This is a genomic window from Streptomyces sp. SM11 (assembly GCF_002910905.1).
GTDB lineage: Bacteria > Actinomycetota > Actinomycetes > Streptomycetales > Streptomycetaceae > Streptomyces.
On the sequence record NZ_NEUE01000200.1, the window covers coordinates 1 to 49,763 of the forward strand.

A 49,763-nucleotide genomic window follows, 5' to 3' on the forward strand; every position below is an offset into this window, starting at 1 on the left:
AGGGGTTGCGCATGCGGGGTTGTGGGATCTCTCTTTCACAGTCTGCCGGCTGTGGGACGAGTCAGAAACCGTTGATGTAGGCGAAGGACATGCGAAAGGTCCGGCGTAGAGGGTAAGACCCCCGTAGCTGAAACATCAACGGCTCGTTTGAGAGACACCCAAGTAGCACGGGGCCCGAGAAATCCCGTGTGAATCTGGCGGGACCACCCGCTAAGCCTAAATATTCCCTGGTGACCGATAGCGGATAGTACCGTGAGGGAATGGTGAAAAGTACCGCGGGAGCGGAGTGAAATAGTACCTGAAACCGTGTGCCTACAAGCCGTGGGAGCGTCGCTGTATGTGCTTGCACATGCAGTCGTGACTGCGTGCCTTTTGAAGAATGAGCCTGCGAGTTAGCGGTGTGTAGCGAGGTTAACCCGTGTGGGGAAGCCGTAGCGAAAGCGAGTCCGAACAGGGCGTTTGAGTTGCACGCTCTAGACCCGAAGCGGAGTGATCTAGCCATGGGCAGGTTGAAGCGGAGGTAAGACTTCGTGGAGGACCGAACCCACCAGGGTTGAAAACCTGGGGGATGACCTGTGGTTAGGGGTGAAAGGCCAATCAAACTCCGTGATAGCTGGTTCTCCCCGAAATGCATTTAGGTGCAGCGTCGTGTGTTTCTTGCCGGAGGTAGAGCACTGGATAGGCGATGGGCCCTACCGGGTTACTGACCTTAGCCAAACTCCGAATGCCGGTAAGTGAGAGCACGGCAGTGAGACTGTGGGGGATAAGCTCCATGGTCGAGAGGGAAACAGCCCAGAGCATCGACTAAGGCCCCTAAGCGTACGCTAAGTGGGAAAGGATGTGGAGTCGCAGAGACAACCAGGAGGTTGGCTTAGAAGCAGCCACCCTTGAAAGAGTGCGTAATAGCTCACTGGTCAAGTGATTCCGCGCCGACAATGTAGCGGGGCTCAAGCGTACCGCCGAAGTCGTGTCATTCATACACATAGGGCCAACGCCCGTATGGATGGGTAGGGGAGCGTCGTGTGCCGGGTGAAGCAGCCGCGGAAGCGAGTTGTGGACGGTTCACGAGTGAGAATGCAGGCATGAGTAGCGATACACACGTGAGAAACGTGTGCGCCGATTGACTAAGGGTTCCTGGGTCAAGCTGATCTGCCCAGGGTAAGTCGGGACCTAAGGCGAGGCCGACAGGCGTAGTCGATGGACAACCGGTTGATATTCCGGTACCCGCTTTGAAACGCCCAGTACTGAATCAGGCGATGCTAAGTCCGTGAAGCCGGCCCGATCTCTTCGGAGTTGAGGGTAGTGGTGGAGCCGATGAACCAGACTTGTAGTAGGTAAGCGATGGGGTGACGCAGGAAGGTAGTCCAGCCCGGGCGGTGGTTGTCCCGGGGTAAGGGTGTAGCCCGTGTGGTAGGTAAATCCGTCACACATTTAAGGGTGAGACCTGATGCCGAGCCGATTGTGGTGAAGTGGATGATCCTATGCTGTCGAGAAAAGCCTCTAGCGAGTTTCATGGCGGCCCGTACCCTAAACCGACTCAGGTGGTCAGGTAGAGAATACCGAGGCGTTCGGGTGAACTATGGTTAAGGAACTCGGCAAAATGCCCCCGTAACTTCGGGAGAAGGGGGGCCATCACTGGTGATAGCACTTGCTGCTTGAGCTGGGGGTGGCCGCAGAGACCAGCGAGAAGCGACTGTTTACTAAAAACACAGGTCCGTGCGAAGCCGTAAGGCGATGTATACGGACTGACGCCTGCCCGGTGCTGGAACGTTAAGGGGACCGGTTAGCTGCTCTTCGGGGTGGCGAAGCTGAGAACTTAAGCGCCAGTAAACGGCGGTGGTAACTATAACCATCCTAAGGTAGCGAAATTCCTTGTCGGGTAAGTTCCGACCTGCACGAATGGCGTAACGACTTCTCGACTGTCTCAACCATAGGCCCGGTGAAATTGCACTACGAGTAAAGATGCTCGTTTCGCGCAGCAGGACGGAAAGACCCCGGGACCTTTACTATAGTTTGATATTGGTGTTCGGTTCGGCTTGTGTAGGATAGGTGGGAGACTTTGAAGCGGCCACGCCAGTGGTTGTGGAGTCGTCGTTGAAATACCACTCTGGTCGTGCTGGATGTCTAACCTGGGTCCGTGATCCGGATCAGGGACAGTGTCTGATGGGTAGTTTAACTGGGGCGGTTGCCTCCTAAAGAGTAACGGAGGCGCCCAAAGGTTCCCTCAGCCTGGTTGGCAATCAGGTGTTGAGTGTAAGTGCACAAGGGAGCTTGACTGTGAGACCGACGGGTCGAGCAGGGACGAAAGTCGGGACTAGTGATCCGGCAGTGGCTTGTGGAAGCGCTGTCGCTCAACGGATAAAAGGTACCCCGGGGATAACAGGCTGATCTTCCCCAAGAGTCCATATCGACGGGATGGTTTGGCACCTCGATGTCGGCTCGTCGCATCCTGGGGCTGGAGTCGGTCCCAAGGGTTGGGCTGTTCGCCCATTAAAGCGGTACGCGAGCTGGGTTTAGAACGTCGTGAGACAGTTCGGTCCCTATCCGCTGCGCGCGCAGGAATATTGAGAAGGGCTGTCCCTAGTACGAGAGGACCGGGACGGACGAACCTCTGGTGTGCCAGTTGTCCTGCCAAGGGCATGGCTGGTTGGCTACGTTCGGAAAGGATAACCGCTGAAAGCATCTAAGCGGGAAGCCTGCTTCGAGATGAGTATTCCCACCCTCTTGAAGGGTTAAGGCTCCCAGTAGACGACTGGGTTGATAGGCCAGATGTGGAAGCCCGGTAACGGGTGGAGCTGACTGGTACTAATAGGCCGAGGGCTTGTCCTCAGTTGCTCGCGTCCACTGTGTTAGTTCTGAAATAACGAACGGCCGTGTTTCATCCGGTGTTGGTTAATTTCATAGTGTTTCGGTGGTCATTGCGTTAGGGAAACGCCCGGTTACATTCCGAACCCGGAAGCTAAGCCTTTCAGCGCCGATGGTACTGCAGGGGGGACCCTGTGGGAGAGTAGGACGCCGCCGAACAATTTTTCCGGGAAAGCCCCGCACCTATGGTGCGGGGCTTTTCTGCGTTCCGGGCACGACCGACAACGAGGAGAATCAGCTGGAGCAGCGCTGATTCTCCTCGGATCTCTCAGAGGCGGCCCGCGGCCTTCAGGGCCAAATACGTATCGGCGAGCGCGGGAGCGAGGTTGTCCGGAGTGGCGTCCACGACGACAACGCCGTGGCGCCGCAGTCGGTCGGCCGTGCGGCGACGGTCGGCCTGCGCCTGACCGGCAGCTGCCGCGTCGTACACCGAGTCGACGCTTCCCCGGGCGTGGGCCATTTCCTCGATCCGAGGGTCGGATACCGCGGCCAGGAGCACTGTGTGGCGCTGGGTGAGCTGAGGCAGCACGGGGAGGAGACCCTCCTCGATGGGGGCGGCCTCCAACGTCGTGAGGAGAACGATCAGCGAGCCGCGGGGGGCGTCGGTGAGGGCGGCATTGCTGAGGCCGCGGGCGTTCGTCTCGATGAGCTCGGGTTCCAGCGTGGCCAAGGTACTGATGACGGTGGCCAGAACATTTCCCGTGGCCGTCCGGCCTTGGACCCGAGCTCGGACCTGGCGGTCATAGGCGAGGAGGCTCACCCGGTCGCCCGCCCGGGTGGCGAGTGAGGTGAGGAGGAGGATGGCGTCCATCGAGGCGTCGAGACGGGGGACGTCGCCCACCCGGCCCGCGGACGTGCGCCCGGTATCCAGGACGACAAGGATGTGCCGGTCGCGCTCGGGCCGCCACGTCCGGACCGCTACGGCTGACTGACGTGCCGTGGCCCGCCAGTCGATGGAGCGGGTGTCGTCCCCGGGCACATAGGCTCGCAGGCTGTCGAACTCCGTGCCTTCACCGCGTGTCAGCACGCTGGTACGGCCGTCGAGTTCCCGGAGCCGGGCCAGCCGGGAAGGCAGATGCTTGCGACTGGTGAACGGAGGCAGCACCCGTACGGTCCACTGGGCCCGGTGCTGCCCTTGGCGTGAGGCAAGGCCGAGCGGGCCGTACGAACGGATCGTGATGCGTTCCGCCCGCCGTTCGCCGCGCCGGGTCGGGCGCAGAACGGTGACCAGACGTCGCTGTTCCCCGGCGGGGATCGTCAGCGTGTGACGGGAAGCGCGGAGTTCGGTGCCCGAGGTCCAGCTGCTGGGGGGCCAGGCATCCCGTAGCTGGGCGCGCAGACGCCGGCGTGAGGTGTTGGTCACCGTCAGTTGCACTTCTGCCGCGTCACCAAGTCGAACAGATGTGTCGCCGGATCGAGTGAATCGCAGCGTGCGTACTGGCGCGGCCAGGGCATAGTCACACAGAATTGCCAGAGAGAGCGGGGCGTTGACCGCGAGCATCCCGGTCCAGCTGGGGGCGAGGATGCCTACGGGGAGTGACCCCAGGGCGGCCAGCAGCGCGGTACGTCCGGTGAGGGCCATGGTCACCGCCTCATCGGGGTACGGGGACATGGGCGAGCACTGAGGCGATGACGGAGTCCGGGGTGACTCCTTCCATTTCCGCCTCGGGCCGCAGGTGGATGCGATGACGGAGCGTGGGGAGCGCTAGGGCCTTCACATCGTCCGGGATGACATAGTCCCGGCCGGTCAGCCAGGCCCAGGCGCGGGCGGTCGACAGCAGTGCGGTGGTGCCTCGGGGTGAGACACCGAGGGCGAGCGAGGGGGATTCGCGCGTGGCACGGCAGATATCCACAACGTAGCCGGCGATCTCGGGGGAGACGGTCGTCTTCGCGACGGCTTCGCGAGCCGCTTCCAGATCGGCCGGTCCGGCGACGGGCCGTATCCCGGCGGCCTTCAGGTCGCGTGGGTTGAAGCCGTCGGCGTGCCGGGCGAGTACATCGATCTCGTCCTGCCGCGACGGGAGCGGAACCGTCAGTTTGAGCAGAAAACGGTCCAGTTGGGCTTCGGGGAGGGGGTAGGTGCCTTCGTACTCGACGGGGTTCTGGGTCGCAGCGACGAGGAAGGGGTCAGGCAGTGGTCGCGGAGTCCCGTCGACGGTGACCTGCCGTTCCTCCATCGCCTCAAGGAGGGAGGACTGGGTCTTGGGAGGGGTGCGGTTGATCTCGTCGGCGATCAGCAGGTTGGTGAAGACGGGGCCGGGCTGGAAGGAGAACTCGGCGGTGCGCGCGTCATAGACCAGTGAGCCCGTGACGTCACTGGGCATCAGATCGGGGGTGAACTGGACTCGCTTCGTGTCGAGTTCGAGCGACGCAGCGAGTGCGCGGACCAGCAGGGTTTTGGCCACGCCGGGCACGCCCTCGAGGAGCACGTGACCCCGGCAGAGCAGCGCGACGACCAGCCCGGTGACGGCGGGGTCCTGGCCGACGACGGCTTTGGCGATCTCGGAGCGCAGCGCCTCCAAGGAAGCGCGGGCGCTGTCGGACGGCTCCGCTTCCGAGGGCACCACGGGAGCCGCGGTGGGCGCCGTGGGCACGGCCGGCTCGGGGGTCGGGGCGCTCATGAAGTGCGTACCTCTCGTTCGAGGGCGTCGAGTTGATCGGCGAGGAGGACCAGGGCGGCGTCGGTGGTGGGAGCCGTGCCGAAGAGCAGAGTGCTGAGGCCGTGGTCCGGGGCGGTGATCCGTGCGGACATGGCGGTGAGGAGGACGTCGGGGGTGTGCGCATCGCGGGCGGGCACTCCGGCGAGGGGCGCTATGCGTGTGCGGGCGGCGGCTCGGAGGGCGTCGGCGGCCCGGTCGCGGGCGTTGGCCTTGCGGTAGAGGAGGGAGCGGCCTTCGGCGGATTCGGATGCGCGGATGGCTACGGGCAGCTGTTCTGTCACCAGGGGGCCGAGTCGACGGGCCCGCCAGACTGCGGCGAGGACTGCGGCGAGGGCGAGTTGAAGCGTTCCCCACAGCCAGCCGGAGGGGATGAGGTCGAGGAAGCTGCTCTCGTCGGCCGCGTCGTCCCTCGCTCCGCCCTCCGACTGTTCTTCGTTGCCGTCACCGGAGGCGTTTTCATCGACTGTTGCCGATGGATCTGTGAGAGAGGGGAGGTACCAGACGAGATGGGGGCGGGAGCCGAGGAGTTGCAGGGCGAGCGAGGCGTTGCCCTGTTCGTCGAGACGCTCGTTGTGGAGGAAGCGGGGAGAGCCGAGGACGACGGTGTCGCCGTTCGTCCCGGTCGGGAGGACGACCAGGCTGGGGAGGCCGGCGGTCGGGTAGCAGGTGACAGCGGCCGGGTCCTGCGTCGTGTAGCGGGTGCCGCCCAGGTCCGCTGTGCCGGCCCTGCGGGCGGCGGGGAGCTCGCACGACGGGGTGAGAGCACTGACGGCGTGGTGCGGCTCGGCGAGGACGCCGGGAGCGAGCCGGGCGGTGGCTCCGGGACCCGGGGCGATCAGCAGGGTGCGTCCTGCGGAGGCGGAGACCACCTCGTCCAGGCTGAGCTGTTGCGACCGTGTCAGGAGGTTCGGGCCGGTGACCAGGAGGGTGGTTTCGGGTCCGGTCGCGGCGGTGGCTTCGTCGAGGGTGGTGGCGACGGTGACGGATATGCCGCGTGCCTTGAGGAGTTCGGCCACGGCGCGGCTGCCCTTGGGGTCCGCGGAGCGGGGGTCGAGCTGTCCGTAGTTCGTTCCGGAGCGTACGGCGGCGAACGTGATGCCGGCGACGACGAGGATGAGGACGACGGCCAGGATGCCTCGGGCGCGTGTCCAGATCTGGCCGCGTGTGGGCGCCGTCGAGGTGGGGGAAGCGGTGGTTGCCGTGGTCATCCGGTGGCTCCTCGGGAGGTTCCGGACAGCAGCGGCTTTGCCTTGTCGAGTTCGAGGTCGAGGGTGCGCAAGGACAGATATGCCGGCTGGTCCGCGGTGCGGCCGCCGTATGTCACGTCGTCGAAGCTCCGGGCGGCGGCGCGCAGCCGGGCGGTGTGCTCGGGCAGGGTACGGCCCGCTTCGGCCGCGGCTTCGTCCGCGGTGCGGCCGGGGCGGGGGTCGAGCAGGGCCCGCTCCTCCAGGGACCGGACGATGGCGCGCATGCGTTCCTGGACGGCTTCGGTCCAGCGCAGAGCCGCAGCGTGGGTTTCGGCCGCCGCGCGGTGCTGGGCCGCGCTGCGGGGGCCGTCGTTGTCGAAGAGGGCGTCCGCACTCCGGGAGGAGCGTTGCGGGGTGCCGAGCCGCCGCCAGAGGGCGGCGGCAAGGCCGATGGCGATGACGACCAGGACGACGAGTCCGGCCGGGCCGCCGGGGGCGGCTCCCGCGGCGGCGTCGAAGACTCCGGCGACCCAGTCCCAGAACTGGTTCAGGGCGCGCTGGAGGAAGTTCGGGTCGTTCTCGTGGTACATCGGCTTGGACAGCTCGCTTTCGGCCGCCTCCCGCGCGGGGAGGCGTGGAGTGTCCACGGGTATGTCGCCCGCTGCGGTGTCCCGCCGTGCTGTGGTGATGCCCCCCGCCCCCGACACCGCATCAGCTCCTGGGGGTGTCGGCGTCGTAGCCGGGCAGGCCCGCGGCCCGGGCGAGGTCGAGGTCCAGGGCTTCGCGGCGGATGCGCTGGTCCACGTAGAGGAGGGCCATGACGCCGGCGACGAAGGGGTAGATCAGTGTCGAGACGATCACTTCGCCGATGCCGGTGACGACCAGGAAGGGCCAGCCGAAGGAGGGGGCGGTGCTGCCGAAGAAGTCGCTGACGTCGGTTCCGTCGGCGATCACCGCGATGATGCCGAACGGAATGGAGACGAGGAACGTCAGCAGGAAGGTCAGCAGCCAGGTCAGGGCGAGGATCCCGAAGGTGCGCCACCAGGCGCCGCGGACCAGCTTCGCCGACCTGCGCAGCGCGGCCACGACGCTCTGCCGTTCCAGCATCAGTGCGGGGGCGGCGAGGGCGAAGCTGACGTTCAGCCAGAGCATCACGACGCAGGCGGCGGCGAAGCCGAGGAAGGCGAGGGCCGCTCCGGCCTCGGAGCCCAGCAGCAGGCCGGGGCCGATGCCCACGGTCATGATCGCGGCCATGATCAAGGCCACCAGTACGGTCAGCCCGAGCAGCGGGAGGACCCGCGGACGGGCCTCGGCCCAGGCGTCGGAGAGGGTGGTGGGACGGCCCAGCACGGAGCGGCTGATGACCACGGTGACGATCGACGCGGTGAAGAGCGTGGCGATCATCGTGACGAGGGAGGCCGGGGCCAGGGAGATGAGTGTCGAGCGGGCCGAATCGGCGGTCTGGCGGAGGGCCTCGGCGCCGGTGGCGTTCGGGTCGACGGAGGTCGGGTTCGGCAGCAGATAGCGCTTCATGAGGATGATGCCGATCTGGGTGACCACCGAGACCGCGAGGCTGAAGCCGAGTGCGGTACGCCAGTGGGCGCGCAGGGCGGACACGGAACCGTCGAGGATTTCGCCGAGGCTCAGGGGGCGCAGCGGGATGACGCCGGGCTTCGCGGCCGGCGGCGGTCCTGCCCAGCCCTGTCGCTGCGGGCCGCCGCCCCAGCCGGGTGCGGGCGGCCGTGCTCCGGGTCCGCTGCCGGGGTTGCTCGGTGGGGACCACTGCCCGGGGGGCGGCTGCTCGGGGGACCACTGTCCCGTCGGGCCGCTTCCGTCCTGGGGATCGGAGGGGCGGGGGATCGCCGTCTCCTTGCCGTCGGAGGGGGCAGATCCGGGCGACGCCCAGCCCGGAGAGTCGTTCATTCTCGCTCCTTCACCGTCCTGACCGCTCATCGGGGCGGCAGGTTGGCAGCCATCGTGCCACGCGGCGGCCTGGGGCGGACCAGCCGCTCTCTCCTTCGTAATCTCCTGCGCGCGTTCATGTGCGGGCGGCTTACCGGGCAGACTGGGCAGATGGCTGATCAGGACGCGCAACCGCCGGTGGGCTTCGAGCCTCCCGGTCTTTCCGTACTCCGCTGGGACGAACCTCCGGAAGGTCCCGTGCTGGTGCTTCTCGACCAGACGCGACTGCCCGCCGAGGAAGTCGAGCTGGTGTGCACCGATGTGCCCGCGCTGGTGCAGGCGATACGGACGCTGGCGGTACGAGGGGCTCCGCTGCTCGGGATCGCCGGAGGCTACGGGGTGGCGCTCGCGGCGGCACGGGGCTACAACGTGGCGGAGGCGGTCGGCTTGCTGGAGGGGGCGCGGCCCACCGCGGTGAACCTCGGCTACGGGGTGCGGCGGGTGGCGGCGGCCCACCAGGAGGCCGCCGGGAAGGGGCAGGGGGACGCGGCGTCCGCCGCGGCTGCGCTGGCCGAGGCGCGGGCCCTGCACCGGGAGGACGCCCGGGCCAGCAGGCGTATGGCGGAGTACGGTGAGGTGCTGTTGGAGGAGCTGCTGCCCGGCCGTGGGTATCAGCTGCTGACCCACTGCAACACCGGGGCGCTGGTCTCCGGGGGCGAGGGGACGGCGTTCGCCGTGGCGTTGCGGGTGCACCGGAAGGGGCGGCTGCGACGGTTGTGGGTGGACGAGACGCGACCGCTGCTCCAGGGGGCCCGGCTGACCGCGTACGAGGCGGCGCGCAACGGTCTGGCGTACAGCCTGCTCACGGACAATGCGGCGGGCTCCCTGTTCGCGGCCGGGGAGGTCGATGCGGTGCTCATAGGGGCGGACCGCATCGCCGCTGACGGCTCGGTGGCCAACAAGGTGGGGAGCTATCCGCTGGCCGTACTCGCGAAGTACCACCATGTGCCCTTCATCGTGGTGGCGCCGACGACGACCGTGGATCTGGAGACCCCGGACGGCACATCGATCATCGTCGAGCAGCGTTCCGGGAGGGAAGTGACAGAGCTCACATCGCCGCAGGGTGTATCGGTCGGTGGCGGAGGCGGGATGGTCGTCGCACCCCTCGGGGCCCCGGTGTACAACCCGGCCTTCGACGTCACGCCGTCGGAACTGATCACGGCGATCGTCACCGAGGAGGGCGCAATTTCCCCGGTCACGGGGGTCGGACTGGCAGAGCTGTGTGCCAGGTCATCGCAGGTAACGATTGGCTAATGGGATGATGTCGATTATGAAGGGACGCGTCCTTGTCGTCGACGACGACACCGCACTGGCCGAGATGCTCGGGATTGTGCTGCGTGGAGAAGGTTTCGAGCCGTCGTTCGTAGCGGACGGCGACAAGGCACTGGCCGCATTTCGTGAGGCCAAGCCGGACCTGGTGCTGCTCGACCTCATGCTGCCCGGAAGGGACGGCATCGAGGTGTGCAGGCTGATCAGGGCCGAGTCCGGTGTGCCGATCGTCATGCTCACTGCCAAGAGTGACACCGTCGATGTCGTGGTCGGCCTGGAATCAGGGGCCGACGACTACATCGTCAAGCCGTTCAAACCTAAGGAGTTGGTTGCCCGGATCAGGGCACGTCTGCGGCGGTCCGAAGAGCCCGCGCCGGAGCAGTTGACCATCGGTGACCTGGTCATCGATGTGGCCGGCCACTCCGTGAAGCGGGAGGGGCAGTCCATCGCCCTGACTCCGCTGGAGTTCGACCTGCTGGTCGCGCTCGCCCGCAAGCCGTGGCAGGTCTTCACCCGTGAGGTCCTGCTGGAGCAGGTGTGGGGTTACCGCCACGCGGCCGACACCCGCCTGGTGAATGTGCATGTCCAGCGTCTGCGTTCCAAGGTCGAGAAGGACCCGGAACGGCCGGAGATCGTCGTGACGGTCCGAGGCGTCGGCTACAAGGCCGGACCGAGCTGAGATGGCCGGAGGCAGCGCTGCTCCGGGTCCCGGTGAGCCGGGAGTCCGTACGGAGCGGGCTGCCGGCCCGGGACGGAAGGCACCACGTATGAGCCGTTTCCTGCAGGGCGGCCGGCTGTTCGAGGACCGGACGCCCGGCGGGCCCGTACCGCGGTTGCTGATGCGGTGGGTACGCCGACCTTTGCTGCCCGCAGTCCGGTTGTGGCGGCGCAACCTGCAGCTCCGCGTCGTCGCGGGCACTCTGCTGATGTCGATCGGGGTCGTGCTGCTGCTCGGCTTCGTCGTCATCGGGCAGGTCCGCAACGGCCTGCTCGACGCCAAGGGCAAGGCCGCCCAGACCCAGGCCGCCGGTGGTTTCGCCGCGGCCCAGGAAAAGGCCAACGCCCCCCTCGCCCCCGATGGGCAGGGGAGCGAGCGCACCGACGGCATGACCGGCAGCACCTCATGGCGCACCGAGCTCGTCGACCAGCTCGCCAGCGGCGGCAAGAACGCCTTCAACGTGGTGGCGCTCAGCGTGGACTCGGTGACCGAGGGTGCGAGCAGCCGTGCAGCGCGCGGTTCGGGCAGCGTCGAAGCGTCCAGTGTCCCCGAGCGCCTGCGTCGCGACGTGGCCCAGGGGCAGGGCGCCTTCCAGACGTACTCCCTGATCCGGTACTCGTACGGCAAGGAGTCGCAGCCGGGGCTCGTCGTCGGCAAACGGCTCCACGACATCGATCAGCACCCCTACGAGCTCTACTACCTCTTCCCGCTCACGCAGGAGGAGAAGTCCCTGACGCTCGTCAAGACGACCCTGGCGACCGCCGGGCTGTTCGTCGTCGTGCTGCTCGGGGCCATCGCCTGGTTCGTGGTGCGGCAGGTCGTCACACCGGTGCGGATGGCCGCCGGCATTGCCGAACGGCTCTCCGCCGGCAAGCTCCAGGAACGGATGAAGGTCACCGGCGAGGACGACATCGCCCGGCTCGGCGAGGCCTTCAACAAGATGGCCCAGAACCTCCAGCTGAAGATTCAGCAGCTGGAGGAGCTCTCCCGGATGCAGCGGCGCTTCGTCTCCGACGTCTCGCACGAGCTGCGGACTCCCCTGACGACCGTCAGGATGGCCGCCGACGTCATCCACGAGGCGCGTGCCGATTTCGACCCCGTCACCGCGCGCTCCGCCGAGCTGCTGGGCGACCAGCTCGACCGGTTCGAGTCGCTGCTCGCCGATCTGCTGGAGATCAGCCGCTTCGACGCGGGTGCCGCGGCCCTGGAGGCCGAGCCGATAGACCTGCGGGCCGTGGTGCACCGGGTGATCGGCGGCGCCGAGCCGCTCGCCGAGCGCAAGGGCAGCCGGATCCTGGTCATCGGCGACGATCAGCCGGTGATAGCCGAGGCCGACGCCCGCCGGGTCGAACGCGTCCTGCGCAACCTCGTGGTCAACGCCGTCGAGCACGGTGAGGGCCGGGACGTCGTGGTGCGGATGGGCGTGGCACAGGGCGCGGTCGCCGTGGCCGTCCGGGACTATGGGGTCGGGCTCAAACCCGGCGAGGCGACCCGGGTCTTCAACCGCTTCTGGCGTGCCGACCCGGCGCGGGCCCGGACGACCGGCGGGACGGGTCTTGGCCTGTCGATCGCCGTGGAGGACGCCCGGCTGCACGGCGGCTGGCTCCAGGCCTGGGGCGAGCCGGGCGGCGGCTCCCAGTTCAGGCTGACCCTGCCGCGTACGGCGGAGGAGCCCCTGCGGGGGTCACCGATACCGTTGGAGCCCGAGGACTCGCGGCGCAACCGGGGGAACCGGGAGCGTGCGGAGGCCGGTGCGGGCGCGACGGACGACCATCGGCTGATGTCCGTGCCGACCCAGCCAGGGGCGGGCGAGCGTTCGCCGCTGCCCGTGCCCGGTCGCGGTCCCGCCGTCCGCAACACCGCTCCCTCATCCGTGCATCCCGCCGCGCTGCCCGGCAACGGAGCACGTGTCGTGGCACGTCCGGCCCAGGAGCGCCCCGGTGGGCGCGTGGGCAGGGATGTACAGAATCCCGACCTGGAGGACACCACTCGTGGGTACTGAGCGCCGTCCGGGCGGCCGCGGACGGGCGGTGCGGATGTCCGCGCTGCTGGGCTGCGGCGCCTTCGTGCTGGCCGGGTGCGGCTCGATGCCGGTGACCGGGGACGTCAAGGCGGTCGGCGCCTCGCAGCCCGGGGACTCCCAGGTGCAGGTGTACGCGGTGGCGCCCCGGGAAGGCGCGCCGCCCAGTGAGATCGTCGACGGCTTCCTGGAGTCGATGACCAGCGACGATCCCGCGTTCGCGACCACTCGGAAGTATCTGAGCGCGGCCGCCCGGAGCACCTGGCAGCCGAGCGGTGGCATCACGGTGCTCGCGCAGGCTCCCAACCGCAGCGGTCCCCTGCTCCACGACGAGGCCGACCGGGCCACCCGGGACAGGGAGACGACCTACACGCTGACCGGTGAGAAGGTGGCGGCGGTCGATTCCCAGAGCTCCTACCGGCCGCTCGCGCCCACCGGCTATTCCCAGACCCTGCACCTGGAGTTGGAGGAGGCGGACGGGAAGCAGGAGTGGCGCATCGACGTCGTGCCGGACGGTCTGGTCCTCGGGCAGTCCGACTTCAAGCGGCTCTACCGCTCCGTGAACAAGTACTACTTCGCCACCGGGCGGACGAACGGCCGGTTGACGCTCGTCGCGGACCCCGTCTACGTACGCAACCGTACGGATCCGGTCACGCGCATGGACACCGCGGCTCAGACCGTCAGGACGCTGCTCGCCGGGCCGACGAACTGGCTGCGGCCCGTGGTCGACTCCCGGTTCCCGACGGGGACCACGCTGGGCAAGGACGTCATCGCGCTGGCGCCGGACGATCAGAACGTCCTGAAGGTGCGGCTCAACGGGAAGGCCGACAAGGCGGGGCGGAGCGCCTGCCGGATGATGGCCGCTCAGGTGCTGTTCACGCTGCAGGACCTGACCTCGGCACGGGTCGAGCGGGTGGAGCTGGAGGGTGGCAAGGGGCAGCTCTGCGCGCTGGACTCCGGTGACGCGCGGGAGTTCTCCGCCGACCACGGTTCCGACGGGGACGACAGCCAGTACTTCATCAACGAGAAGGGCCAGGTGGAGCGGATTCCCGGCGCCACCGACGGCACCGGAACGCCCGAGCCCGTGACCGGCCCGCTCGGTGCGGGCGCCGTCCCGATGGGTGCCGTCGGGGTGGCCCGGGACGAACAGCGGGCAGCCGCGGTCTCCGCCGACGGGCAGCACCTCTACGTGTCCTCCCTGGAGACGGAGGGCGAACTGGCCGAACCCCTCGTCAGCAGTGAGGGGAAGAAGGCCGCCGACCGGCTGTCGTCGCCGAGCTGGGACGGCCGCGGCGACCTGTGGGTCGCCGACCGCGATTCGGCCGGTTCCAGGCTGCTGCGGCTGGCCGGGGGAGCGGGCGAGCCGCAGGAGGTCCGGGTGCCGGGCCTCGACGGCGCCAGGATCGAGGAACTGCGGATGTCCGCGGACGGGGTGCGGATCGCTCTGCTGCTGACGAAGGACGGCCATACGACGCTGAAGATCGGCCGGGTCGAGCGCCGGGGGTCCTCCGTGGCGCCCGAGATTTCGGTCGAGGACCTGCGCCAGTCCGCACCGCAGCTCGCGGACGTGACAGCCATTTCCTGGTCGGGACGCAGCCGTCTGGTGGTGGTCGGCAAGGAGGAGGGCGGTGTCCAGCAGGTGCGCTACGTGCAGGCGGACGGCTCCACGTCGGCCTCCGGGGCGCTGCCCGGGGTGAATCAGGTCCAGTCGGTCGCAGCGGCGGACGACGAGCTGCTTCCGCTGATGGCGGAGACCGTCGACGACGGCATAGTGAAGCTCTCGCCGGGTGACAACTGGCAGACGGTTCTCAAGCAGGGCACGTCGTTGGTCTACCCCGGCTGATCCGGGGGCCGGCCGGGCTCCGCCGGGCGCCCAGGGTTTTCCACAGGGGTGGTCCGTTCTCCGCGGGCCCGGCACAGTGACGCCATGCGGAACGCGTGGCACGAGCTGTCCGGTCTGCTCCTGCCGGTGGCCTGCGCCGGCTGCGGCAGGCCGCGTACCGAGCTGTGCGCGGCCTGCGGGGCCGCGTTGCACGGTGCGCCGGCCCGCCGGGTCCGGCCCTCACCCCGGCCGCCGGGGCTTCCGGCGGTGTATGCGGCCGCGCCGTACGAGAACGCCGTACGCGCGGTTCTGCTGGCCCACAAGGAGCGCGGGGCACTAGGGCTGGCAGGGGCGCTCGGACGGGCCCTGGCGGGTTGTGTACGGGCCGGGACGGGGTGGCCGGGTGGTGCGGGCCCCCTGCTGCTGGTTCCCGTGCCCTCCTCGCGCTCCTCGACCGCGGCACGCGGCCACGACCCGGTGCGCAGGATCGCCGCCACGGCCGCGCGGGACCTGCGGCGCCTGGGCCTGTCGGCCCAGGTGTTTCCGCTGCTGCGGCAGCGGCGCGCGGTCGCCGACCAGTCGGGGCTCGGGGCGCGGCAGCGGCGGGCGAATCTGGCCGGCGCGCTGGAGCTCACGGCAGCGGGAGAGCGGCTGGTCCGGCACGGACTCCTCCAGCACGGCAGGGTGATCCTGGTCGACGATCTGTTGACGACAGGATCGACGCTGGCGGAGGCGGCACGAGCTGTCGGGGAGGTGCGCGGCACCGTTCGGGAGCCCTCTGCGCACGGAGGGTGCCGGGCGGCGGTCGTCGCGGCCTCTCCCTCCGCCTTCGAAATAAACCGGAACTGACCGAGAACCTGCATCGTTGCAGGTAATGAGAGGGCAATACCCCCTGAACGGAGGTACGTGTCAGTAGCGGGTGCCGAGACCCTGGTGTGCAGGCTATGTTCGGTTGTGAGGAACGGTGAATGCCGGACCTCGATGAATGCACCATCAGGTTTCGGGCAGGTAACTCACCGGTAGGAGAAGCACGCAAAGTCGGTGGGGTTGCGACCCTTCCGGCGGGGGAGGAGGAGGCGAAAGCCACCGAGTCCGAGGCCCTGGTGATCTCCGGGGCCTGGTGCAAAGGGAGACGCTCCGCCGCTGAGCGGGGCGATCCGGGAACGGAGTTCTGCGTGGACATCGTCGTCAAGGGCCGCAAGACCGAGGTGCCCGAGCGGTTCCGCAAGCACGTGGCCGAGAAGCTGAAGCTGGACAAGATCCAGAAGTTCGACGGCAAGGTGATCAGCCTCGACGTCGAGGTGTCCAAGGAGCCGAATCCCCGTCAGGCCGACCGTTCCGACCGGGTGGAGATCACGCTCCGCTCCCGGGGACCGGTCATCCGGGCGGAAGCGGCGGCGGGCGACCCCTACGCAGCGCTCGACCTGGCCACCGGAAAGCTGGAGGCCCGGCTGCGCAAGCAGCACGACAAGCGTTACAGCCGCCGTGGCAACGGCCGCCTGTCGGCTGCCGAGGTCGGGGACGTGGTCCCCGGCGTCGCTTCGTTCGACGAGGACGGTGAGCTGGTCGGCGACCAGCCGTCGGCGCCCGTCCCCACCACGAAGATCGGCTCGCTCGAAGTACAGGGCGAAGGGCCGCTCGTGATGCGCGAGAAGACCCACACCGCCGCACCCATGTCGCTCGACCAGGCGCTCTACGAGATGGAACTGGTCGGCCACGACTTCTACTTGTTCGTCGACTCCGAGACGAAGGAGCCCAGCGTCGTCTACCGGCGACACGCCTACGACTACGGCGTCATCCACCTGAGGACCGACCCGCTCGCCGCGGACGAAGCAGGCGGCGCGGGCGGTGCGCTCGGCGGCTGAGGCCGGATCGTCGGGTCCCCCGGGGCGCTTTCGCGCCACCGGGGGCACCTGTGCACGGGCGCAGGAACACCATGCCGGGGCCCGGGCATGGAATCATGGCGGCCCGAGCCAATCGGTGTTCTGTGAGGTGCCGTTGGCGAACGACCGACACATCAGGCCGTGGCCTTCAGGGGGAGGAACGATGGCGGACACCTTCGGGCCCGTGCGCGAGGCGAACGACTCCGACGACGACACCGGTGCGTATACCGGCACGGACGCGGACGCCGCTTCACGCAAGGAACCCATCAGGGTCCTCGTGGTCGATGACCACGCGCTCTTCCGCAGGGGTCTGGAGATCGTCCTCGCGCAGGAGGAGGACATCCAGGTCGTCGGCGAGGCCGGGGACGGCTCCGAGGCGGTCGACAAGGCTGCCGACCTGCTGCCCGACATCGTTCTGATGGATGTCCGGATGCCCAAGCGCGGCGGCATCGAGGCCTGCACCGCCATCAAGGAGGTGGCTCCCAGCGCGAAGATCATCATGCTGACGATCAGCGACGAGGAGGCCGACCTCTACGAGGCGATCAAGGCTGGCGCGACCGGATATCTCCTCAAGGAGATTTCCACCGACGAGGTCGCCACGGCCATTCGCGCGGTTGCCGACGGGCAGTCCCAGATCAGCCCCTCCATGGCCTCCAAGCTGCTCACCGAGTTCAAATCGATGATCCAGCGCACCGACGAGCGGCGGCTCGTTCCGGCGCCCCGGCTCACCGAACGCGAGCTCGAAGTGCTGAAACTCGTGGCGACCGGCATGAACAACCGGGATATCGCCAAGGAGTTGTTCATCTCCGAGAACACGGTGAAGAACCACGTCCGCAATATTCTGGAGAAACTGCAGCTGCACTCCCGGATGGAAGCCGTGGTCTACGCCATGCGCGAGAAGATCCTGGAGATCAGGTAGCGGACGGCCCGGCTCCCGCTCCGGTCCCGGTCAGCGGTAGCCGGTCGGCGTCAGCGGCAGCCGGTCAGCGGTAGGCGCGCTGGAGCGCGTGGCCGATTTCCGTCCTGAGCGGCTCGCGCAGCTCCGGGGCGTCCACCCGGTCCACCCGGATGTCCGTGCAGCCCACCCAGGCCGCCGCCTCCACCAGGGCCTCGGCCATCGGGACCACTGCCTTCGGGCCCGCCAGCGATGCCTGTCGGGCGACCAGCGTGGTGCCCTCGCGCGCCGGGTCGACCCGACCCTGGAGCTTTCCGCCCGCCAGCAACGGCATCGCGAAGTAGCCGTGGATCCGCTTCTGCTTGGGCACGTAGGCCTCCAGCCGGTGCGTGAAGTCGAAGATCCGTTCCGTGCGAGCCCGCTCCCAGATCAGGGAGTCGAACGGCGACAACAGCGTCGTACGGTGGCGTCCGCGCGCCTCCTTCGCCAGGGCGTCCGGGTCCGCCCAGGCCGGCTTCGCCCAGCCCTCCACCACGACCGGGACCAGCCCCGAGTCCGCCACCACGGCGTCGAACTCCTCGCCCCTCAGCCGGTGGTAGTCCGCGATGTCGCTGCGGGTGCCGACGCCCAGCGACTTGCCCGCCAGCGCGACCAGCCGCCTCCGGCACTCGGCGTCGCTCAGCTCGTCGTGCAGCAGGGCATCCGGAATGGCGCGCTCGGCCAGGTCATAGACCCGCTTCCAGCCGCGTCGCTCGGTGCACACCACCTCGCCGTACATCAGGGCCCGCTCGACGGCGACCTTGGACGCCGACCAGTCCCACCACTCGCCGCCGTTCTTCGCGCCGCCCAGCTCGGTCGCCGTCAGCGGCCCCTCGTCACGCAGCTGCTTGATCACGGTGTCGTACGAGCCGTCGGGCAGATCGTGGTGCCAGTGGGGGCGGGAGCGGTAGGCGCGGCGGCGGAACGCGAAGTGCGGCCACTCCTCGACGGGCAGGATGCACGCGGCGTGCGACCAGTACTCGAAGGTCCGGCCGCCCGACCAGTAGGCGTCCTCCACCGTCCGGCGGCTCACCGGGCCGAGCCGGGCGTAGGGGATCAGCTCGTGCGAGCGGGCCAGCACCGAGATCGTGTCCAGCTGGACGGCGCCGAGGTGGCGCAGCACCCCGGGCACCCCCGCCCGGCGGTCCGGAGCCCCCAGGAAGCCCTGGGCGCGCAGCGCGATGCGGCGGGCATGGTCGGCGGAGAGTTCGACTGCGGGAGGAGGCACAGGCGTCATACGGGGAACCCTAGACGGCGCCACTGACAGTCCGGCCTCGGATTCCGCCCGCCGATCACGCGGTCATCGTCCGGATTACGGGGTTCCGCCGGACCGCGGGGCACGGCGCTCGGGGACGTACGGGTCGGTGCTCGCGAGCCCCAGGTCGGACGGGATCAAAGCCGCCGTCCAGGCGTCGCACCGCACCCCCTTGTTCAGCAGCCCGGACCGCTGCTCGCCCTCCAGCCGGAACCCCGCCCGCAGGGCGACGGCCCGCGAGCCCAGGTTGCCGATCTCGGCCCGCCACTCCAGCCGGTCCGCCCCGAGCGAGGTGAAGGCCCAGCGGGCGGAGCCGAGCACCGCCTCGGTGACGTATCCGCGGCCTCGGTGCTCCCTGGTGGACCAGTAGCCCACCTCGTACGTCCCGGGCCGGCTGCGGCGGTCGATGCCGAGCGCCCCGACGAGCGCCCCGGTCTCCGTCAGGACCAGGGCGAAGCCGTACGAGGAGTCGTCCTGCCAGCCCGCCGGGGAGAGCTTCGTGGTGAACAGTTCCGCGTCGGTGAGGCGGTACGGGGAGGGGATCACCGTCCAGCGCTGGATGTCCGGGTCCTGGCAGGCGGCGTGCACCCGGTACGTGTCCTGCGGGCCGAAGGGCCGCAGGAGCAGTCGTTCCGTGGTGAGAGTGATCGGCTCCATGGACCGATTCTCGTGACCCCGCTCCCGCGATGCGAGCACTTTTCGGGCTTCCCGGCACCTTCCGTGCGTTTGGACCGTTGTCCTATGAGGGTGCGGCGAGGTCCACGCGACGGCAGCCCTCCCGACGCGGTGGTGTCCTCGCTTACGATGGCCGTTGCGGTGGGGCCCACCTGCCGTGCCCGCGCCAGAGTCCATTACACGACCCAGTGCCAGGCCCGACCGGCAAGGAGACCAGCCTCAGTGTCCGTCTTCAACAAGCTCATGCGTGCAGGCGAAGGCAAGATCCTGCGCAAACTGCACCGCATCGCGGACCAGGTCAGCTCCATCGAAGAGGACTTCGTCAACCTCTCCGACGCCGAGCTGCGGGCGCTCACCGACGAGTACAAGGAACGGTACGCGGACGGCGAGAGCCTGGACGACCTGCTTCCCGAAGCGTTCGCCACGGTCCGTGAGGCCGCGAAGCGCGTCCTCGGACAGCGCCACTACGACGTACAGATGATGGGCGGAGCCGCCCTGCACCTCGGTTATGTGGCCGAGATGAAGACAGGAGAGGGCAAGACCCTCGTCGGCACCCTGCCCACGTATCTGAACGCGCTCTCCGGCAAGGGCGTGCACCTGATCACGGTGAACGACTATCTCGCCGAGCGTGACTCCGAGATGATGGGCCGGGTCCACAAGTTCCTCGGGCTGAGCGTCGGCTGCATCGTCGCCAACATGACGCCGGCCCAGCGCCGCGAGCAGTACGCCTGCGACATCACGTACGGCACGAACAACGAGTTCGGCTTCGACTACCTCCGCGACAACATGGCGTGGTCCAAGGACGAGCTCGTCCAGCGCGGCCACAACTTCGCCGTGGTCGACGAGGTCGACTCGATCCTCGTCGACGAGGCCCGTACGCCGCTGATCATCTCCGGCCCGGCCGACCAGGCCACCAAGTGGTACGGCGACTTCGCCAAGCTGGTTGCCCGCCTCACCAAGGGTGAGGCGGGCAACCAGCTCAAGGGCATCGAGGAGACCGGCGACTACGAGGTCGACGAGAAGAAGCGGACCGTGGCCATCCATGAGCCCGGTGTCGCCAAGGTCGAGGACTGGCTCGGCATCGACAACCTCTACGAGTCGGTGAACACCCCGCTCGTCGGTTATCTGAACAACGCCATCAAGGCCAAGGAACTGTTCAAGAAGGACAAGGACTACGTCGTCATCGACGGCGAAGTCATGATTGTCGACGAGCACACCGGCCGTATCCTCGCCGGCCGCCGCTACAACGAGGGCATGCACCAGGCGATCGAGGCGAAGGAAGGGGTGGACATCAAGGACGAGAACCAGACCCTCGCCACGATCACCCTGCAGAACTTCTTCCGCCTCTACGGCAAGCTCTCCGGCATGACCGGTACGGCGATGACCGAGGCCGCCGAGTTCCACCAGATCTACAAGCTCGGTGTGGTGCCGATCCCGACGAACCGGCCGATGGTCCGTGCCGACCAGTCGGACCTGATCTACCGCACCGAGGTCGCCAAGTTCGCCGCGGTCGTCGACGACATCGCCGAGAAGCACGAGAAGGGCCAGCCGATCCTGGTCGGCACCACCTCGGTCGAGAAGTCCGAGTACCTCTCGCAGCAGCTCTCCAAGCGCGGTGTCCAGCACGAGGTCCTCAACGCCAAGCAGCACGACCGGGAGGCGACGATCGTCGCCCAGGCGGGCCGCAAGGGCGCCGTCACCGTCGCGACGAACATGGCAGGCCGAGGCACCGACATCAAGCTCGGCGGCAACCCGGACGACCTCGCCGAGGCGGAGCTGCGCCAGCGCGGCCTCGACCCGGTGGAGAACGTCGAGGAGTGGGCGGCCGCGCTGCCCGCCGCGCTGGAGCAGGCCGAGGAGGCCGTGAAGGCGGAGTTCGAAGAGGTCAAGGACCTCGGCGGGCTCTACGTTCTCGGTACCGAGCGCCACGAGTCGCGCCGTATCGACAACCAGCTGCGCGGCCGTTCCGGCCGTCAGGGCGACCCGGGCGAGTCCCGTTTCTACCTGTCGTTGGGCGACGACCTGATGCGCCTGTTCAAGGCCCAGATGGTCGAGCGCGTCATGTCGATGGCGAACGTTCCGGACGACGTCCCGATCGAGAACAAAATGGTCACCCGCGCTATCGCCTCCGCCCAGTCGCAGGTCGAGCAGCAGAACTTCGAGACGCGTAAGAACGTCCTGAAGTACGACGAGGTGCTCAACCGGCAGCGCGAGGTCATCTACGGCGAGCGCCGCCGCGTCCTGGAGGGCGAGGACCTTCAGGACCAGATCCGGCACTTCATGGATGACACGATCGACGACTACATCCGGCAGGAGACCGCCGAGGGCTTCGCCGAGGAGTGGGACCTGGACCGGCTGTGGGGCGCTTTCAAGCAGCTCTACCCGGTGAAGGTCACCGTCGAGGAGCTGGAGGACGCGGCCGGGGACCTGGCGGGCGTCACCGCCGAGTTCATCGCCGAGTCGGTCAAGAACGACATCCACGAGCAGTACGAGGAGCGCGAGAACACGCTCGGCTCCGACATCATGCGTGAGCTGGAGCGACGCGTCGTCCTCTCGGTGCTCGACCGCAAGTGGCGCGAGCACCTCTACGAGATGGACTACCTCCAGGAGGGCATCGGCCTGCGGGCCATGGCGCAGAAGGACCCGCTGGTCGAGTACCAGCGCGAGGGCTTCGACATGTTCAACGCCATGATGGAGGGCATCAAGGAGGAGTCCGTCGGCTACCTGTTCAACCTGGAGGTCCAGGTCGAGCAGCAGGTCGAGGAGGTTCCGGTGCAGGACGGTGCCGAGCGCACCTCGCTGGAGAAGGAGGGCGCCGCCGCTGCCCCGCAGATCCGCGCCAAGGGCCTGGAGGCCCCGCAGCGGCCGGACCGGCTCCACTTCTCCGCTCCCACGGTGGACGGCGAGGGCGGTGTCGTCGAGGGCGACTTCGCCAACGACGACGACGGCGCGCGGTCCGGCTCCTCGGACGGCATGACGCGTGCGGAGCGCCGCAAGGCCCAGAAGAGCGGCGGCGGCGGCGGTCGTCGTCGCAAGAAGTAGCACCGGCGGCAGTACCGCTGCAGGGGCCGGACACCACGGGGTGTCCGGCCCCTGCCGTGTCTGCCGGGTCACCGGGGGCCCGGGGCGCCAGCCGTGAGGCGTTCGCCGCCCAGTTCCACCGCGGCGCAGCGCCAGCGCTGGTCGGGGCCCTGTTCCAGGCGGAAGGCCATCGCCCGGATCCGGTCGCCCGCGGCGATGCTGGCAAACGCCTCGACCACGCCGGTGGCGGGCTGGGCCCCGCGGCAGTGGCGAAGAACGGGGCGGCTGCCCCGGGAGGCCCCCAGCGGGGTGCTCGGGGCCAGCTCGGCGAGCTGGTCGTAGGCCTCGCCGATGGTGTGGCCGAGCATCCAGTGCACCGGGCGCTGGCCGCTGAGGACCGCGAGCAGGCGTTCGGCGAACCACTGGTGGGGCCGTTGCGGCCGGTGGGGCTGCTGCCTGCGGGACCGCTGCGGGGGTACCGACCGGGGACCGCTCTGGTCGCGTCGGCCGGCGGGCCTAGTCCTGTCCGTGCTCATGATCATCGCCCCCGTTGACCGGGCCCGGTATCTACCGGGCGGTAACTTGTGTTGGGGATCTTCTACTGGGGCGGTCGTCAGCGACGCAAGGGGCCTTTGCGCGCCGAGCGGGTACGGGCGGTTTCACCTATTCGTGGCTCGACCCTTGGGGGGCAAGGGTGAGGGCGGGGGTGACGTGGCTTCGACCGTGGACGGACGACCCCGGTTGCCGAAACCCGAAAGGGGACGTTCCCACGTATCCTGAGGACGTTTCCCTCTACGAAAGCGACCTGCTCATGCGCGTGTACGTCCCCCTGACCCTCTCCGGTCTCGCAGCGGCGCACGGTGCGGGCGAGGTCGGCCCCGGGCCGCTGACCGCCTACGCGGTGACCCCCGGGCTGCGCGAGTGGTACGTCTCCGACGACATCGAGGAACTGGAGTACGCGGCGCTCAACCGGGCCGCCGCCGCCTCGCTCCGGATGATCGCCGGGAACCCGGACGAGGTGCGCCGCCGGGTCGTCGTGGCCGTCGACGTACCGGACGGGGCCGCCGTCGCCGACCCCGATCAGGGGCTGAGCACGGCATCGCTCGGCGAGGTGCGGATCGCCGCCGCGCTGCCGCTGGCCAAGGCCGCGGCGGTGCACGTGGACGCCGACGACGCGGAGAAGGACGTGGCCGCCGCGGCGGCAGCCCTGGGGGCGGCAGACCTCGGCGACGACGACGCGCAGTTCACCGTGGACGGCGCCGAGGACCACGAGCTGCTCTGGTTCGGAGTCCAGGAGATTCCGCAGCTCATCGGCTGAGCGGCGGCGTTGTCGTACCCGGCGGGTACTTTTTCTGTATGACTTCGGGGACGACACGCACACATCTGGTCTGGGACTGGAACGGCACGCTGCTCGACGACACCCATGCCGTCATCCGGGCGACGAACGCCGCGTTCGCGGAGGTCGAGCTGGCGCCGATCACGCTGGAGCAGTACCGGGAGATGTACACCATCCCGATACCCCGGTTCTACGAGCGGATCCTGGGCCGGCTGCCCACCGAGGCCGAGTGGGAGCGGATGGACGGCATCTTCCACCGGTACTACGCGGAGCAGCGGGTGGCCTGTGGGCTCACGGCCGGGGTGGAGGAGCTGCTGCACCAGTGGCAGCGGGCCGGTCGTAGTCAGTCGCTGCTGAGCATGTACGGGCACGAGCAGCTGGTGCCGGTGGTGCGGGGATACGGCATCGAGCCGCGGTTCGTCCGGGTCGAGGGGCGTACGGGGCCGTCCGGCGGGAGCAAGGCGCTCCACATGGAGCGGCACTTCGCGGCGCTGGCCGGTGTGGACGGGATCGTGCCGGAGAACTCGGTGGTCATCGGGGACGCGCTGGACGATGCGGTGGCGGCGGCGCATGTGGGGGCTCGGGCCGTGCTGTACACCGGGGGGTCGCACAGTCGGAGCAGTCTGGAGGGGGCGGGGGTGCCGGTGGTGGACAGCCTGGGGGAGGCGGTGGCGTTGGCGGAGACGTTTTCCGCGTAGGGGGTGGGCCTGGGCTGTGTGGTGGCCGTGGTGCGGGCCTTTCGGGGGCGCTGCCCCTGGCCCCGGTCCTCAAGCGCCGGACGGGCTGGAAGGGTGTGCCGGACGGGCTGGGGGTGCGCGGGCGGGGCTGTGAGGGTGCGGGCGGACGGGCTGGAAGGTGTCCTCAAGCGCCGGACGGGTTTGAGGGTGCGCCGGACGGGCTTGAGCGCAGCACCTTCAGGAACTCTCGCATCCAGGCCGGGTGGTCCGGCCAGGCTCGGGAGGAGACCAGGGGGCCGTCCACGACCGCCTCCGTGTCCTGGAAGGTCGCGGCCGCGCTCTGCATGTCCGGTTCCAGGGCCGGGTAGGCCGTGACGTTGCGGCCGCTGAGGCTGCCGGTGGCGGCGGTGATCAGGGGGCCGTGGCAGATCTGCGCCACCGGGCGGTCCGCGGAGAAGAAGGCGCCGACGATCTTCCGCAGCTCGGCGTTGTTGCGGAGGTACTCGGGGGCACGGCCGCCGGGGATCACCAGGGCGATGTAGGCCCCGGGGTCGACCTCGGAGAAGGACAGATCGGCGGGCCAGGTGTAGCCGGGCTTCTCCGTGTACGTGTCGAAGCCGGGCTCGAAGTCGTGGACCACGAAGCGCAGCGTCTTGCGCTCGGGGGCCGCGATGTCGACCTCGTACCCCTCCTCCAGCAGCCGCTGGTACGGGTAGAGGACTTCGAGCGACTCGGCGGCGTCGCCGGTGACGATGAGGATCTTCTGCGGCATGGCGGGCTCCTCGGGGCCGGTGGCCCCGATGGCGTGCCGAGGGCCTGAATCCGTGCGGTACGGACAGACTGCCCCGGTTTCGGGAGTTCGCCAAGGCGGCGCGGCGCACTGTCCAGAGTGTCAAAGTTCGAGGGGTTCTTTTGTACACAAGCAGCTCATGACGCGGCGGGGTATGAGGGCGATAGCCTGGTGCCGTGATCAGCGCGATACGCCTCGGGGGCAGCGAAGCCCCCGGCCGCCGCCCGGAGTGCCACAGCACCCGGGCGATCCGCGATCTCCCGACTCCGGACCAGCTGCCGAAAATGGCCGATGTGGTCCCGGGTATCTCTCGAAGCGGCATAGCGTCGACCCAGACCGGAAACCCCGCGTCGTGGCGGGACGCCGCTTTTCTCACCTACGTCACGCAACGGCGCGCGACAGGAGCCAGAGGACATGCAGACCAAGTTGGACGAAGCCAAGGCCGAGCTGCTCGCAGGGGCCGCCAAGGTAGCTGACAACGGTCCGGGCGGTGGTGTCGGTGGCCCGGGAGGTGCACCCCGGGCGCGGATTGCCGCTGCCGGGGCCGACAAGAGCGCCCGTGCTGGTCAGGACAGCGTGCTCGCCTACCTCCAGCGCTACTACCTGCATACGGCTCCGGAGGACCTCAGCGGCCGTGACCCGGTCGATGTCTTCGGCGCCGCCGCCTCGCACTACCGGCTGGCCGAGAATCGTCCGCAGGGCACCGCGAACGTCCGGGTGCACACCCCGACCGTCGAGGAGAACGGCTGGACCTGCAGCCACTCCGTCGTCGAGGTCGTCACCGACGACATGCCCTTCCTGGTGGACTCCGTCACCAACGAGCTGTCCCGGCAGGGGCGCGGCATCCACGTCGTGATCCACCCACAGGTCACGGTCCGTCGCGATGTCACCGGAAAGCTCATCGAGGTCCTCTCCGGCGGACCCGGCATCCCGAACAGCACCAGGAACACCAAGGGCCGCAAGGGCGGCAAGGACGAGCTGCCGCACGACGCGCTCGTCGAATCCTGGATCCACGTCGAGATCGACCGGGAGACCGACCGCGCCGACCTCCAGCAGATCTCCGCCGACCTGCTGCGTGTCCTGTCCGACGTACGGGAAACCGTCGAGGACTGGGGGAAGATGCGCGACGCCGCCCTTCGGATCGCCGACGACCTGCCCGGCGAACCGCTGGACGACCTCGCCGACGAGGAGGTCGAGGAGGCCCGCGAGCTGCTGCGCTGGCTGGCCGCCGACCACTTCACCTTCCTCGGCTACCGCGAGTACGAGCTGAAGGACAGTGACGCGCTGGCCGCCGTGCCCGGCACCGGGCTCGGCATCCTGCGCTCCGACCCGCACCACAGCGAGGACGAGGCCCACCCGGTCAGCCCGTCCTTCGACCGGCTGCCCGCCGACGCCCGCGCCAAGGCCCGTGAGCACAAGCTCCTCGTCCTGACGAAGGCCAACAGCCGGGCCACCGTGCACCGCCCCAGCTACCTCGACTACGTCGGTGTGAAGAAGTTCGACGCCAAGGGCAACGTCGTCGGCGAGCGCCGCTTCCTCGGGCTGTTCTCCTCCGCCGCCTACACCGAGTCCGTGCGCAGGGTGCCCGTCATCCGCCGCAAGGTCGCCGAGGTGGTGGAGGGCGCGGGCTTCTCGTACAACAGCCACGACGGCCGCGACCTGCTCCAGATCCTGGAGACCTACCCGCGCGACGAGCTGTTCCAGACGCCCGTCGACCAGCTCCGCTCCATCGTGACCTCCGTCCTCTACCTCCAGGAGCGCCGCCGCCTGCGGCTCTACCTGCGCCAGGACGAGTACGGGCGCTACTACTCCGCGATCGTCTACCTCCCGCGCGACCGCTACACCACCGGCGTGCGCCTGCGGCTGATCGACATCCTCAAGGAGGAGCTCGGTGGCAACAGCGTCGACTTCACCGCCTGGAACACCGAGTCGATCCTCTCCCGGCTGCACTTCGTCATCCGGGTCCCGGCCGGCACCGAACTGGCCCATCTGACGGACGCCGACGCGGACCGCATCGAGGCCCGCCTCGTCGAGGCCGCACGCTCCTGGGCCGACGGGTTCCAGGAGGCGCTCAGCGCCGAGCTGGGCGAGGAGCGCGGCGCCGAACTCCAGCGCCAGTACGGCCACTCGTTCCCCGAGGGCTACAAGGCCGACCACTCGCCGCGCGCCGCCGTGGCCGACCTGGTCCATCTGGAGACCCTCAAGCAGGGCGAGAAGGACTTCGCCCTCAGCCTGTACGAGCCGGTCGGCGCGGGTCCCGGCGAGCGCCGCTTCAAGATCTACCGGACCGGTGAGCAGGTCTCCCTGTCCGCCGTCCTCCCGGCACTTCAGCAGCTCGGCGTCGAGGTCGTCGACGAGCGGCCGTACGAGCTGCGCTGCGCCGACCGTACGCACGCCTGGATCTACGACTTCGGGCTGCGGATGCCCCCGGCCAACGGCAACGGCGGCTACCTCGCCGACGACGCCCGCGCCCGCTTCCAGGAAGCCTTCGCCGCCGTCTGGAAGGGCGAGGCGGAGAACGACGGCTTCAACGCGCTGGTCCTCGGCGCCGGGCTGAACTGGCGCCAGGCCATGGTGCTGCGCGCCTACGCGAAGTACCTGCGGCAGGCTGGGTCCACCTTCAGCCAGGACTACATGGAGTCCACGCTCCGCAACAACGTCCACACCACCCGGCTGCTCGTCTCGCTCTTCGAGGCCCGGATGTCGCCCGGCCGCCAGAGCGCCGGCACGGAGCTGACCGACGGGCTCCTGGAGGAGCTGGACGGGGCCCTGGACCAGGTCGCCTCGCTGGATGAGGACCGGATCCTGCGGTCTTTCCTCACCGTCATCAAGGCCACCCTGCGCACCAACTTCTTCCAGCACACGGAGGACGGCACGCCGCACTCCTACGTCTCGATGAAGTTCGACCCGCAGGCCATCCCGGACCTGCCCGCGCCCCGCCCGGCGTACGAGATCTGGGTCTACTCGCCGCGCGTGGAGGGCGTCCACCTGCGTTTCGGCAAGGTCGCCCGCGGCGGGCTGCGCTGGTCGGACCGGCGCGAGGACTTCCGTACGGAGGTCCTCGGCCTGGTCAAGGCGCAGATGGTGAAGAACACCGTCATCGTGCCCGTCGGAGCCAAGGGCGGCTTCGTCGCCAAGCAGCTCCCGGACCCGTCCGCGGACCGGGACGCCTGGTTCGCCGAGGGCATCGCCGCGTACCGCACGTTCATCTCCGCGCTGCTCGACATCACCGACAACATGGTGGCCGGCGAGGTCGTGCCGCCCGTCGACGTCGTCCGGCACGACGAGGACGACACCTACCTCGTCGTCGCCGCCGACAAGGGCACCGCGAGCTTCTCCGACATCGCCAACGAGGTCGCCGTCGCGTACGGCTTCTGGCTCGGCGACGCGTTCGCCTCCGGCGGCTCGGCCGGCTACGACCACAAGGGCATGGGCATCACCGCCCGGGGTGCCTGGGAGTCCGTCAAGCGGCACTTCCGGGAGCTGGGCCACGACACCCAGACCGAGGACTTCACCGTTGTCGGCGTCGGCGACATGTCCGGCGACGTGTTCGGCAACGGCATGCTGCTCTCCGAGCACATCCGCCTCGTCGCCGCCTTCGACCACCGGCACATCTTCATCGACCCCAACCCGGACGCCGCCACCTCGTACGCCGAGCGGCGCCGGCTCTTCGACGTGCCCCGCAGCTCCTGGGCCGACTACGACACGGGCCTGCTCTCCGCGGGCGGCGGGATCCACCCGCGCAGCGCCAAGTCGATCCCGCTCAATTCGCACATCCGCGAGGCGCTCGGCATCGACCCCTCGGTGAGCAAGATGACGCCCGCCGACCTGATGCAGACCATCCTCAAGGCCCCCGTCGACCTGGTGTGGAACGGCGGCATCGGCACGTACATCAAGGCCGTCCCCGAGTCGAACGCCGACGTCGGCGACAAGGCCAACGACGCGATCCGCGTCAACGGCGAGGACCTGCGGGCCAAGGTTGTCGGCGAGGGCGGCAACCTCGGCGCCACTCAGCTCGGCCGGATCGAGTTCGCCCGGAACGGCGGCCGGATCAACACCGACGCGATCGACAACAGCGCCGGTGTGGACACCTCCGACCACGAGGTGAACATCAAGATCCTGCTCAACGGTCTGGTCCGGGACGGCGACATGACCGTCAAGCAGCGCAACAAGCTGCTCGCCGACATGACCGACGAGGTCGGCACGCTCGTCCTGCGCAACAACTACGCGCAGAACGTCGCGCTCTCCAACGCCTCCGCCCAGGCCCCGTCCCTGCTCCACGCCCAGCAGCGCTTCATGCGCAGGCTGGAGCGCGACGGCGCCCTCGACCGGGCGCTGGAGTTCCTGCCGGCCGACCGGCACGTCCGGGAGCTGCTGAGCAACGACAAGGGGCTCAGCCAGCCCGAGCTGGCCGTGCTGATCGCCTACACGAAGATCACGACGGCGGACGAGCTGATCGCCACCGTCCTGCCGGACGACCCGCACCTGCAGAAGCTGGTGCACGCCTACTTCCCGAGCGAGCTGCGCGAGCGGTTCCCCGAGGCGGTCGACGGGCACGCGCTGCGTCGCGAGATCATCACGACGGTCCTGGTCAACGACACGGTCAACACCGCCGGTTCGACCTTCCTGCACCGGCTGCGCGAGGAGACCGGGGCGTCGATCGAGGAGATCGTGCGGGCCCAGTTCGCGGCCCGCGAGATCTTCGGCCTGTCCCGGGTGTGGGACGCCGTCGAGGCGCTCGACAACAAGGTCGCCGCCGATGTCCAGACCCGGATCCGGCTGCACTCGCGGCGGCTGGTCGAGCGTGGTTCGCGCTGGCTGCTGGGCAACCGGCCGCAGCCCGTCGCCATCGCGGAGACCATCGAGAGCTTCCGGGACGGTGTCGCGCGGGTCTGGGACGAGCTGCCGAAGCTGCTCAAGGGCGCGGACCTGGACTGGTACCGCTCGATCCTGGACGAGCTCACCGCGGTGGGCGTCCCGGACGAGCTGGCGGTGCGGGTGGCCGGGTTCTCCTCCGCCTTCCCGGCGCTGGACATCGTGGCCATCGCCGACCGTACGGGCCAGGATCCGCTGGAGGTGGCCGAGGTCTACTACGACCTCGCGGACCGGCTGCGGATCACTCAGCTGATGGACCGGATCATCGAGCTGCCGCGGGCCGACCGCTGGCAGTCCATGGCCCGCGCGTCCATCCGCGAGGACCTGTACGCGGCGCACGCGGCGCTCACCTCGGACGTGCTGAGCGTGGGGAACGGGTCCTCCACGCCGGAGCAGCGGTTCCGGGCGTGGGAGGAGAAGAACGCGGCGATCCTGGCTCGGTCGCGGTCGACGCTGGAGGAGATCCAGGGGTCGGACGCGTTCGATCTGGCGAATCTGTCGGTGGCCATGCGGACGATGCGGACGCTGTTGCGTACGCACGTGTAGCCGTCGGCGTACGTCTGTGGGGGCCGGTGCCGTCGGTGGTGCCGGCCCCCTCGGCGTGGGGATTTGTCCTCAAGCGCCGGACGGGCTGGATTCGGCCGGTCGGGCTGGATTCGGCCGGGCGGGCCGAGGATGGTGCGGGCACGGAACCGTGCGGGCGGTTAAGGGCTATTTGCGTTTGGTGAAGGCCTCGTACGCCGCCACCACTTCCTTCGCCGGGCCGTCCATTCTCAGGGTGCCCGCCTCCAGCCACAGGGCCCGGTCGCAGGTCTCGGTGATCGATCTGTTGCTGTGGCTGACCAGGAAGACCGTGCCGGCCTCGGCGCGCAGTTCCTTGATGCGGTCCTTGCTGCGGCGCTGGAACTTCGCGTCGCCCGTGGACAGTGCCTCGTCGATCAGGAGTACGTCGTGGCTCTTGGCCGCCGCGATGGAGAAGCGGAGCCTCGCGCCCATGCCCGAGGAGTACGTGCGCATCGGCAGCGTGATGAAGTCGCCCTTCTCGTTGATGCCGGAGAAGTCGACGATCTCGTCGTAGCGTTCGCGGATCTGCTCACGTGTCATGCCCATCGCGAGTCCGCCCAGCACCACGTTCCGCTCGCCGGTCAGGTCGCCCATCAGCGCCGCGTTCACGCCGAGCAGTGAGGGCTGGCCCTGGGTGTGGACCTGGCCCCGCGTCGGCGGAAGCAGGCCCGCGACGGCCTTGAGCAGCGTCGACTTGCCCGAGCCGTTCGAGCCGATCAGGCCGATCGCCTCGCCCTTGTACGCGGCGAAGCTGACGCCCTTCACGGCGTGCACCTGGCGGGCGCCGGGGGTCGCGCGGCGGGTGGTGAGCCGGCTGAGCGCCGAGGTGGCGCTGCCCTTGCCCGTACGGGCGCCATTGACCGTGTACGTGATGTGGACGTCGTCGACGACGACCGTCGGGACACGGTGGTCCCCGGAGGAATCCTTGAGGTCAGCCACGTCCGTAGGTCTCCTCGGCCTTCCAGAAGTACACGAATCCGGCCACGCCGCAGAGCAGCGCCCAGCTCGCCGCGACCGCCCACGCGTACGGCGGCAGCTGCGCCCAGGTGTAGCTGTCGATGAGCGCGTACCGCATGAGGTTGATGAAGAGCGCCGCCGGGTTGTACTCCAGCGCCACCATCACCGCGTGCGGCACCCGGTCGCCCTTGAGCAGGTGGTCCAGGCTCCACATCACGCCGGAGGAGTACATCCAGGTCCGCAGCACGAACGGCGTCAGCTGTGCGATGTCCGGGGTCTTCGCCGTCAGCCGGGCCACGGCCATCGACACCCCGGTGTTGAACACCGCCTGGAGCGCGAGCGCCGGGACGGCCAGCAGCCAGGACGGGCGCGGGTACTGGCCGAATGCCAGCAGGATCACGGTCAGCGCGCCGAGCGAGAACAGCAGCTGCTGCAACTGCTGGAGGGCGAGGGCCGCCGGCAGCGAGGCACGCGGGAAGTGCAGGGCCCGCACCAGGCCGATGTTGCCGCTGATCGCCCGCGTGCCCGCGGTGATCGAGCTGGCGGTGAAGGTCCAGATGAAGACCCCGGTGACCAGGAACGGGACGAAGTCCTCCACCCCGTGCTTGGTGTTCATCAGGACGCCGAAGATGAAGTAGTAGACCGTCGCGTTCAGCAGCGGCGTCATGATCTGCCAGATCTGGCCGAGCTTCGCCTGGCTGTACTGGGCGGTCAGCTTGGCCGTCGCGAACGCGGCGATGAAGTGCCGCCGCCCCCAGAGCTGCCGGATGTAGGCGGGCAGGGTTGGCCGGGCGCCGCTGACCGTCAGGCCGTGCCGGGCGGCCAGGGCGGCCAGCTCACCGGGTGCGTAGGTGGGGACGTCCTGGGCGGGGGCGCTCACCGGGGACGGCGGAGCTGCTGTCTGGCTCACCACGAACGATCGCTTTCGACGGAAGCGGGAGGGGGGGCGAAACGACGGAACGACGGAACGACGAAATGGCGGAACGATACGGTCCCGTAGGGACGCCCTCGTTGGGACGGGACCGTATCGTCGTAACGCTGAGAGTAGGACGCTTCTACGTCGCAACGCAACCGTTTCGTCGCGGCCGACTATCATGCGGGCCATGACCACCGAACGGGGAACCCGCCGCCGCGCCCCCGCAGGCGCCGCCGTCCTGCGCGAGGACGTGACGGACGCCATCCGCGCCGCCGTCTTCGAGGAACTCGCCGCGGTGGGGTTCGCCCGGATGTCCATCGAGGGCATCGCCCGGCGCGCGGGCGTCGGCAAGACCGCGGTCTACCGCCGCTGGAAGTCCAAGCTGGCGCTCGTCCTCGACCTGGTCGCGGCCGTCGCCGCACAGGGGATGCCCGCCCCGGCCACCGGTTCGCTGTACGGGGACGTGCGTGCCGTCCTCGAACTGGCCGCCTACGCCCTGCGCCACCCGGTCGCCTCCCAGGTCATCCCGGACCTGCTGGTCGAGGCGGTCCGCAATCCGGAGATCTCCGAGGCGATCAAGGCTGCCCTCCTGGACCAGCAGCAGGGCGTCGCCGCCGTGGTGGTGAGGGAGGCGGTGGCCCGGGGGGAGCTGCCGGAAGGAAGTGATCCGGACCGGGCGCTCGACCTCATCGTCGGACCGCTGTACTGGCGGCTCGTCGTCGTCCGCGGTGAACTGCCGAAGGGCTACCTGGACGATCTGGCCGCCTCGGCGGTCGCCGCCCTCAAGCACGCATGAGGGAAGCCGGGCGGGCTTGAGTACGTCCGAGAATCCGGGCCCTCAAGCACGCCTGAGGAAGCTCAGCCCGCCGGCACCCGCGCCAGCACCTCGCCCGTGCGCGGGCTGAACGTCATCACCGTCGCGTTGTCGGGCAGCCGCTGGAAGCGGGTCAGCAGCAGCCAGCGCACCCCGTACCGGGCGGTGATCCCGTCCCGCCGGGCCTGCGGGGTCGACACGTCGAGGTAGGCGGCCACCGCCCGGCTCCTCTCCCGCCGTTCCGTGTGCGCGAGCCCCGCGTCCGGCAGTGCGTCGGCCAGCACGTACGCCCCGTGCCCGGCCAGCGCGTACATCGCCGGGCGGCTGTCCGTCAGGACCACCTCGCCCGGGGGTACGTACGCGGTCGCCCAGGCGTACGGCTCCCCGGCCGCCCGCACCCCCTCGACCGCCGGAGGCCCCGTGGTCCGGCCGTCGGCGGGGGTGCGCGCGGCGGTGAGCCCGTTGTAGTACGGCCACAGCGCCGCCACGGCCACCGCGCACACGACGGCGAACGCCCACCGCCGTACGGTCGGCCGGATCCGGGTCCGTGTCCGGACCGCGATCAGGGCGAGGCATCCGACCGCCGCGCCGATCGCCGTCGGCGGGTGGACCAGCAGGACGAGCCCGAGCATCGCGCCGATCCCGGCCGTCTCAGCCCACCGGGGCGTCCGGCCGGGCTTCGGATCGCCGGGGCGGGCGGCCCTCGCGGCCGCGTGGCCGGTCCACGCCCACAGATGCAGCGTGACCGCGACCGCGAACGTGCTCGGCGCGCTCCAGCGGGCCGGGTCCGCCCAGTGGATCAGGGCGAGCGGCACCAGCAAGAGGACCGGAACCCAGCGGTTCGGGGTCAGCAGCCGGGTGAGCCGGCCGATCCCGGTGAGCAGGAGCAGCAGGTTCACCGACGCGGCCAGCGCGACGACGGACGGGCCCGAAAGCCCGGTGGCGCGGGCGGCCAGGCCCTGGAGCAGCGCGTACGGGGAGTAGTGGGCGCTCGCCACGGCGGGCAGGTCGGTCATCGGGAACGCCGGGTGCAGCAGGTTCACCCGCAGCCGTTCGACGACCGCCGCCTGGAGCCCGGCCTCGCAGCACAGCGGGGCCTGCCAGGCCGCCGCCGACAGCACCGCCCACAGCAGTCCGCCCAGCACGAGGTACGGCGACGGCAGCCACAGGGGCGACGGGGCCGCCCCGTCGGCCCCGTCGCCTCCGGCCTCGGCGGGCGGGATGCCGGAGGAGGGGATGCCGGAGGACGGGGCGGAGGAGGCAGCGGAGAAGAGGGGCACCTCTCATGGGTTCCGTGCGGCGGGGCCGCTCTCCCCGCCGCCACCCGTCCGAGGGATTCCCCGCGACGGCTGCCGTGACGCTACGGAGTGTCGTCGGGCGTGTCCGCCAGGAGCCGGTCCGCGACCCGGGCCGCCGCGCCGCCGTCGTCCAGGTCGCAGTAGTCGCGGCGGAAGCTCTCGTACGCGTCGGCGTGCCGGGCCGCCAGCGACCCGGTGTCGCGCAGCGCCTGGGCCACCTCGTCCGTCGTGACCAGCAGCGGCCCCGGTGCCCGGGTCTCGAAGTCCAGGCAGAAGCCGCGCACGGTGTCGCGGTAGTGCTCCAGGTCGTACGTGTGGAAGAGCATCGGCCGGCCCGTCAGTGCGAAGTCGAACATCAGCCCCGCGTAGTCCGTCACCAGGACGTCGGCCACCAGCAGCAGCCCGGCCGCCCCCGGGTGCCCGGACACGTCGAGCACGCCGGGCCCGGTAGGGACGGAGCCGGTGACCAGGGGGTGGCGGCGCACCAGCACCGTGTGGCCGGGGCCGAGCGCCCGCGCCAGGGCGCCCGGGTCGAGCGCCGGGTCCCAGCGGTACGGGCCGGGGGCCGTGCGGTCGGCGGAAGCGGCCGGGGAATGGGCCAGGTGGTCGCGGTAGGTCGGGGCGTACAGCACGACACGGTGCCCCTGCGGGATTCCGAGCCCGCGCCGCACCTCCTCGGCGGCCTTGTCCCGGTCGGGCGGGAACAGCACGTCGTTGGCGGGCGACCCGGCCTCCAGCACCTCGCCCGCGTACCCGAGCGACCGGCGCAGCCACGGGGTGGCGAAGCGGCTCGGGGAGACCAGTACCGACCACTGGGCCGACCGCCGCGGCAGAGTGGCGAGGTGCTGGTGGTCGGCGTAGAGGGTGTTCGCCAGGCCGCCGCCGAACCGGCCGAGCGGGGTGCCGTGCCAGGTCTGGACGACCGTCTGCCCCGGGCGCCGCTCGAACCACCCTGGCAGCTGCTCGTCCGTGACGATCCGGCGGGAGCGGGCCAGCGCCTCGTACCAGGCGGCGCTGTGCACGGCGACGGCCCGCGCGCCGGGCGGGACGTGGGTGGTGCGGCCTGGGGCGGTACCCGTGACCCACAGGTGCTCGGTCTCCGTGCCCCGGCGCACGAGCTCGGCGTGCACGGCGCGCGGGGAGTCGCCGCCCGCGTAGAGGACGGTGTCACGGAGCGTGAGGCTCGTGCGCCGGTCGCGGTAGTGCGCGGCGCGCAGGAGCCGCCTGCCGTACGCACTGCGCCCGGCGGCCGCCGCCGTCGACTCCGGCCCCGCGACCACCGACAGCCGGTCGCCGTGCCGCCGCTCCGGTCGAAGCGCGTTCTCGCCGCCGCCGCAGGGCAGGTGCGCGGCGGCGGAACCGAGGACGCGTACGGGGCGGCCGTCCAGGCGCACCTCCCAGCGGCCTTCCGGGAGCGGCGGGAGGATCAGCGCGGAGAACCGGCCCGGGGCGCCGTCGGCCGCCCCGCCCGGAGTCCCGTCCGAAGCCCCGTTCACGAGAGGCTCCATCACTGTCTCCGCGGCCGTGACCGTCTCGTGCAGCGTCTCGTGACGCAGGACGAGGCGGCTGCCGGAGCCCTCCGGTCCGCCGTCGGCCAGCCGCTCCCGGGTGTACGCCCCCCGGATGCGCAGCCCCCCCTCCGCCACGCGCTCCACCCGGTCCGCGTACGGGTGCCCCGCCAGGTCCAGCACCAGGTCGCCAGCCGGGTCCGCGTACGCGGGCGGCGGCAGGTCCGGGGCGGCGGGCAGCGGTACCCGGGTGCCGTCGGCGAGCAGCAGCCGGACGCGCCACCGTGCCCCGCTCTCCGCCTCGACCTCGCGGGGAGCCCGGTGCGGGGCGGGCGGGGCTCCGCCGAGTTCGGCGAGCGGCACGCGCACCGTGAACGCGACCGCGTGCGCCTCGTCCGCTCCGCGCGCCCCGTCCGCGTTGTCCGCGCTGTCCGGCCTGTTCGACCCGTGCACCCCGCGCACCCCCGCCTTCGAGGGCTCCGCACCAGTCCCGCCCGCCCTGCCTGCCCCGTCCGTCCTGCCTGCCTTGTCCGTACCACCGGTCCCGGTGGCCCCACCGCCCCCGCCGGCCTCCGTGTACTCCACGGGGCAGGAGCGCTCCTCGCTCCCGTCGCGTGTCAGCAGCAGCGCTTGGGGCCTGGCTCCGCCGAAGAGACGGCCCGTGAGCTCCAGCGAGGCCCTTTCCGGCTCGACGCCCCCCTCCGCCGCGACGGACCGGTGCCCCTCGGCCCGTGCCCGCAGCCGCGACACGGTCAGCCGGAGCCGGCCGTCCCGGTAGTCGAGCACCGCCCGCCGCCCGTCGCCCAGGTCGTGCGCCAGCGGCTGGTCCGCGCCCGCGTCCGGTGCGCGCACCGCCACCCGGCGGACCGCCCCGGGCCCGGCGAGAACCAGGCCGACCAGCCAGCCGCTCCCCGCCGTCGCGGGCAGCCGGTCAGGGTCGAGGACCATCTCGAAGCCTGCGTGGTCGTAACCATGCAGCTCCTGACCGGAGTTCACCGTCGCCTCGGGCGCGGACACGGAACGCACCGGCACCGGCCGCACCTGCCTTCCCCGCTCCGCCCGGACCATGCCCACCGTGAGCCGCTGCCGGGCGGAGGAGGCGGGAAGGTTGCGCAGATACGCGTACCCGCGCAGCCGCAGCTTCCCGTCCGCACCCCAGCGCGCATCCAGCAGCCGTGCCACCGCCGGGATGTCCGTGCGCGCGAGCCGGGCGCTCGCGGCGCGTACGCCGGGGTACACCGCACGTCGCCGCCCCGGGGGCCCCTCGACGGCGAACGTGCCCGCCCCGTTGACCCGTTCGAAGGCGAGGACCGCCAGCAGCTCGTCCAGTCGCCGCTCCCGCACCAGCGACCACTTGACGCGCAGCTCCACGGGCAGCCCCTCCAGCGCCCCCGGTCCCGCCCGGTCGACGAAGGCTCCGGCGCCCTCCAGGAACGCCGCCCGGTACGCCTCGCCGCCCATCGGCAGCCCGTCCAGGAAGTACCCGAAGTCGTCGCGCAGACAGGACGCGTCGTATGCCCGCCGCTGCGCCGCGTCCCGGCCGCCCAGGAACGCGCTGACCTGCTCGCACGCGGCGATCCGGTCCCGTACGCCCGTGACGTCCGTACGACGCCGGGTGATCGAGCCCTCCCGCACCCGCCAGTAGTAGACGTGCTCGTGCAGGACGTCGACGGACCCGGCGAGATGGTGCGCGGGGATCATCACCGGGGTGTCCTCGTACAGCTTGCCCTCGGGGAAGGCGAAGGCGTGCGCGTCCCAGAAGGAGCGCCGGAACACCTTGTTCCACGCCACCCGGTCGGCCAGCAGGCGCGGATCCCGGGTGATGTGGGTACGCGGCCGGTGGCCGGTCAGCCAGCGGTACTGCCAGGCCTGCTGCCGCCCCCGTCCGGTCAGCCGCCACACATTGCCGGTCACCAGATCGGAACCGGTCGACTCCAGCGAGGCCGTCATCCGCTCGTACGCGTCGTGCACGACGATGTCGTCGCTGTCGGCGAACGCCAGGTAGGGCACGGTGGGGGTGGTGTGCCGGACACCGGTGTTGCGGGCGGCGCTCAGGCCGGCGTTCTTCTGCCGCACCAGCCGGAAGCGGCTGTCCCGCGCGGCGAACTCCGCCGCGATCCGGGCACTGCCGTCCGTCGAACCGTCGTCGACCATGACCACCTCGATCGCTTCGAGGGTCTGTTCCGCCACCGACCGCAGGCAGTCCTCAAGGTAGGCCTCGACGTTGTGGACGGGGACGACGACGCTGAGGAGTGGCTTCATGTCCTGGTCAACAGGGGGCGGCTCCCCGGGTCACCAGCACTGACCCGAACGGGTGAACGCGGGCTGCCTCTGGCCCGGACCCGCGACTACGCTCGGCTGCCATGCCCACCCGAGCTTCCGTGAAGCGGTTCGTGCGCCGTCAGGCCATGCGGGCCGTCTACCGCACCGACCTGCGCCGCCCGCTCGACCCGGACCTCGCCGTCTACGGGGCGTACTGGAACCGGGGCGTCGCCTGCAATCCGGCCGCCATCCACGCCAAGGCCCGCGAACTGGTCCCGCACATCCGGGGCGTATGGGCCGTCTCCTCCCGGCACCGCGACCGGATGGAGCCCGGCGTGCCGTACGTCATCGAGGGCTCGCGCCCCTACTGGCGGGCCATGGCCACCGCCACCTACCTGGTCAACAACTCCAGTTTTCCCGGCGGTTTCACCAAACGGCCCGGCCAGCGCTATCTCCAGACCCACCACGGGACCCCGCTCAAGACCATGGGGCTGGACCAGCGCGCCTACCCCGCCCTCGCCCGGAAGGCCGACTTCGGCAAGATCCTCGCCCATGTCGGCCAGTGGGACTTCAGCCTCTCCGCCAACCCCCACACCACCGAGGTCTGGGGCCGCGTCTACCCGGGCGCGTACGAACGGCTCGACCTCGGCTACCCCCGCAACGACGTCTACTTCACCGCCACCGCCGAGGACATCGCGAAGATCCGCGCCGAACTGCGCATCGCCGACGGCCGCACCGCCCTGCTCTACGCCCCGACCCACCGCGACTACCGCACCGGCTTCGTCCCCGACCTCGACCCGGAGCGCCTGGCACGCGAACTGGGCCCGCAGTACGTGGTGTTGGTACGCGCCCACTACTTCTACGGGCGGTCCGCCGGGGTCGGCGCGGCAGGGTCCGGGCGGGTCATCGACGTCACCGGGCATCCCCGGGTCGAAGAACTGTGCCTGGCTGCCGACGCGTTGATCGCCGACTACTCCTCCCTGATCTTCGACTACGCCTGTCTGGACCGCCCGATCGTCGTCCACGCCCCCGACTGGGCCGCCTACCGGGCCGCGCGCGGGACCTGCTTCGACCTGCTCTCCGGGCGGCCCGGCGACACCCCCGGTCCCGTCACCACCACCCCCGACCGACTGGCCGACGTGTTCCGGACGGGGGAGTGGCGGTCACCGGAGGCGGCCGCGCTGCGCACCGCGTTCCGGGAGCGGTTCTGCCCGTATGACGACGGGCACGCGGCGGAGCGTGTCGTACGGCGGTTCTTCGACGTACGGGAACCTGTCGCGTCGTCGACCTCGGAGCGCGCGTCTCCGGCAAGCGGACCCGTACCCACCGGGCGCTGCTCGCCGGGCACCGCATCGACTACTTCGGCGTCGATGTGGGGGACGGCCCCAACGCGGACGCGGTGATGACTGTGGGGGCGACTCCGTCGGCGTCTTCCGCGAGCCGCAGCGCTGTCCGCGCCTGACCATGTTCGCCGTACGGGAGCCGGCGGTGTGGTGGGCGAATTGGGTCGGCGGCGTGGACGGGATCCCGCTGCCCCGGCCGGTGGACAGCCGCGAGCGGTGCGGCAGGCCCGAGCCGGCCGTCGTACCGGAGCAGGCGCCGACTCCGGAGCAGACGCCCGCGCCGGAGCAGACGCCCGCGCGTGCCGAGTCGGCGGGCTGAGCTGTGAGCGGGCCCGGCGGGATCAATGACAGGTTGACGAAAGGTGACATGCAACGCATACCGCGCGTACTGTCCCGGGGCATGGCTTGGCGCAACGCCGTCAACGGCGTCCTTCAGCAGCTCACCGGATACCAGCTCAGGCGCGTAACGGTGCCCGCCGCCCGCACCGCCCCCGCAGGCCCCGCACCGGCTCCGGCCGTCGGGCCCGCACCCGTTCCCGCGACGGCCGCGAAGCCCGGGTCGAAGAAGCCCGCGCTCGCGTTCCCGGAGGACTACGACGACGAGGCGAAGGACATCATCCGCGCGGTAAAGCCGTACTCGATGACCTCGCCGGAGCGGCTCAACGCCTTCATCCTGGCCACCCGTCACATCGCCCGGCACGACATCCCCGGCTCCATCGTCGAGTGCGGTGTCTGGCGCGGCGGTTCCATGCAGGCCTGCGCCCGGACCCTGCTGTCCGCCGGGGAGACCGAACGCGACCTGTACCTCTTCGACACCTACGAGGGCATGACCCCGCCCACCGCCGAGGACCTGCGGCGCGACGGACGGCCGGCCCAGGAGCTGCTGGACGCCCAGGGCAAGGACCGGCCGATCTGGGCGGTCGCCTCGCTGGAGGACGTCAAGGCGGGCTTCGACGAGGTCCCGTACCCGAAGGAACGCGTCCACTACGTGCGGGGACGGGTCGAGGACACCGTCCCCGGGCAGGCCCCCGAGCAGATCTCGATCCTGCGCCTGGACACCGACTGGTACGCCTCCACGAAGCACGAACTGGAGCACCTGTACTCCCGGTTGGTCAGCGGCGGCGTGCTCCTGATCGACGACTACGGCTACTGGCAGGGGTCGCGCCAGGCGGTCGACGAGTTCCTCGACAAGACCGGTGAGCGGCTGCTCCTGCTGCGGATGGACGAGGGCCGGATCGCCGTCAAGCCCTGACACCACGTCCCGAGGCCCGAGCCCCGTGCCCTCCCCGGTGCGGGGCTCGAACGCGCTCCGGCGCGCTCCCGGACACCTGACTCCGCCCTCCGCGTCACCCGAACGGGCCCCCTCGGGTGACCCGTCCTTCCGGTGAGGGTTGTACCCCATGGCCCCGGCGGGCCCCATGCCCCGAAGACCAAGCCCCCGACGCCCATCACCCCTGATGTCGTCCGCCCGGAAGGATCGTGCGCCGCGATGGCACCCCGTCTCACCGTCGTCGTCCCCCTCTACAACGTCGAGGAGTACCTCGGTGCCTGCCTGTCCTCGCTCGCCGCACAGACCATGCCGGACCTGGAGGTCGTCCTCGTCGACGACGGCTCCACGGACAACGGGCCTGCTCTGGCGCAGGAGTTCGTGGACCGCGACCCGCGCTTCCGGCTGTTCCGGCAGGAGAACGCCGGACTCGGCGCGGCCCGCAACGCCGGGATCCGCGAGGCCCGTCCCGAGGCGGACTTCCTGACGTTCGTCGACAGCGACGATGTCGTCCCGCCCGGCGCGTACGCCCGGATGCTGGCCGAACTCGACGCCTCGGGCTCCGACTTCGCCACCGGCAACGTGCTCCGGCTGCGGGCCAACGGGGAGCTCGAACAGTCCCCGATGTTCCGTGAACCGATGGAGAAGGCCCGGCAGGCCACCCACGTCACCCGTGACTGGATCCTGCTCGGCGACCGCATCGCCTGCAACAAGGTCTTCCGCCGCACCTTCTGGGACGAGCACGCCTTCGCCTTCCCCACCGGCGTGCTGTACGAGGACATCGGTGTCGTCCTGCCCGCCCACTTCCTGGCCCGCTCGGTCGACGTCGTCGAGGAACCCGTCTACCACTGGCGCGACCGCGACGGCTCGATCACCACCCGGCGGGCCGTGCCCCGGGGCATCCGCGACCGGGTCGCGGCCGTCACCACCGTCAGCCGCTTCCTCGCGGACCGGCCGGAGACGACGGGGGCGGCCGAGGCCAAGCGCCGCTACGACGCCCATGCGCTCTCCGGCGACCTGTGGCTGTTCATCGAGGCCCTGCCGGACGGCGACGCGGAGTTCCACGAGGCGTTCCTGGAGCACGCCGGAGCCTTCGCCGCCACCGTCGAACCCGCTGTCCTCGCCTCGCTGCCCCTGCACCTGCGGGTCAAGTGGCAGCTCATCCGCGAGCGCCGGCTCCCCGAGCTCCTCGCTCTCCTCGCCGACGAGAAGAAGGACCGGGACACCTTCCACGTACGCGGACTGCTCCGCCCCCGCGCGCACCACCCCGCCGTCCGCGACCCGCTGCCGCCCGCCACGACCGTACTGGCCTCCGCCGACCTGCCCGTCCACGCCCACCTCACCAAGGCCGTCTGGCGGGACGGGCTGCTGCACCTGACCGGCCACGCCTACGTGCGCAACGCCCCGGGCGGCCCGGCCCGGCTCGGCTGGCTGCGCTCCGGGAGGCGGCTGATCCCGTTGCGCCTGCGTCCCGTCGGCGGCGGCGAGGCCACCGCCCGCTCCGGCCGCTCCCTGCACCGCTACGACCGCGCCGGGTTCGAGGCCGTCGTCGACCCGCGCGCGATCGCCAGGAGAGCGGGCGACGGCCGTACGACCTGGAAGCTGGAGGCCGTCGTCGTCGGCGCGGGCCGGCCGCGCCGGGGCCCCATGCGGCTCGTCGGCACCCCGGCCCCGCCCGCCGTGACGTACACCGACGAGCGGACCAGGATCGTCCCCGTCCTGTCCGGCAACAAGCTGGAGCTGCGCACCGAACGCGTCGCCGCCGTCCTGACCGGGCAGTCGGCGGTCGAGGGCGCCGTGCGCCTGGAAGTGAAGATCCTCGGCGAAGCCGGGCCCGTCGCCCTGCGGCTCACCGAGTGGCGCACCAAGGAGACCCGGGAGTTCGCCCTGCGCGGCTCGCTCGGCTCCCGGGCGGCGGACATCCCGCTCAGCGCCCTCCGAGGGGAGGACGGCATCTGGGGTGTCCAACTCGTCGGAGAGGGCAAGTCGTTGACCGTTGCGGCCCGGACCGACGGCCAGGACGGACGCTATCCGCTGCCCGGCGGCCGTGAGCTGTACGCGGCCCCCAACCCCTCCGGCGACCTCGTGCTCACCGACCGGGCCGTCCAGCCCGTCGTCACCTCCGCCACCTGGGAGGAGTCGGGAGGGCTGGTGCTGGAAGGAGCGTTCCCGGTACCCACCGCCGCCCCCTGTGAACTCGTCCTGCGGCACAGCGGTCACCACGAGGAGGCCGTCCTCGGCCTGGAGCGAGGAGACGGAGACGGCTTCCGGGCCGTGATCGCGCCCGCCGCCGTCGAGGGGCCGGGCGGAGCGCTGCCCCTGGCCGAGGGGCGCTGGTACCTCTTCCTCCGCGAACCGGGGGAGCGGGACCCGGAGGCGTACCGCCCGCTCCGGCTGAGCACCCCCCTGCACCCCGGCCTGCCGAAGCAACAGCAGGTCGGGGGGCGGGACTTCACCCTCCAGCGGCGCCACCACGACCGGCTCGTCCTGGAGTCCGGCAGTGCCCTCCCGGCCGAGGAGCGAGGAGCGTACGGGCAGCGGCTCCAGCGCGAGCGGTACGCCGGACTGCGCGCTGCCACGGTCGACGAACTGCGCCCCGCCGTCCTCTACTCCAGCTTCGACGGCCGCCAGCACTCCGACTCGCCCCGCGCCATCCACCGCGAACTGGCCGCGCGCGGAAGGGGCATCGAGCACCTGTGGGTCGTCCGCGACCAGCAGGCCGTCGTCCCCGAAGGCGTCCGGCCCGTCGCCCTGCACAGCGCACAGTGGCACGAGGCCCTGGCCCGCAGCCGGTGGATCGTCACCAACACCCAGCTGCCCCCGTGGTTCGAGCGGGCCGAGGGCCAGTGTGTCGTCCAGACCTGGCACGGCACCCCGCTCAAGCGCATCGGCCGCGACCTCGCGGGCACCCCGCACGCCGACGCCGCCTACATGGCGTCCATGGAGCACCGGTCCGCCCAGTGGAGCGTCCTCGTCTCCCCGAACAGCTTCTCCACGCCCGTCCTGCGCCGCGCCTTCGGCTACTCCGGGGAGGTCCTGGAGTGCGGCTACCCGCGCAACGACCTGCTGTACGCGCCCGACCGGGACAAGACCGCCGCCGCCGTACGTGAACGGCTCGCGATCCCCGAGGGGCGGCGCGTGATCCTTTACGCCCCCACCTGGCGCGACGACCACCCCCGGCAGGGCGGACGCTACGGGCTCGACCTCCAACTCGACCTGGACCGGGCCCGCGACGCACTCGGCGATGACCATGTGCTGCTGGTCCGCCGCCACTACCTCGTCGGCGGGAGCGTCCCCGACACCGCCTTCGTGCGGGACGTCTCGCGCCACCCGGACGTCGCCGAACTGCTGCTGATCAGCGACGTCCTGGTCACCGACTACTCCTCGATCATGTTCGACTTCGTGCAGACCGGCCGCCCGGTGCTCTTCCACACCTACGACCTGGCCCACTACCGCGACACCCTGCGCGGCTTCTGCTTCGACTTCGAGCACCGCGCCCCAGGGCCTCTGATCCCCGACTCCGCCGGGATCGTGGCCGCCCTGCGCACCCCGGCGGCCGCCACCGCCGGTCACCGGGAGGCGTACCAGCGGTTCCGGGAGGCGTTCTGCGACCTCGACGACGGGACCGCCGCCGCCGGGGTCGTCGACCGGATGCTCAAGGGGGAGCAGGCATGAACGACTTCAGCTGTGTGATCACCGGCGGGGACAACGAGGGACCAGGAGGCGCCGACGCCCTGCGTGCCTCCGTGGAGTCCGTGCTCGGCCAGTCCCTGCGCGGAGCCGAGGCCGTCGTGGTCCTCGCCTCCGCCGCCGGCCCGGCCGTCCGCACCGCCGCCCGCTCCCTCGCCGACCGGGCCCCCGGGCGGGTCCGCCTGATCCACGCCGACCCGGCCGTCCGCACCACCGGGGCCCTGCGCAACGCGGGCCTGGACGCGGCGGGCGGCCGGTACGTCCTGGTCCTCGGCACCGGCGAAGGCCTTCAGCGGCACGCCTGCCGCAACCTCTGGCAGGCGGGCGAGACCAGCCGCGCCGACCTGATCGCCGGCCGCTGGAGCCGGATCGCCGACGAGAGCGGCAAGGAGTGGGAACCATCCTGGCAGGGTGAGCTGTACGCCCGCTCCCGCACCCTCGCCCGCTTCACCGAGGCCCCCGAACTCGTCGTCAGGGACGCCCTGGTGACCGGATTCTGCCTGCGCCGCGAGGCCGCCAGACGGCACGGGCTGCGGTACGAGGAGGACCTCACGCACGGCGAGATCCTGTTCGGCCCGCTCGCCGCCGCCGCGGTCGGCCGGATCGCCCTGGTCCGCCAGCTCGTCGTGACCGGCCGGGCCGTCCCCGACCGGGCCCGCGACCTCGCCGCCCTGGTCGAGGCCCATCGCCGGGTCGCCAACACCCTCCTCGCACACGGGCTGCCCGAACTGCGCGAGGAGCGGGAGAAGGCGTTCGCGCGCGACCACCTGGTGCCGCTCGCCCGGTCCTTCCCCCAACTGCCCGCCGCCCGCCGGACCAAGGTCGCCGCGTCCGCCGCCCGCACACTGACCGCACCCGTCCCGCCGGACCTGCCGCCGCTGGAGCGGGTCGCCGTGAGCCTGCTGGCCCGGGGCGACGCGGAAGGGGTCCTCGCGGCGGCGTACGCGCTGAGCCGGCCCGCCACCGTGTGCGCGCCCCTGACGGCGGGCGCGGACGGGCGGATCACCTGGGGCGGCGACGCGGCGGGGCGGTCCCTCGATGTCACGGAACTCGGGCACCAGCACCGCCCGTTCGGCGAGCTGCGGCTGATGAACCGGCTCACCCGCTGCGCCACCGACGGGGACGGCCGCCTGCTGCTCGAAGGACGCCTCGTGCTGCCCGGCCACAGCGGACCCGGCCCCGGCACCCCCCTCACCGCCACCCTGGAGTTCCGGGCCCGGGGCGGGGCGCGCGCCGTCGCGTTCCCGGTCGAGGAGGTCCGGCACGACGGCGACGGGATCATCTGGCGCGCACGGGCCGACGTCTCGCGCCGCCTGCGCCCCGTCGGCGCCCGCGACACCGCGTGGGACGCGCGGCTGACCGTACAGGCCGACGGCCCCGACGGGCCCCGGTCCGTCAGCGACCTGTTCGCCCCGCAGGACCAGGTGGCAGGGGCGGCCCGGTTCGCCGCCCGGCCCCGGCTCGGGTGGCTCGCCGGCGACACCTGGGAGCCCTACATCACGCTGAAGGACCACTTCGCGCTCCGGCTGACCGCCCGCCGGCGCCCGGCCCGCACCACCCACCGCCTGGTGCGCTACGCGACCCGCTTCCGGCCCGCCCGGAAGGCGAAGCTCCTCGGCCGGGCCCTGCGCAAGCGCCTGGAGCGCTACCGTTCCCGGGGCTTCAAGGCACCCGTCCACAACACCTGGCTCACCCGGCTCCCCGTGCGCCGGGGCTCCGTCGTCTTCGAGAGCCACATGGGCACCTGCTACGGCGACAGCCCGCGCGCCCTCTACGAGGAGATCCGCCGCCAGGGCCTGAAACTGCACGTCACCTGGTCCTACGACCCGTCCCCGGCCGGCTTCCCGGACGAAGCCCACCTCGTACGCCGCTGGTCCTGGCGCTACCTGTGGGCGCTGGCCCGCGCGGAGTACTGGGTCGACAACCAGGGCTTCCCGCAGCAACTACGCAAGCCCCGGCACACCACGTACCTCCAGACCTGGCACGGATCCGCGTACAAGCGGATGGGTTTCGACGAGACCCGCGTGCGGCTCCAGAACGCCCCGCAGCGGGAACGCCTCCGGCAGGCCGTGGACCGCTTCGACCACTTCCTCGTCCGCTCCGAGCACGACGTGAACACCCTGGCCCGCGCCTACCGGCTGCCCGAGGAACGGCTCCTGCGCACCGGCTACCCGCGCAACGACGTCCTGATCGCGGAGCGCGACCGGGCCGAGACCGAAGGACGGCTGCCGCGCCCGCCGCTCGCCGGGGAGCTCGGGCTGGACGACCACAAGAAGACCGTGCTGTACGCCCCGACGTTCCGGGGCGGCCCCGGCAAGCAGCGAAGGAGCCGGCTCCTGCTGGACGTGCGGGAGTTCGCGGAGCGGTTCGGCGACACCCACACCCTGCTCGTCCGCTCCCACTACCTGGAGTCCGTCCGGCTGCCGGTCTGCCCTCCCGGGACCGTCGTCGACGTCTCACGCCACCACGACGTCAGCGAGCTCCTGGCCCTCACCGACGTGCTGGTCACCGACTACTCATCCATCATGTTCGACTTCGCCCTCCTCGACCGGCCCGTCGTGCTGTTCGCCCCCGACCTCGACACGTACGCGGCCGAGCGCGGCAGCTACTTCGACCTGCGGGAGAAGGCCCCCGGGCCGGTGACCGCGACGCAGGACGAGCTGTTCGGGGCGCTCGCGGAGCTGAAGAAGTCCGACACCCGGTACGCCGACCGACGCCGTGCCTTCGTCGAGCAGTTCGGGCCCTACGACCGGGGCGACGCGGCCCGCAGGACCGTCGCCGCCGTCTTCGCGCCCAGAGCCTCCCGGACCTCCCCGGGCGCCCGCCACACCACCGACCACGACCGGGGGGCCGGCCGATGAGCCGCGACATCTACATCGTCTCCAACAGCACCGACGAACTCGGCGGCGTCACCGGCTGGATGCACCAGACCGCGCGCCTCTTCACCGGCCAGGGCCACCGGGTCCACACCATCGGCATCCACGCCTCCGACCTCACGATGGCGCTGCCCGAACAGCCCGCCCACCCCGTCACGGCCCTCCACCCCGCCCACCCTCCGACCCCCTGGACGCCCCACGGCATCCGCGACCGCTTCCGGATCCCCGCCCGGCGGAAGGAGGCCGCCCGGGCCGCCGCCAAGAAGCGGGCGGTCGGCCGGCTCTCGGAGATCTTCGCGACCGCCCGCCCCGGCGCGGTCGTCATCGTCACCCAGGTCTGGGCGATGGAGTGGGTCGGCGAGGCCGACACCACCGGACTGCGGGTCATCGGGATGAGCCACGAGTCCTACGACTACTCCCGCGCGAGCCACCGCTACCGCTGGATCAAGAAACACTACAAGGACCTCGACCACTGGCTCGTCCTCACCGAGGAGGACGCCGACCAGTGGGCCGGGGACGGCATGAACAACGTCGGCTTCCTCCCCAACGCCCTCTCCCGCCTCCCCGCCGTGCCCTCCCCGCGCACCGCGAGGACCGTCGCCAGCATCGGCCGGCTCAGCGACCAGAAGGGCATCGACCTGCTCCTGGACACCTGGGCCCTTCTCGCTCCGTCCCGCCCCGACTGGCGGCTGCGCGTGTACGGGGCGGGTGAGGACGAGACCGCCCTGAAAGCACAGTGCACCGCCCTCGGCCTCGACGGGTCCGTGGAGTGGATGGGCCGCACCGACGACGTCGAGCGGGCCCTCGCCGACGCCTCCGTCTTCGTCCAGTCCTCGCGCGGCGAGGGCTTCCCGCTCGCGCTGCTGGAGGCGATGGCCAGTGGTGTGCCCTGTGCCGCGTTCGACTGCGCGCCCGGGGTGCGGGAGATCGTCCGCGACGGCGAGGACGGGCTGCTGGCCCCCGCCGGGGACATCGCCGCCCTCGCCGACCGGCTGCTGAGGCTCACCGGCAACCCCCGGCTGCGCGACTCCATGGGCGCGCGGGCCCGCTCCGGCGTCCAGCGGTTCTCCGAGCCGGAGACCCTGCGGCGCTGGGAGGAGCTGTTCGCGTTCCTGGAACGCTGAGCCCCCCGGCCCGTGGGTCAGCCCCCGACGCGGGCCCTGGCCCCCTCCTGGGACGGCAGGGCCACGGGCGTCCGGAGGGCGGCGGACGGCACCGGCAGCGGCAGCCCGTCCGTCTCCCCGAGGAAGACCCGCCGCACCACCCGCTCGGCGGCGTACCCGTCGTCGTACGGACAGAACCGGGCCCGGAACGCGGCCCGCAGCTGCGCCGAGCGGGAGCCCCGCCAGTGGCCCGTGGCGAAGATGTCGAACAGGTCGTCCTGGCTCCGGGCCACGATGCCGGGAGGGAACGCCGTGATGTCGAAGTACGTGCCCCGGGCCGCCTCGTACGCCTCGATGTCGTCGAGGTGCAGCACCACCGGGCGGTCCAGGTTGACGTAGTCGAACATCAGCGACGCGTAGTCCGTGATCAGGGCGTCCGAGGCGAGCGCCAGCGTCTCCACCGACCGGTGCGCGCCGACGTCGATGATCCGGGGATGCGGCGCCCGGCGGCCGCCCCCGGGGCCGGCCGGGAGAGGGGCCCGGGCCAGCACCACGAACTGCGGGCCCAGGACCCGGACCAGCAGCTCCAGATCCAGGGCGAGCCGCTGGACACGCCGGTAGTCGCGGTGCGTCGGGGCGTACAGCAGGGCCGTGCTGCCCGCCGGGATCCCCAGCGTCTCGCGCAGCCGCGCCACATCGGCCGGGCCGGTGCGGTGGTACACGTCGTTGCGCGGCGATCCGTACTCCAGCGTCGTGTACGCGGACGGGTAGGCCCGCTCCCGTACGAGGGTGGAGTGCGGGTTCGCCGAGAGGGAGAAGTCCCAGGAGTCGACCGAGCGCAGCAGCTGCTCGAAGTCGGTGCCCCGGGCGGCGGCGGGCCGGTCCAGCAGATCGGTGCCCACGGTCCGCAGCGGAGTCCCCTCGTGCGTCTGCAGCAGCACCTGGCCCCGCCGCTTGACCAGCCCCGGGTCGAAGGAGCCGTCGTTCACCAGGTACGCGGAACGGGCCAGCGCCGCCCGGTGGGCGAAGGTGCCGGGCGCGAGGTGCCGGGTGCCGGTCGGCACGGTGTGGGCGTCGACGGGCCGGCAGATCCAGGCCGTCCGCACCCCCGGGACCAGTTCACGGACCTTCGCCTCGATCGCCGCCGGGTTGCCCGTGTACCCCCGGCCGCCCCGGGCGGCGAACACCGCGTCCCGGGGGCGCAGCGGCAGCCGCG

At 70.8% G+C, this 49,763-nt stretch carries 32 protein-coding genes and 2 rRNA genes; 20 read left to right on the plus strand and 14 right to left on the minus strand.

Annotated elements, in window-relative coordinates; translation table 11 throughout:
• Together B9S58_RS18655 and rrf are read left to right on the plus strand one after the other, a co-directional pair.
• Positions 1 to 2,829, plus strand: a 23S ribosomal RNA gene (locus B9S58_RS18655); the annotation flags it as partial.
• 78 nt (positions 2,830 to 2,907) lie between these two features.
• A 5S ribosomal RNA gene (gene rrf / locus B9S58_RS18660) occupies positions 2,908 to 3,024 on the plus strand.
• 109 nt (positions 3,025 to 3,133) lie between these two features.
• Here rrf and B9S58_RS18665 read toward each other — a convergent pair.
• Genes B9S58_RS18665 through B9S58_RS18685 form a run of 5 tightly spaced genes read right to left on the minus strand, consistent with a single transcriptional unit; the run spans position 3,134 to position 8,635 of the window.
• Positions 3,134 to 4,447, minus strand: coding sequence for a DUF58 domain-containing protein (locus tag B9S58_RS18665; protein ID WP_103533286.1), 1,314 nt, complete (start codon positions 4,445 to 4,447; stop codon positions 3,134 to 3,136).
• A gap of 10 nt (positions 4,448 to 4,457) precedes the next feature.
• Entirely contained in the window at positions 4,458 to 5,486 is a 1,029-nt protein-coding gene (locus tag B9S58_RS18670; protein ID WP_181009366.1) for a MoxR family ATPase, read from the minus strand.
• Complete coding sequence (locus B9S58_RS18675) at positions 5,483 to 6,733, minus strand: DUF4350 domain-containing protein (protein ID WP_103533263.1); 1,251 nt, start codon at positions 6,731 to 6,733, stop codon at positions 5,483 to 5,485. Before B9S58_RS18675 ends, B9S58_RS18670 begins: the two co-directional genes overlap by 4 nt.
• Positions 6,730 to 7,419: a DUF4129 domain-containing protein gene (locus B9S58_RS18680; protein ID WP_103533264.1), complete on the minus strand. Its 690-nt coding sequence runs from the start codon at positions 7,417 to 7,419 to the stop codon at positions 6,730 to 6,732. The genes B9S58_RS18675 and B9S58_RS18680 overlap by 4 nt, the downstream gene beginning before the upstream one ends.
• A gap of 4 nt (positions 7,420 to 7,423) precedes the next feature.
• Positions 7,424 to 8,635 carry a glycerophosphoryl diester phosphodiesterase membrane domain-containing protein gene (locus B9S58_RS18685; protein ID WP_103533265.1) on the minus strand — a complete coding sequence of 404 codons (1,212 nt, stop codon included), beginning with the start codon at positions 8,633 to 8,635 and terminating at the stop codon, positions 7,424 to 7,426.
• 150 nt (positions 8,636 to 8,785) lie between these two features.
• Between B9S58_RS18685 and mtnA the strand changes: the two genes are divergently transcribed.
• From mtnA to B9S58_RS18720, 7 genes are all read left to right on the plus strand, one after another.
• Complete coding sequence (gene mtnA / locus B9S58_RS18690) at positions 8,786 to 9,928, plus strand: S-methyl-5-thioribose-1-phosphate isomerase (protein ID WP_103533266.1); 1,143 nt, start codon at positions 8,786 to 8,788, stop codon at positions 9,926 to 9,928.
• Between the two features lie 4 nt (positions 9,929 to 9,932).
• Positions 9,933 to 10,622, plus strand: a complete 690-nt coding sequence (gene mtrA / locus B9S58_RS18695) for a two-component system response regulator MtrA (protein WP_007448372.1) — start codon at positions 9,933 to 9,935, stop codon at positions 10,620 to 10,622.
• A 1-nt stretch (position 10,623) separates the two neighbouring features.
• A complete protein-coding gene (mtrB, locus tag B9S58_RS18700; protein ID WP_103533267.1) occupies positions 10,624 to 12,663 on the plus strand; it encodes an MtrAB system histidine kinase MtrB in 2,040 nt (679 codons plus the stop codon).
• Positions 12,664 to 12,697: 34 nt separating this feature from the next.
• On the plus strand, positions 12,698 to 14,524 hold the full coding sequence (locus B9S58_RS18705) for an LpqB family beta-propeller domain-containing protein (protein ID WP_103533268.1): 1,827 nt from the start codon (positions 12,698 to 12,700) through the stop codon (positions 14,522 to 14,524).
• An 84-nt stretch (positions 14,525 to 14,608) separates the two neighbouring features.
• Complete coding sequence (locus B9S58_RS18710; protein WP_103533269.1) at positions 14,609 to 15,352, plus strand: ComF family protein; 744 nt, start codon at positions 14,609 to 14,611, stop codon at positions 15,350 to 15,352.
• 326 nt (positions 15,353 to 15,678) lie between these two features.
• Positions 15,679 to 16,368 carry a ribosome hibernation-promoting factor, HPF/YfiA family gene (gene hpf, locus B9S58_RS18715; RefSeq protein ID WP_103533270.1) on the plus strand — a complete coding sequence of 230 codons (690 nt, stop codon included), beginning with the start codon at positions 15,679 to 15,681 and terminating at the stop codon, positions 16,366 to 16,368.
• A gap of 181 nt (positions 16,369 to 16,549) precedes the next feature.
• A complete protein-coding gene (locus B9S58_RS18720; protein WP_103533271.1) occupies positions 16,550 to 17,305 on the plus strand; it encodes a response regulator transcription factor in 756 nt (251 codons plus the stop codon).
• A gap of 64 nt (positions 17,306 to 17,369) precedes the next feature.
• Here B9S58_RS18720 and B9S58_RS18725 read toward each other — a convergent pair whose 3' ends face one another.
• Complete coding sequence (locus tag B9S58_RS18725; protein WP_103533272.1) at positions 17,370 to 18,557, minus strand: winged helix-turn-helix domain-containing protein; 1,188 nt, start codon at positions 18,555 to 18,557, stop codon at positions 17,370 to 17,372.
• Positions 18,558 to 18,632: 75 nt separating this feature from the next.
• Positions 18,633 to 19,232 carry a GNAT family N-acetyltransferase gene (locus B9S58_RS18730; protein WP_103533273.1) on the minus strand — a complete coding sequence of 200 codons (600 nt, stop codon included), beginning with the start codon at positions 19,230 to 19,232 and terminating at the stop codon, positions 18,633 to 18,635.
• 240 nt (positions 19,233 to 19,472) lie between these two features.
• Between B9S58_RS18730 and secA the strand changes: the two genes are divergently transcribed.
• Entirely contained in the window at positions 19,473 to 22,292 is a 2,820-nt protein-coding gene (gene secA, locus B9S58_RS18735) for a preprotein translocase subunit SecA (RefSeq protein WP_103533274.1), read from the plus strand.
• Between the two features lie 68 nt (positions 22,293 to 22,360).
• On the opposite strand, the gene B9S58_RS18740 is transcribed toward secA, so the two are convergent.
• Positions 22,361 to 22,807, minus strand: coding sequence for an Rv3235 family protein (locus B9S58_RS18740; protein ID WP_103533288.1), 447 nt, complete (start codon positions 22,805 to 22,807; stop codon positions 22,361 to 22,363).
• 275 nt (positions 22,808 to 23,082) lie between these two features.
• Here B9S58_RS18740 and B9S58_RS18745 point away from each other — a divergent pair, with 275 nt between their 5' ends.
• Both B9S58_RS18745 and B9S58_RS18750 read left to right on the plus strand, forming a co-directional pair.
• Positions 23,083 to 23,589 (plus strand): DUF6912 family protein, encoded by a 507-nt coding sequence (locus B9S58_RS18745; RefSeq protein ID WP_103533275.1) that lies wholly within the window; start codon positions 23,083 to 23,085, stop codon positions 23,587 to 23,589.
• 38 nt (positions 23,590 to 23,627) lie between these two features.
• Positions 23,628 to 24,305, plus strand: coding sequence for an HAD family hydrolase (locus tag B9S58_RS18750; RefSeq protein WP_103533276.1), 678 nt, complete (start codon positions 23,628 to 23,630; stop codon positions 24,303 to 24,305).
• Positions 24,306 to 24,468: 163 nt separating this feature from the next.
• Here B9S58_RS18750 and B9S58_RS18755 read toward each other — a convergent pair whose 3' ends face one another.
• Positions 24,469 to 25,056, minus strand: a complete 588-nt coding sequence (locus B9S58_RS18755; RefSeq protein ID WP_103533277.1) for a DJ-1/PfpI family protein — start codon at positions 25,054 to 25,056, stop codon at positions 24,469 to 24,471.
• Positions 25,057 to 25,488: 432 nt separating this feature from the next.
• Between B9S58_RS18755 and B9S58_RS18760 the strand changes: the two genes are divergently transcribed.
• Positions 25,489 to 30,495: an NAD-glutamate dehydrogenase gene (locus B9S58_RS18760; RefSeq protein WP_103533278.1), complete on the plus strand. Its 5,007-nt coding sequence runs from the start codon at positions 25,489 to 25,491 to the stop codon at positions 30,493 to 30,495.
• A gap of 165 nt (positions 30,496 to 30,660) precedes the next feature.
• Here B9S58_RS18760 and B9S58_RS18765 read toward each other — a convergent pair whose 3' ends face one another.
• The gene (locus B9S58_RS18765) at positions 30,661 to 31,452 is read right to left on the minus strand and encodes an ABC transporter ATP-binding protein (RefSeq protein ID WP_103533279.1); all 792 of its coding nucleotides are present in this window, start codon (positions 31,450 to 31,452) and stop codon (positions 30,661 to 30,663) included.
• Positions 31,445 to 32,350, minus strand: a complete 906-nt coding sequence (locus B9S58_RS18770; protein ID WP_181009369.1) for an ABC transporter permease — start codon at positions 32,348 to 32,350, stop codon at positions 31,445 to 31,447. Before B9S58_RS18770 ends, B9S58_RS18765 begins: the two co-directional genes overlap by 8 nt.
• Before the next feature lie 223 nt (positions 32,351 to 32,573).
• On the opposite strand from B9S58_RS18770, the gene B9S58_RS18775 reads away from it, so the two are divergent.
• The gene (locus tag B9S58_RS18775) at positions 32,574 to 33,182 is read left to right on the plus strand and encodes a TetR/AcrR family transcriptional regulator (protein WP_181009367.1); all 609 of its coding nucleotides are present in this window, start codon (positions 32,574 to 32,576) and stop codon (positions 33,180 to 33,182) included.
• Positions 33,183 to 33,244: 62 nt separating this feature from the next.
• On the opposite strand, the gene B9S58_RS18780 is transcribed toward B9S58_RS18775, so the two are convergent.
• Together B9S58_RS18780 and B9S58_RS18785 are read right to left on the minus strand one after the other, a co-directional pair.
• A complete protein-coding gene (locus B9S58_RS18780) occupies positions 33,245 to 34,480 on the minus strand; it encodes a hypothetical protein (protein ID WP_103533281.1) in 1,236 nt (411 codons plus the stop codon).
• A gap of 80 nt (positions 34,481 to 34,560) precedes the next feature.
• Complete coding sequence (locus tag B9S58_RS18785) at positions 34,561 to 38,268, minus strand: CDP-glycerol glycerophosphotransferase family protein (protein WP_103533282.1); 3,708 nt, start codon at positions 38,266 to 38,268, stop codon at positions 34,561 to 34,563.
• Positions 38,269 to 38,369: 101 nt separating this feature from the next.
• Between B9S58_RS18785 and B9S58_RS18790 the strand changes: the two genes are divergently transcribed.
• The 6 genes from B9S58_RS18790 to B9S58_RS18815 all read left to right on the plus strand — a co-directional run bounded on the left by B9S58_RS18790 (position 38,370) and on the right by B9S58_RS18815 (position 48,568).
• Positions 38,370 to 39,671 carry a CDP-glycerol glycerophosphotransferase family protein gene (locus tag B9S58_RS18790; protein WP_258044689.1) on the plus strand — a complete coding sequence of 434 codons (1,302 nt, stop codon included), beginning with the start codon at positions 38,370 to 38,372 and terminating at the stop codon, positions 39,669 to 39,671.
• Positions 39,672 to 39,732: 61 nt separating this feature from the next.
• On the plus strand, positions 39,733 to 39,930 hold the full coding sequence (locus B9S58_RS39200; RefSeq protein WP_258044690.1) for a hypothetical protein: 198 nt from the start codon (positions 39,733 to 39,735) through the stop codon (positions 39,928 to 39,930).
• A gap of 48 nt (positions 39,931 to 39,978) precedes the next feature.
• Complete coding sequence (locus B9S58_RS18800; protein WP_181009368.1) at positions 39,979 to 40,863, plus strand: TylF/MycF/NovP-related O-methyltransferase; 885 nt, start codon at positions 39,979 to 39,981, stop codon at positions 40,861 to 40,863.
• Between the two features lie 237 nt (positions 40,864 to 41,100).
• Positions 41,101 to 44,553, plus strand: coding sequence for a bifunctional glycosyltransferase/CDP-glycerol:glycerophosphate glycerophosphotransferase (locus B9S58_RS18805; protein ID WP_103533283.1), 3,453 nt, complete (start codon positions 41,101 to 41,103; stop codon positions 44,551 to 44,553).
• Positions 44,550 to 47,429 carry a bifunctional glycosyltransferase family 2 protein/CDP-glycerol:glycerophosphate glycerophosphotransferase gene (locus B9S58_RS18810; protein ID WP_103533284.1) on the plus strand — a complete coding sequence of 960 codons (2,880 nt, stop codon included), beginning with the start codon at positions 44,550 to 44,552 and terminating at the stop codon, positions 47,427 to 47,429. Before B9S58_RS18805 ends, B9S58_RS18810 begins: the two co-directional genes overlap by 4 nt.
• Positions 47,426 to 48,568, plus strand: coding sequence for a glycosyltransferase (locus tag B9S58_RS18815; protein ID WP_103533285.1), 1,143 nt, complete (start codon positions 47,426 to 47,428; stop codon positions 48,566 to 48,568). Before B9S58_RS18810 ends, B9S58_RS18815 begins: the two co-directional genes overlap by 4 nt.
• 17 nt (positions 48,569 to 48,585) lie before the next feature.
• Here B9S58_RS18815 and B9S58_RS18820 read toward each other — a convergent pair.
• A partial coding sequence (locus tag B9S58_RS18820; RefSeq protein ID WP_146063530.1) for a CDP-glycerol glycerophosphotransferase family protein occupies positions 48,586 to 49,763 on the minus strand: 1,178 nt, incomplete at its 5' end.

Bases quoted from the DNA above. Each gene is read 5' to 3' on its own strand.
- B9S58_RS18665 (WP_103533286.1), bottom strand. From the start codon at position 4,447: ATGGCCCTCACCGGACGTACCGCGCTGCTGGCCGCCCTGGGGTCACTC.
- B9S58_RS18670 (WP_181009366.1), bottom strand. From the start codon at position 5,486: ATGAGCGCCCCGACCCCCGAGCCGGCCGTGCCCACGGCGCCCACCGCG.
- B9S58_RS18675 (WP_103533263.1), bottom strand. From the start codon at position 6,733: ATGACCACGGCAACCACCGCTTCCCCCACCTCGACGGCGCCCACACGC.
- B9S58_RS18685 (WP_103533265.1), bottom strand. From the start codon at position 8,635: ATGAACGACTCTCCGGGCTGGGCGTCGCCCGGATCTGCCCCCTCCGAC.
- mtnA (WP_103533266.1), top strand. From the start codon at position 8,786: ATGGCTGATCAGGACGCGCAACCGCCGGTGGGCTTCGAGCCTCCCGGT.
- mtrA (WP_007448372.1), top strand. From the start codon at position 9,933: ATGATGTCGATTATGAAGGGACGCGTCCTTGTCGTCGACGACGACACC.
- mtrB (WP_103533267.1), top strand. From the start codon at position 10,624: ATGGCCGGAGGCAGCGCTGCTCCGGGTCCCGGTGAGCCGGGAGTCCGT.
- B9S58_RS18705 (WP_103533268.1), top strand. From the start codon at position 12,698: ATGTCCGCGCTGCTGGGCTGCGGCGCCTTCGTGCTGGCCGGGTGCGGC.
- B9S58_RS18710 (WP_103533269.1), top strand. From the start codon at position 14,609: ATGCGGAACGCGTGGCACGAGCTGTCCGGTCTGCTCCTGCCGGTGGCC.
- B9S58_RS18720 (WP_103533271.1), top strand. From the start codon at position 16,550: ATGGCGGACACCTTCGGGCCCGTGCGCGAGGCGAACGACTCCGACGAC.
- B9S58_RS18725 (WP_103533272.1), bottom strand. From the start codon at position 18,557: ATGACGCCTGTGCCTCCTCCCGCAGTCGAACTCTCCGCCGACCATGCC.
- B9S58_RS18730 (WP_103533273.1), bottom strand. From the start codon at position 19,232: ATGGAGCCGATCACTCTCACCACGGAACGACTGCTCCTGCGGCCCTTC.
- B9S58_RS18740 (WP_103533288.1), bottom strand. From the start codon at position 22,807: ATGAGCACGGACAGGACTAGGCCCGCCGGCCGACGCGACCAGAGCGGT.
- B9S58_RS18745 (WP_103533275.1), top strand. From the start codon at position 23,083: ATGCGCGTGTACGTCCCCCTGACCCTCTCCGGTCTCGCAGCGGCGCAC.
- B9S58_RS18750 (WP_103533276.1), top strand. From the start codon at position 23,628: ATGACTTCGGGGACGACACGCACACATCTGGTCTGGGACTGGAACGGC.
- B9S58_RS18755 (WP_103533277.1), bottom strand. From the start codon at position 25,056: ATGCCGCAGAAGATCCTCATCGTCACCGGCGACGCCGCCGAGTCGCTC.
- B9S58_RS18760 (WP_103533278.1), top strand. From the start codon at position 25,489: ATGCAGACCAAGTTGGACGAAGCCAAGGCCGAGCTGCTCGCAGGGGCC.
- B9S58_RS18775 (WP_181009367.1), top strand. From the start codon at position 32,574: ATGACCACCGAACGGGGAACCCGCCGCCGCGCCCCCGCAGGCGCCGCC.
- B9S58_RS18785 (WP_103533282.1), bottom strand. From the start codon at position 38,268: ATGAAGCCACTCCTCAGCGTCGTCGTCCCCGTCCACAACGTCGAGGCC.
- B9S58_RS18790 (WP_258044689.1), top strand. From the start codon at position 38,370: ATGCCCACCCGAGCTTCCGTGAAGCGGTTCGTGCGCCGTCAGGCCATG.
- B9S58_RS39200 (WP_258044690.1), top strand. From the start codon at position 39,733: ATGTTCGCCGTACGGGAGCCGGCGGTGTGGTGGGCGAATTGGGTCGGC.
- B9S58_RS18800 (WP_181009368.1), top strand. From the start codon at position 39,979: ATGCAACGCATACCGCGCGTACTGTCCCGGGGCATGGCTTGGCGCAAC.
- B9S58_RS18805 (WP_103533283.1), top strand. From the start codon at position 41,101: ATGGCACCCCGTCTCACCGTCGTCGTCCCCCTCTACAACGTCGAGGAG.
- B9S58_RS18810 (WP_103533284.1), top strand. From the start codon at position 44,550: ATGAACGACTTCAGCTGTGTGATCACCGGCGGGGACAACGAGGGACCA.
- B9S58_RS18815 (WP_103533285.1), top strand. From the start codon at position 47,426: ATGAGCCGCGACATCTACATCGTCTCCAACAGCACCGACGAACTCGGC.